Origin of the sequence: Ottowia beijingensis (assembly GCF_042680925.1) — a bacterium.
Lineage (GTDB): Bacteria > Pseudomonadota > Gammaproteobacteria > Burkholderiales > Burkholderiaceae_C > Ottowia > Ottowia beijingensis.
The window spans coordinates 223,810-280,480 of the sequence record NZ_JBHUEP010000009.1 but is presented as its reverse complement, the minus strand read 5'-3'; the positions used below and the strand labels follow the sequence as shown (position 1 = coordinate 280,480).

General features: G+C 70.5%; 49 protein-coding genes (1 of these 49 cut by a window edge). 27 read left to right on the top strand and 22 right to left on the bottom strand.

Going from position 1 to position 56,671, the window contains the following annotated elements; translation table 11 throughout:
- From ACFSCU_RS15310 to ACFSCU_RS15270, 9 genes are all read right to left on the bottom strand, one after another.
- Positions 1–345: the start of a formate--tetrahydrofolate ligase gene (locus ACFSCU_RS15310; RefSeq protein WP_333707739.1), read on the bottom strand. The gene continues 1,338 nt to the left of window position 1, outside the view; the window shows 345 of its 1,683 coding nt (coding positions 1–345); the start codon lies at positions 343–345; the stop codon falls past the left edge of the window.
- A 91-nt stretch (positions 346–436) separates the two neighbouring features.
- Complete coding sequence (locus ACFSCU_RS15305; RefSeq protein WP_377561086.1) at positions 437–2,857, bottom strand: YgiQ family radical SAM protein; 2,421 nt, start codon at positions 2,855–2,857, stop codon at positions 437–439.
- A 111-nt stretch (positions 2,858–2,968) separates the two neighbouring features.
- Complete coding sequence (locus ACFSCU_RS15300) at positions 2,969–3,505, bottom strand: CHRD domain-containing protein (protein ID WP_333706103.1); 537 nt, start codon at positions 3,503–3,505, stop codon at positions 2,969–2,971.
- A gap of 80 nt (positions 3,506–3,585) precedes the next feature.
- On the bottom strand, positions 3,586–4,224 hold the full coding sequence (locus ACFSCU_RS15295) for a CHRD domain-containing protein (RefSeq protein ID WP_377561085.1): 639 nt from the start codon (positions 4,222–4,224) through the stop codon (positions 3,586–3,588).
- A 234-nt stretch (positions 4,225–4,458) separates the two neighbouring features.
- Positions 4,459–4,920, bottom strand: a complete 462-nt coding sequence (locus ACFSCU_RS15290; protein ID WP_180549418.1) for a SixA phosphatase family protein — start codon at positions 4,918–4,920, stop codon at positions 4,459–4,461.
- A gap of 23 nt (positions 4,921–4,943) precedes the next feature.
- Positions 4,944–7,001 carry a polyphosphate kinase 1 gene (ppk1, locus tag ACFSCU_RS15285; RefSeq protein ID WP_180549419.1) on the bottom strand — a complete coding sequence of 686 codons (2,058 nt, stop codon included), beginning with the start codon at positions 6,999–7,001 and terminating at the stop codon, positions 4,944–4,946.
- Positions 7,002–7,040: 39 nt separating this feature from the next.
- Positions 7,041–8,096: a glycosyltransferase family 4 protein gene (locus ACFSCU_RS15280; RefSeq protein WP_377561084.1), complete on the bottom strand. Its 1,056-nt coding sequence runs from the start codon at positions 8,094–8,096 to the stop codon at positions 7,041–7,043.
- Positions 8,097–8,293: 197 nt separating this feature from the next.
- Positions 8,294–9,178 carry a UDP-2,3-diacylglucosamine diphosphatase gene (locus ACFSCU_RS15275; protein WP_180549420.1) on the bottom strand — a complete coding sequence of 295 codons (885 nt, stop codon included), beginning with the start codon at positions 9,176–9,178 and terminating at the stop codon, positions 8,294–8,296.
- Between the two features lie 133 nt (positions 9,179–9,311).
- Positions 9,312–10,160, bottom strand: a complete 849-nt coding sequence (locus ACFSCU_RS15270) for a GNAT family N-acetyltransferase (protein ID WP_333706106.1) — start codon at positions 10,158–10,160, stop codon at positions 9,312–9,314.
- Positions 10,161–10,503: 343 nt separating this feature from the next.
- On the opposite strand from ACFSCU_RS15270, the gene ACFSCU_RS15265 reads away from it, so the two are divergent.
- The 5 genes from ACFSCU_RS15265 to ACFSCU_RS15245 are packed head-to-tail and all read left to right on the top strand — an operon-like array spanning position 10,504 to position 14,811.
- Positions 10,504–11,127: a TetR/AcrR family transcriptional regulator gene (locus tag ACFSCU_RS15265; protein ID WP_180549421.1), complete on the top strand. Its 624-nt coding sequence runs from the start codon at positions 10,504–10,506 to the stop codon at positions 11,125–11,127.
- Positions 11,124–12,272 carry an efflux RND transporter periplasmic adaptor subunit gene (locus ACFSCU_RS15260; RefSeq protein ID WP_377561083.1) on the top strand — a complete coding sequence of 383 codons (1,149 nt, stop codon included), beginning with the start codon at positions 11,124–11,126 and terminating at the stop codon, positions 12,270–12,272. Before ACFSCU_RS15265 ends, ACFSCU_RS15260 begins: the two co-directional genes overlap by 4 nt.
- Positions 12,269–13,471 carry an ABC transporter permease gene (locus ACFSCU_RS15255; protein WP_180549422.1) on the top strand — a complete coding sequence of 401 codons (1,203 nt, stop codon included), beginning with the start codon at positions 12,269–12,271 and terminating at the stop codon, positions 13,469–13,471. The genes ACFSCU_RS15260 and ACFSCU_RS15255 overlap by 4 nt, the downstream gene beginning before the upstream one ends.
- Before the next feature lie 2 nt (positions 13,472–13,473).
- Positions 13,474–14,181, top strand: coding sequence for an ABC transporter ATP-binding protein (locus ACFSCU_RS15250; RefSeq protein WP_180549423.1), 708 nt, complete (start codon positions 13,474–13,476; stop codon positions 14,179–14,181).
- A 27-nt stretch (positions 14,182–14,208) separates the two neighbouring features.
- Positions 14,209–14,811, top strand: a complete 603-nt coding sequence (locus ACFSCU_RS15245) for a DOMON-like domain-containing protein (protein ID WP_377561082.1) — start codon at positions 14,209–14,211, stop codon at positions 14,809–14,811.
- Here ACFSCU_RS15245 and ACFSCU_RS15240 read toward each other — a convergent pair.
- Positions 14,799–15,509, bottom strand: a complete 711-nt coding sequence (locus ACFSCU_RS15240; protein ID WP_333706109.1) for a class I SAM-dependent methyltransferase — start codon at positions 15,507–15,509, stop codon at positions 14,799–14,801. The two genes, ACFSCU_RS15245 and ACFSCU_RS15240, sit on opposite strands and share 13 nt — an antisense overlap.
- Positions 15,510–15,629: 120 nt before the next feature.
- Between ACFSCU_RS15240 and ACFSCU_RS15235 the strand changes: the two genes are divergently transcribed.
- From ACFSCU_RS15235 to ACFSCU_RS15220, 4 genes are all read left to right on the top strand, one after another.
- The gene (locus ACFSCU_RS15235) at positions 15,630–16,841 is read left to right on the top strand and encodes an exo-beta-N-acetylmuramidase NamZ family protein (RefSeq protein ID WP_377561081.1); all 1,212 of its coding nucleotides are present in this window, start codon (positions 15,630–15,632) and stop codon (positions 16,839–16,841) included.
- A gap of 77 nt (positions 16,842–16,918) precedes the next feature.
- Positions 16,919–17,269, top strand: a complete 351-nt coding sequence (gene arsC, locus ACFSCU_RS15230; RefSeq protein WP_180549424.1) for an arsenate reductase (glutaredoxin) — start codon at positions 16,919–16,921, stop codon at positions 17,267–17,269.
- 85 nt (positions 17,270–17,354) lie between these two features.
- Complete coding sequence (locus tag ACFSCU_RS15225; RefSeq protein WP_377561080.1) at positions 17,355–18,017, top strand: chromate transporter; 663 nt, start codon at positions 17,355–17,357, stop codon at positions 18,015–18,017.
- The gene (locus ACFSCU_RS15220; protein WP_333706112.1) at positions 18,014–18,610 is read left to right on the top strand and encodes a chromate transporter; all 597 of its coding nucleotides are present in this window, start codon (positions 18,014–18,016) and stop codon (positions 18,608–18,610) included. The genes ACFSCU_RS15225 and ACFSCU_RS15220 overlap by 4 nt, the downstream gene beginning before the upstream one ends.
- 163 nt (positions 18,611–18,773) lie before the next feature.
- On the opposite strand, the gene ACFSCU_RS15215 is transcribed toward ACFSCU_RS15220, so the two are convergent.
- The 3 genes from ACFSCU_RS15215 to ACFSCU_RS15205 form a co-directional block, all read right to left on the bottom strand.
- The gene (locus tag ACFSCU_RS15215) at positions 18,774–19,538 is read right to left on the bottom strand and encodes an SIR2 family NAD-dependent protein deacylase (RefSeq protein WP_377561079.1); all 765 of its coding nucleotides are present in this window, start codon (positions 19,536–19,538) and stop codon (positions 18,774–18,776) included.
- A gap of 28 nt (positions 19,539–19,566) precedes the next feature.
- Complete coding sequence (locus ACFSCU_RS15210; RefSeq protein ID WP_180549425.1) at positions 19,567–20,703, bottom strand: DUF1615 family protein; 1,137 nt, start codon at positions 20,701–20,703, stop codon at positions 19,567–19,569.
- Positions 20,704–20,813: 110 nt separating this feature from the next.
- Positions 20,814–21,470, bottom strand: a complete 657-nt coding sequence (locus ACFSCU_RS15205) for a TetR/AcrR family transcriptional regulator (RefSeq protein WP_377561078.1) — start codon at positions 21,468–21,470, stop codon at positions 20,814–20,816.
- 141 nt (positions 21,471–21,611) lie between these two features.
- Between ACFSCU_RS15205 and ACFSCU_RS15200 the strand changes: the two genes are divergently transcribed.
- The 6 genes from ACFSCU_RS15200 (at position 21,612) to ACFSCU_RS15175 (ending at position 25,742) form a co-directional block, all read left to right on the top strand.
- On the top strand, positions 21,612–21,965 hold the full coding sequence (locus tag ACFSCU_RS15200) for a DUF1428 domain-containing protein (RefSeq protein WP_180549426.1): 354 nt from the start codon (positions 21,612–21,614) through the stop codon (positions 21,963–21,965).
- Positions 21,966–21,993: 28 nt separating this feature from the next.
- Positions 21,994–22,482: a VOC family protein gene (locus tag ACFSCU_RS15195; RefSeq protein ID WP_180549427.1), complete on the top strand. Its 489-nt coding sequence runs from the start codon at positions 21,994–21,996 to the stop codon at positions 22,480–22,482.
- 37 nt (positions 22,483–22,519) lie between these two features.
- Positions 22,520–22,957: a VOC family protein gene (locus ACFSCU_RS15190; RefSeq protein ID WP_180549428.1), complete on the top strand. Its 438-nt coding sequence runs from the start codon at positions 22,520–22,522 to the stop codon at positions 22,955–22,957.
- A 13-nt stretch (positions 22,958–22,970) separates the two neighbouring features.
- Complete coding sequence (locus tag ACFSCU_RS15185; protein ID WP_180549429.1) at positions 22,971–23,336, top strand: SRPBCC domain-containing protein; 366 nt, start codon at positions 22,971–22,973, stop codon at positions 23,334–23,336.
- A gap of 80 nt (positions 23,337–23,416) precedes the next feature.
- Positions 23,417–23,803, top strand: coding sequence for a VOC family protein (locus ACFSCU_RS15180; RefSeq protein ID WP_377561077.1), 387 nt, complete (start codon positions 23,417–23,419; stop codon positions 23,801–23,803).
- 199 nt (positions 23,804–24,002) lie between these two features.
- Positions 24,003–25,742 (top strand): GGDEF domain-containing protein, encoded by a 1,740-nt coding sequence (locus tag ACFSCU_RS15175; protein WP_377561076.1) that lies wholly within the window; start codon positions 24,003–24,005, stop codon positions 25,740–25,742.
- 456 nt (positions 25,743–26,198) lie between these two features.
- On the opposite strand, the gene rlmB is transcribed toward ACFSCU_RS15175, so the two are convergent.
- The gene (gene rlmB / locus ACFSCU_RS15170; protein ID WP_180549433.1) at positions 26,199–26,957 is read right to left on the bottom strand and encodes a 23S rRNA (guanosine(2251)-2'-O)-methyltransferase RlmB; all 759 of its coding nucleotides are present in this window, start codon (positions 26,955–26,957) and stop codon (positions 26,199–26,201) included.
- Between the two features lie 233 nt (positions 26,958–27,190).
- Between rlmB and ACFSCU_RS15165 the strand changes: the two genes are divergently transcribed.
- Complete coding sequence (locus ACFSCU_RS15165; protein ID WP_377561075.1) at positions 27,191–28,642, top strand: phospholipase D-like domain-containing protein; 1,452 nt, start codon at positions 27,191–27,193, stop codon at positions 28,640–28,642.
- Between the two features lie 414 nt (positions 28,643–29,056).
- Here ACFSCU_RS15165 and ACFSCU_RS15160 read toward each other — a convergent pair whose 3' ends face one another.
- Entirely contained in the window at positions 29,057–30,280 is a 1,224-nt protein-coding gene (locus tag ACFSCU_RS15160; RefSeq protein ID WP_180549434.1) for a glycine zipper domain-containing protein, read from the bottom strand.
- A 421-nt stretch (positions 30,281–30,701) separates the two neighbouring features.
- On the bottom strand, positions 30,702–31,430 hold the full coding sequence (locus ACFSCU_RS15155) for an ABC transporter ATP-binding protein (RefSeq protein WP_377561074.1): 729 nt from the start codon (positions 31,428–31,430) through the stop codon (positions 30,702–30,704).
- 15 nt (positions 31,431–31,445) lie between these two features.
- Between ACFSCU_RS15155 and ACFSCU_RS15150 the strand changes: the two genes are divergently transcribed.
- The 3 genes from ACFSCU_RS15150 (at position 31,446) to ACFSCU_RS15140 (ending at position 35,027) form a co-directional block, all read left to right on the top strand.
- Positions 31,446–32,087 (top strand): arylesterase, encoded by a 642-nt coding sequence (locus tag ACFSCU_RS15150; RefSeq protein ID WP_377561073.1) that lies wholly within the window; start codon positions 31,446–31,448, stop codon positions 32,085–32,087.
- Between the two features lie 127 nt (positions 32,088–32,214).
- Positions 32,215–33,303, top strand: a complete 1,089-nt coding sequence (mnmH, locus tag ACFSCU_RS15145; protein ID WP_180549435.1) for a tRNA 2-selenouridine(34) synthase MnmH — start codon at positions 32,215–32,217, stop codon at positions 33,301–33,303.
- 404 nt (positions 33,304–33,707) lie between these two features.
- Complete coding sequence (locus tag ACFSCU_RS15140) at positions 33,708–35,027, top strand: serine hydroxymethyltransferase (protein WP_377561072.1); 1,320 nt, start codon at positions 33,708–33,710, stop codon at positions 35,025–35,027.
- Positions 35,028–35,434: 407 nt separating this feature from the next.
- Here the strand turns inward: ACFSCU_RS15140 and ACFSCU_RS15135 are convergent, their stop codons facing one another.
- The 5 genes from ACFSCU_RS15135 to ACFSCU_RS15115 form a co-directional block, all read right to left on the bottom strand.
- On the bottom strand, positions 35,435–35,644 hold the full coding sequence (locus ACFSCU_RS15135) for a hypothetical protein (RefSeq protein ID WP_180549437.1): 210 nt from the start codon (positions 35,642–35,644) through the stop codon (positions 35,435–35,437).
- Positions 35,645–35,664: 20 nt separating this feature from the next.
- Positions 35,665–36,537, bottom strand: coding sequence for a DUF2189 domain-containing protein (locus ACFSCU_RS15130; protein WP_377561071.1), 873 nt, complete (start codon positions 36,535–36,537; stop codon positions 35,665–35,667).
- A gap of 85 nt (positions 36,538–36,622) precedes the next feature.
- Positions 36,623–37,651, bottom strand: a complete 1,029-nt coding sequence (locus tag ACFSCU_RS15125; RefSeq protein WP_180549438.1) for a metal-dependent hydrolase — start codon at positions 37,649–37,651, stop codon at positions 36,623–36,625.
- A 75-nt stretch (positions 37,652–37,726) separates the two neighbouring features.
- Positions 37,727–38,941, bottom strand: coding sequence for a PLP-dependent transferase (locus ACFSCU_RS15120; RefSeq protein WP_180549439.1), 1,215 nt, complete (start codon positions 38,939–38,941; stop codon positions 37,727–37,729).
- A gap of 201 nt (positions 38,942–39,142) precedes the next feature.
- Positions 39,143–40,465 (bottom strand): tetratricopeptide repeat protein, encoded by a 1,323-nt coding sequence (locus ACFSCU_RS15115; protein WP_377561070.1) that lies wholly within the window; start codon positions 40,463–40,465, stop codon positions 39,143–39,145.
- A gap of 181 nt (positions 40,466–40,646) precedes the next feature.
- Between ACFSCU_RS15115 and ACFSCU_RS15110 the strand changes: the two genes are divergently transcribed.
- A complete protein-coding gene (locus tag ACFSCU_RS15110) occupies positions 40,647–46,628 on the top strand; it encodes an alpha-2-macroglobulin family protein (protein WP_377561069.1) in 5,982 nt (1,993 codons plus the stop codon).
- A gap of 306 nt (positions 46,629–46,934) precedes the next feature.
- Here ACFSCU_RS15110 and ACFSCU_RS15105 read toward each other — a convergent pair whose 3' ends face one another.
- Entirely contained in the window at positions 46,935–47,540 is a 606-nt protein-coding gene (locus tag ACFSCU_RS15105; RefSeq protein WP_180549440.1) for a GAF domain-containing protein, read from the bottom strand.
- Between the two features lie 165 nt (positions 47,541–47,705).
- On the opposite strand from ACFSCU_RS15105, the gene pbpC reads away from it, so the two are divergent.
- From pbpC to gorA, 7 genes are all read left to right on the top strand, one after another.
- Positions 47,706–50,027, top strand: coding sequence for a penicillin-binding protein 1C (pbpC, locus tag ACFSCU_RS15100; protein WP_377561068.1), 2,322 nt, complete (start codon positions 47,706–47,708; stop codon positions 50,025–50,027).
- 254 nt (positions 50,028–50,281) lie between these two features.
- Positions 50,282–51,568, top strand: a complete 1,287-nt coding sequence (locus ACFSCU_RS15095) for a hypothetical protein (RefSeq protein WP_377561067.1) — start codon at positions 50,282–50,284, stop codon at positions 51,566–51,568.
- Positions 51,565–52,812, top strand: a complete 1,248-nt coding sequence (locus ACFSCU_RS15090; protein ID WP_377561066.1) for a TonB-dependent receptor — start codon at positions 51,565–51,567, stop codon at positions 52,810–52,812. The genes ACFSCU_RS15095 and ACFSCU_RS15090 overlap by 4 nt, the downstream gene beginning before the upstream one ends.
- Before the next feature lie 130 nt (positions 52,813–52,942).
- On the top strand, positions 52,943–53,845 hold the full coding sequence (locus ACFSCU_RS15085) for a metal ABC transporter substrate-binding protein (RefSeq protein ID WP_377561065.1): 903 nt from the start codon (positions 52,943–52,945) through the stop codon (positions 53,843–53,845).
- Positions 53,842–54,603 carry a metal ABC transporter permease gene (locus ACFSCU_RS15080; protein ID WP_377561064.1) on the top strand — a complete coding sequence of 254 codons (762 nt, stop codon included), beginning with the start codon at positions 53,842–53,844 and terminating at the stop codon, positions 54,601–54,603. The genes ACFSCU_RS15085 and ACFSCU_RS15080 overlap by 4 nt, the downstream gene beginning before the upstream one ends.
- 6 nt (positions 54,604–54,609) lie before the next feature.
- Positions 54,610–55,104: a Fur family transcriptional regulator gene (locus tag ACFSCU_RS15075; RefSeq protein ID WP_257645575.1), complete on the top strand. Its 495-nt coding sequence runs from the start codon at positions 54,610–54,612 to the stop codon at positions 55,102–55,104.
- Positions 55,105–55,132: 28 nt separating this feature from the next.
- Complete coding sequence (gene gorA, locus ACFSCU_RS15070) at positions 55,133–56,527, top strand: glutathione-disulfide reductase (RefSeq protein ID WP_377561063.1); 1,395 nt, start codon at positions 55,133–55,135, stop codon at positions 56,525–56,527.
- Positions 56,528–56,671 lie beyond the last annotated feature (144 nt).

The following is a 56,671-nucleotide window of genomic DNA, read 5'->3' as shown; positions in this document are numbered from 1 at the left end:
GTGGCCGCCGCCGGCCGCGCCGCCCTTCATGCCGAACACCGGGCCGATGGACGGCTCGCGCAACGCCAGCACGGCCTTGTGGCCCAGCCGGTTCATGCCGTCGGCCAGGCCGACCGAGGTGGTCGTCTTGCCCTCGCCCGCCGGCGTGGGGCTGGTGGCGGTGACCAGGATCAGCTTGCCATCGGGCCGCTCATCCAGCGACTGCAGCCAAGGCAACGCGATCTTGGCCTTGTAGTGGCCATAGGGCACCAGGTGTTCGTCGGCGATGCCGAGGCGCTCGCGCGCGATGTCGGTGATGCGGCGCAGCGTGGCGCGGCGGGCGATGTCGAGGTCGTGAAGGGCCATGGGCAGGGTTCGGCGTTGAGCGTGCGGCGTTGAGCGTATCAGCGCGGCCGGGCGTGGCCCGAGCGGATTTTCACCCTGAGGCGGGCGCCACTCAGCGCTTGCCGCGGCCGACCGGGCTGCCACGCTTGGCGGCCTTGCGCGCTGACGGCGAGCGCGCGGCGGTGGCGCGCGGCGGCAGGCCAGTGTGCTGCGTCAGAACCGCTCCGCGCGCAGGCTGGACGGGCGCGGAGCGCTTCTTTTTTTGCACTTCCGGCGTGGGCGCCGGCGCGCTGGCGGTGGAGTTGTTGCGCCGCGCGCTCTGGTAACTGCCATCGATCACCGGCTGCCAGGCGGGTATGAGGTGCTGCTTGCCGCTGCCGATCAGGTCGTGGCGGCCCATGCGCTTCAAGGCTTCGCGCAGCAACGGCCAGTTGTTGGGGTCGTGGTAGCGCAGGAAAGCCTTGTGCAGGCGGCGGCGGCGCTCGCCCTTGACGGTGTCCACTGCTTCGCCGCGCTCGTCGCGGTGCACGCCGACCAGCGGATTGAGGCCGGTGTGGTACATCGCCGTCGCCGTGGCCATGGGCGAGGGGTAGAAGGCCTGCACCTGGTCGGCGCGAAAGCCGTTTTGCTTGAGCCACAGCGCCAGGTTGAGCATGTCTTCATCGGTCGTGCCGGGGTGTGCGGCGATGAAGTATGGGATCAAAAACTGCTGCTTGCCCGCCTGGGCACTGAACTTCTCGAACAGCTGCTTGAACTTGTCGTAGCTGCCGATGCCGGGCTTCATCATCTTCGACAGCGGGCCTTCCTCGGTGTGCTCGGGCGCGATCTTCAGGTAGCCGCCGACGTGGTGTTGCACCAGTTCCTTCACGTAGGACGGCGAGCGAATCGCCAGGTCGTAGCGCAGGCCGGAGCCGACCAGCACCTTTTTCACGCCGGGCAGTGCGCGCGTGCGCTGGTAGATGCGCGTGAGCGGGGCGTGGTCGGTGGTCAGGTTCTGGCAGATGCCGGGATACACGCAACTCGGCTTGCGGCAGGCGGCTTCGATCTCGGGCGACTTGCAGCCCAGGCGGTACATGTTGGCGGTGGGGCCGCCCAGGTCGCTGACGACGCCGGTGAAGCCTTGCACCTTGTCGCGCATCTCTTCCACTTCGCGCAGGATGGATTTCTCGCTGCGGCTTTGGATGATGCGGCCTTCGTGCTCGGTGATGGAGCAGAAGGTGCAGCCACCGAAGCAGCCGCGCATGATGTTGACGCTGAAGCGGATCATCTCCCACGCGGGGATCTTGGTGTCGCCATCGTGGCGACCGCGCGCGTCGGCGTAGCGCGGGTGCGGGTTGCGCGCGTAGGGCAGGTCGAAGATGTGGTCCATCTCGGCCGTGGTCAGCGGGATGGGCGGCGGGTTGAGCCACACGTCGCGCGCGGTGGCGCCCTCGCCGTGCGCCTGCACCAGGGCGCGGGCGTTGCCGGGGTTGGTCTCCAGGTGCAGCACGCGGTTGGCGTGGGCGTAGAGCACGGGGTCGCGCTTGACCTGCTCGTAGCTGGGCAGGCGGATGACGGTGCGATCACGCGGCGGGCGCGTGCTGCGCAGCGCCGGGTTGGGCACGAACACCAGCGGTTGCGCCGCAGGCTGAGGTTCTAAATAAAATTCGCCCTGAGTCGCCGTGAAATCTGATGTTTCAGCTATATTTTTTGCAGTATTCGATGCTTCCATCGAACACGAAGCCCCCTGCGCCGCGGCCTGTTCGCCGGTGGTCTGGTAGGGGTTGATGTGCGCTTCGACGCGGCCAGGCTGATCGACCTCGGTCGAGTCGATCTCGAACCAGCCCGGCTCGCTCACACGGCGCACGAAGGCGGTGCCACGCACGTCGGTGATCTGCCCGATGGGCTCGCGCCGCGCCAGCCGGTGTGCCACCTCGACCAGCGCGCGCTCGGCGTTGCCGTACAGGAGCAGGTCGCACTTGCTGTCGACCACGATGGAGCGGCGCACCTTGTCGCTCCAGTAGTCGTAGTGGGCGATGCGGCGCAGGCTGCCCTCGATGCCGCCCAGCACGATGGGCACGTCCTTGTAGGCCTCGCGGCAGCGCTGGCTGTAGACGATGGCGGCGCGGTCGGGCCGCTTGCCGCCCACGTCGCCGGGGGTGTAGGCATCGTCGCTGCGGATTTTGCGATCGGCCGTGTAGCGGTTGATCATCGAATCCATGTTGCCCGCCGTCACGCCCCAGAACAGGTTGGGCCGGCCCAGCGCCTTGAAGGGCTCGGCGCTGTGCCAGTCGGGCTGCGCGATGATGCCGACGCGAAAGCCCTGCGCCTCCAGCACGCGGCCGATCACGGCCATGCCGAAGCTCGGGTGGTCGACATAGGCATCGCCCGTCACCAGCACCACGTCGCACGAATCCCAGCCGAGCGCCTCCATCTCGGCCCGGCTCATGGGCAGATAGGGCGCGGTGCCGAAGCGCTTGGCCCAGAAGGGCTTGTAGCTGGTGATCGGCTTGGCCGCGCGCGGGAAGAAGGAGACGTCGATGGGGGCGTTCATGGGGTCACGGCGGCGCAAGGGGCCTGGGCGGCCGGCCGTGTGCAGGGCAGATGGGGGCTGATTCTAGGTTTTCAGCCCATTCCGCGCTGCCGCAGGCTCTTCGGGCGCGGCTCAGTGCCGCTCGATCAGCTGGCCGCGCAGCTCGCCATCGGGATAGCGGGCGGTGCGGATGTTCACGTACCACTGGCCGGCCAGCAGGTCGGCGCGCTGCCGGGGCGTGAGCATGGCGCGGCCTTCGGCAGGGTTGGCGAGCGTGCGGCCGAGCATCATCACGCGCGGCGCGACTTCGCCGCTCATGCCGGGGCTGTGGAAGTGCGCGCCGGTCACCGGGCCGCTCAGGCCGCTGAAGTTGAGCTTCCACTGCAGCAGGCCGGTATTGCGGTTGAGCACGGCCACCAGCTCACCCTGCGCGGCGCTGTCGCTGGGCGGCACCACGTTGCTGCCGTTCAGCCGGGCGCTGAAGGCCGCCAGCTCGGGCTGGCGCGCGGGCTCGGCGCGCGGCATGGGGCGGATCGGCGGCGCCGGCTGCGTGACGGGCGGGCTGGCGCAGGCGGCCAGCAGGGCGGTGGTGATGGCGGCCACGGCCCAGCGCCCGCTGCGGGCGACACCAAGGGGAACGGCGAAGGAAAAAAAATGCGCGGACGACATGCCGCGCACCTTATCACCCGCCCCGCCTCAGCCGGGCGGGGCTTACAGGCGGATACCTTCGTGTCGTCTGGCTTGCGACTTCAGTTCACCACGCGCAACTGGCCGCGCAGCTCGCCCGACGGGTAGCTGGTGGTGTGCACGTTGACGTACCAGCGCCCGTCCATCAGGTCGACCGCCTGGTTGGGCGTGAGCGTGGCGCGGCCCTCGTAGGTGGGGCCGAAGGGACCGGGCCACACCATCACCGCGGGGGCGGTCTGCCCCTCGGCCGCCGGGCCGTGGAACTGCACGCCGGTGATCGCGCCGCTGAGGCCGGACCAGGTGGTCTTCCAGCGCAGCACGCGGGAGTTGCTGTCGTACACGGCGTCGAGTTGCGCCGTGCCATTGCTGCGCGTGGGCGGCATGGCGCTGCTGCCGTCGAGGCGCGTGATCAGCGCCACCAGGTGGGCGTTGGGGTCGATCGGTGCGGGCACGGCGACCGGCGGCGGCATGGTCTGCCCCACCGGCGGCAGCGGTTGCGGCACGGGCTGCGACGGCGGGATGGCCTGCGGCTGCGCGATGGGCGGCGGCGGCACCTGCGGCCCGGGCAAGGGCTGGGGCGCGCGCACGGGCGGCGGGTCGTAGCGCGGCCCCAGATCGACCGTGGCGCAGGCGCTGGCCAGCAGGGCGGCCGCCAGCACGGCAACCGAATGGCGCGGAGGAACCAGGTGGATCGAAGACATGCGGGCAACTCCTTTGCTTGTGACGTGGAACTGGGGCGATGTTAAGCGCGGCGGGGGCGTGCCTCTGTAGGTCGGTGCCCGCACGCGCCCACGCAAAGCGCCCCGGGGCACCCCTCGAACGCGGGGTGACGCGGCACTGCCACACCTGCAATAGCTACCATTAAAATAGCGCCTGGCGCTTGCTGCATGGGCGCTCAAGGCCAATTTGGCTTGAAATTCAGCGCGCGGCGCGGTTCACAGCAGCTCGGCCGTCTGCACCGTGACCACCACGGTCTGCAACTGGCCGTCGCGCTCGCGGCTGCGCAGCCACCAGATGGCGCCCTTCTTGACCGAGCATTCGTGCTCGGCCATGCCCAGCAGGCGCGAGATGGTCTCGCCCAGCGTAGGCTGGTGGCCGACGATCAGCACCGGCGCCTTGCCATTCGGCCAGCCGGCCAGTTGCAGCAGCTGCTCGGGGCTGGCACCGGGCTGCAGCTCGTCGTGCAGCTTGTACTTGCGGCCCAGCGCCAGCACCGTCTGCTCGGTGCGGATGGCCGGGCTGCACAGGATGCGCGTGCCCTCGGGCAGCTGGCGATCCAGCCAGGCGGCCATGCGCGTGGCCTGCTTGTCGCCGCGGCGCGTCAGCGGGCGGTCCAGGTCGGTCATCATGCCTTCGGGGTCTTGCGCCTCGGCGTGGCGCCACAGAATCAGGTCCATCGTTCACTCTCCTCCAGATTGCTTCAGGATCGGTAGCGCTCCATCAAGGCCGCCTGGGCGCTGGGGCCGGGTGGCGCACCGGGCGGGACGACGCTGCGGTAGTGCCCGCCGTCTTCCATCACCCAGGCGTCGCGCGCGTCGTGCAAGTAGGCCAGCAGGCATTCGTCGATGATGCGCTGGCGCAGCAGCGGGTCGGTCACCTGCCAGGCGGTTTCGACGCGGCGCAGCATGTTGCGGTTCATCCAGTCGGCCGACGACAGCCACAGCTGCTCATCGGCCCCGGCGCGGAAATAGAACACGCGCGAATGCTCCAGAAAGCGGCCGATGATGCTGCGCACGCGGATGTTTTTGGTCAGCGCCGCCGGCAGCATGCAGGCGCCGCGCACGATCAGGTCGATCTTCGCCCCCGCATCGCCGGCGCGCAGCAGCGCCACGATCAGCGCCTCGTCGGTCAGCGCGTTCATCTTGGCGACGATGCGCCCGCCCCGCCCCTTCATCGCTGCCTGCGCCACGGCGTCGATCTTGGCCAGCATCTGCCGGTGCAGCGTGAACGGCGCCAGCAGCATGCGCTGCATGCGCGGCAGGCGGCTGTGGCTGGCCAGGTGCACGAACAGCTGGTCCATGTCGGACGTGAGGCGCGCGTCGGCCGTCAGGTAGCTCAGGTCGGTGTACAGCGCCGCCGTGCGCGGGTTGTAGTTGCCGGTCGACAAATGGCCGTAGCGGCGCAGCTGGCGGCCTTCGCGCCGCGTCACCAGCAGCATCTTGGCGTGGGTTTTGAGGCCCACCACGCCGTACACCACCTGCGCGCCAGCGCGCTCCAGGTGTTCGGCCCAGTTGATGTTGGCCTCCTCGTCGAAGCGCGCCTTCAGCTCGACCACGGCCGTCACTTCCTTGCCGCGGCGCTGCGCGTCGATCAGCAGGTCCATCATGCGGCTGTCGTTGCCGGTGCGGTAGATGGTCTGCTTGATGGCCAGCACGGCCGGGTCGTGCACGGCCTCGCGCAGGAAGTCGATCACGCCGTCGAAGCTCTCGAACGGCAGGTGCGTCAGCACGTCGCCGCGCTTGAGGCGCTCGAACACCGATTCGCCGCGCTTGAGTTGCACCGGATAGCTGGCGCTGTAGGGCGCGAACAGCAACTCCGGGGCGTCGACCAGCGAGATCAGCTGCTGCAGGCGCACCAGGTTCACCGGCCCTTGCACCTTGAACAGCGCCTCGGCCGGCAGCCTGAACTGGCGCAGCAAAAAGTCGGACAGCTCGGGCGAGCAGGCCGACGACACCTCCAGCCGCATGGCCAGGCCGTAGTGGCGCTGGTGCAGTTCCTGCCGCAGCGCAGTGCGCAGGTTCTTCACTTCCTGCTCGTCCACCGACAGATCGGAATCGCGCGTGACACGGAAGTGCGAGAAGTCGCCCACCTCGCGCCCCGGGAACAGATCGGGCAAGTGCGCGCGCACCACGCTGGAGAGCATGACGAACAGCGTTTCGCCGCCGCTCACGCGCTCGGGCAGGCGCAGCACGCGCGGCAGCACGCGCGGCACCTTGACGATGGCGATCTCGTTGCGGCGGCCGAAGGCGTCCTTGCCCTTGAGCTGCACGATGAAGTTGAGCGACTTGTTGGCCACCTGCGGAAACGGGTGCGCCGGGTCCAGCGCCACCGGCACCAAGAGCGGCTTGACCTCGCGCAGGAAATGCTCGCGCACCCACTTGCGCTGCGCCTCGTTGCGGTCGAGGTGCGACACGATGCGCAGGCGCTTGGCGGCCATGGCCGGCAGCAGCACGTCGTTGTAGATGGCGTACTGCCGGTTCACCAGCCCGTGCGCGGCCGCCATCAGGCGGCGCATGCCGCCACCGGCGTCGGTGCCGGCGCGCCAGGCCGTCAGGTGCGGCTCGGCGCGCACCTCGAAGAACTCGTCCAGGTTTGACGACACGATGCACAGGTAGCGCAGGCGCTCGAGCAGCGGCACGTCGGGCCGCTCGGCCCAGTGCAGCACGCGGTGGTTGAAGTCGAGGATGCTGGCATCGCGGTCGAGCAGCGGGTAGCGCGCGAGGATGGCGGCGGTATCAGCGGCGGCGGCGGCAGGCATGGCGGCACTTCAAAAAATGGAGCATCGCCGCAGGATACATCAGCCCGCCGCCGGTTGTGCCAGCGTGGCCGGGCGTGCCGGCACGAGGTATTCGCGGAACAGCCGGGCCGCCGCGTCCCAGCCGAAGCGCTGCGCGTGCGCCCGCGCATCGGCACGCGGAATGCGCAGCGCCTGCTGCACCGCATGGCGCAGGTCGGTGTGCATCACGCCGCCCACCGGCTGGCCGGGCGCGGCGGCCAGCACCTCGGTGGGGCCATCCACCGGGTACGCCGCCACGGGCGTGCCCGCAGCCATGGCCTCGAGCATCACCAGGCCAAAGGTATCGGCCCGGCTGGGAAACACGAACACGTCGGCCGCCGCGTACACGCGCGCCAGTTCTTCGCGGGGCAGTACGCCCAGCCAGCGCACCTGCGGGTAGCGGGCGCGCAGCTTGTCCTCCACCGGGCCGACGCCGCACACCACCTGGGTGCCGGGCAGATCCAGCTCCAGAAAGGCCTGGATGTTCTTCTCGTACGACACACGGCCGACGAACAGGTGCAGGGGCCGTGCGATGCGCCCCAGCGGCGCGTAGTCGATGGCCTTGGGCTCAAAGGCGAACAGGCGCGTGTCCACGCCGTGCGTCCATTCGCGCAGGTGGGTGAAGCCGCGCTGCGCCAGTCCCGCCGCCACGCCGCGCGTGGGCACCATCACGCCCGACGAGGGCCGGTGGAAGTGGCGGAAGAAGGCATAGCCCCACGGCAGCGGCAGCCTGACGGCGGCGTGCAGGATCTCGGGGAACTTCGTGTGGAAGGCCGTGGTGAAGGCCCAGCCGCGGCGCAGGCAATGGCGCCGCGCGGCCCAGCCCAGCGGGCCTTCGGTGGCGATGTGCACGGCGTCGGGCTGCGCGCGGTCCAGCAGGCCGCGCACTTGCGAGCCGGGTCGCACGGCCAGGTCGATGCCGGGATAGCCCGGGCAGGGGCGGGTCTTGAACTGGCCGGGCTCGATGACGATGACCTCGTCGCCGCTGGCGCGCAGCGACTGCACCAGCTCGACCAGCGTGGTCACCACGCCGTTGACCTGCGGCTGCCAGGCGTCGGTCACCAGAGCGATTTTCATGGAATTACTTCTAAAATAATAGCTGCTTGCGCTTGATGGGCAAGGGCTAGAGGCTTATTTGATTTAAGAAAACAAACAGCCGGACGCAGAGGACGCCAAGGTTTCGCAGAGGGCGCAGAAGAAAACATTGGTTTGGCTGTTTCTTTTGCGCCCTCTGCGGAGCTTCTGCGTCCTCTGCGTCCGGCTGTCCGGCTGTTTCACACGGTTTCCACCGCCCGCGACGGCGGCACCTCGGCCGCGTGGCCGGGCTGCCAGAAGATCAGCTCCAGCCGCCCGTCGTGGTGCTCCACCAGCGCGCTGCGGCTTTCCACCCAGTCGCCGTCGTTGCAGTACAGCATGCCGTCGATGCTGCGGATCTCGGCATGGTGGATGTGGCCGCACACCACGCCGTCGTAGCCGCGGCGACGTGCCTCGTTGGCCACCGCCACCTCGAAGTCGCTGACGTAGTTCACCGCCTTCTTCACCTTGAGCTTCAGGTAGGCCGACAGCGACCAGTACGGCAGCCCCAGGCGCGCGCGCAGGCTGTTGAAGTGGCGGTTGAGCTTGAGCACCGCCTCGTAGGCGTGGTCGCCCACATAGGCCAGCCACTTGGCGTGCTGAATCACGCCGTCGAAATAGTCGCCGTGCGTGATCCACAGGCGGAAGCCCTCGGCGGTGACGTGCACCGTCTCCTCCACCACGTCGATGCCGCCGAAGTTGTGGTTGAGGAAATGGCGCGCGAACTCGTCGTGGTTGCCCGGCACATAGACCACGTGGCAGCCCTTGCGCGCGCGGCGCAGGAGCTTCTGCACCACGTCGTTGTGCGACTGCGGCCAGAACCAGCGCCGGCGCAGCTGCCAACCGTCGATGATGTCGCCGATCAGGTAGAGCGACTCGCTGTCGTGTTCCTTCAGGAAGTCGAGCAGCGGCCCGGCCTGGCAGCCCGGCGTGCCGAGGTGGATGTCGGATATGAAAATGGCGCGGTACCGGGGTCGGTCGCGCGCCATGTCGGGCTCGTCGGCATCGCCGCCGCCACGCTCGGGCGGCGGACCCTGCCACGGCAGATCGGGGCCGCCAAAACGCGCAGTGACATCGCGGAACATGGCCGGTCGAACCGCCGCGGAGCAGGCGAAGTCAGCGGCCGCCGCGGCCGGACCTGCGCCGGCCGCCAGCGGCGTCCCCCCTCGCGCAGCAGAGGGGGGAAGGCTCCGACGGAGACTCAGGGGGGTGCTCACCTCAAGCCCCCAGGAAATGCTTGCGATAGCGCGGATGCAGGTCGGCGAAGCGCATCATCAGCGGCAGGTCGGCGCTGTTGAAGTCCGGGTCCCACGCGGGCGGGCCCAGCACCTTGGTGCCCAGGCGCAGGTAGCCCTTGATCAGCGCCGGCGCCTCGACGTCGAGCCGGTCGTTCAGGTTCTCCAGCGGCAGGGCCAGGCGCGGGCGCACCTGGAACTCGATGGGCGCGAGGTGCTTGGCGCGCACCTGGCGCCAGATGCTGGCCGCCACGTCGCCATTGAACACGCCGCCCTGCATCAGCGGGATGCTGGCGCAGCCGATCATGGTGTCGAGCTGGTTGCGCACCATGAACTCGCCCAGCGCCGTCCACAGCGCCATGATCACGCCGCCATGGCGGTGGTCGGGGTGCACGCAGCTGCGGCCCAGCTCCACCATGCGGTTGCGCAGGCCGCGCAGGCGCGTCAGGTCGAACTCGGTGTCGCTGTAGGTGCTCCCCACGCGCCTGGCCTGCACGGGCGTGAGCACGCGGTAGGTGCCGATCACTTCCTGCGTGGCTTCGTCGCGCACCAGCAGGTGCTCGCAGTAATCGTCGAACAGATCGATGTCGTGGCCGGGCACGGGCGTGTTCAGGCGCGCACCCATCTCACCGGCAAAAATCTGATAGCGCAGGCGCTGCGCGGCCCTCACTTCGTCGTGGTGCCGCGCCCACGCCACGCTGATCCCGCCGCCGACGCTTTTTGCCAGCGACCCCAGAATCGCGCCGTCGCCGCCCGGATGAAGCGACCCCCGGGGAAGATGCGCGGGCGAAGCCGGCGAAAACGCGATCGTGGGGGTGGGCAGTTCTTTCACGATGGAGGCTCCTTTCCTCTTTCTCGTGGGCTTCATGTTCATGGCGGTGCGTGACTTGCACATGGCAATCAAATGAAAGATTGATGACGGTACACCGCATCGGCGCCCTGCCCCCCGAATCAGGCGTTTGAAGTTGCGTGCAGATGCAACCAAGCCCGCCGCCGGCAGGGGGCGGGCTCGGGCAGCCGTCTGATCCCCGAATCGCGCCACGCCCCGAGGGCGACCCCGGCCAAGAAACGCATCTCGCCCAACGCATCAGAGCCCTTACCCCCGATGCGGGCAAACACGCCGCCGCGGCATCCCGTTAAGATAGTAATCAGTTACTATCTTTATCGTCCCCCGCATGGAACCCGCGCTCCCCAAACACCTCCCCGCCGACGCGCGGCGTGCCCACACGGTGGAGGCCGTGATGGCATTGGCCGCCACGCAGAACCCGAGCGAGATCACCACCGCCGCCATCGCGCAGCACATGCAGCTGACGCAGGGCGCGTTGTTCCGGCATTTCCCCAACAAGGAGGCGATCTGGCAGGCCGTCATGCAATGGGTGGCCGAGCAGTTGCTGGGCCGGCTCATTCGCGCGGCCGAAGGCAAAGAGGCCAAGGCATCGTCCGTCGCCGCGCTGCGCGCCATGTTCCTGGCCCACATCGGCTTCGTGGCCGAGCACCCCGGTGTGCCGCGCATGATGTTCGGCGAACTGCAGCGCGCCGAGACCACGCCGGCCAAGCAGCTGGTGCAGGCCTTGGTGACGCACTACGGCCAGCGCCTGCACACCCTGCTGGAAGAGGGCAAGGCGCGCGGCGAGCTGGCGCCCACGCTGGACAGCCAGGCCGCCGCCACGCTGTTCATCGGCACCGTGCAGGGCCTGGTGATGCAGGCCATGCTGGCCGGCGACATGGGGCGCATGCGCAGCGATGCGCCCCGCGTGTTCGAGATCTACCTGCGCGGCATTCGGAGCGACGCGACATGAAACTTCCCATCCGGGGCCGCACCCTCGGCCTGCTGGCCATCCTCGTGCCGCTGCTGGCACTGTTCGTCTGGGTGGTGCTGCGCGCCGGCCCGCTGGCGCCGGTGCCGGTCACGGTGGCCCAGGTGCAAAGCCGTGCCATCCAGCCGGCGCTGTTCGGCATCGGCACCGTGCAGGCGCGCTACACCTACAAGATCGGCCCCACCCTGCCGGCGCGCGTGCGCACGCTGAACGTGCACGTGGGCGATGCCGTAAAGGCTGGCCAGTTGCTGGGCGAGATGGACCCGGTGGACCTGGACAGCCGGATGCAGGCCCAGCAGGCGGTGCTGGGCCGCGCCGAGGCCAGCGTGCGCGAGGCGCAGGCGCGCCAGGCCTTCGCCCGCTCGCAGGCCGAGCGCTACCGCGTGCTGGAGCAGGCCCAGGCCGTGAGCCGCGAAAGCCTGGACACGCGCCGGCAAGAGCTGCAGATCGCCGACGCCGCGCTGACCGTGTCGCAGCAGGAGCTGGCCCGCGCCCGCGCCGACCAGCAGGCGCTGCGCGCGCAGCGCGACAACCTGCGCCTGCTGGCGCCGGTGGACGGCGTGGTGGTGCTGCGCGATGCCGACCCCGGCACCACCATCGTGGCCGGGCAGACGGTGATCGAGCTGCTCGACCCGAAGACGCTGTGGATCAACACCCGCTTCGACCAGGTGCGCGCCGCCGGGCTGGCGGCCGAACTGCCGGCGCAGATCGTGCTGCGCTCAGGTGCCGGCGAGCCGCTGGCCGGCCTGGTCAGCCGCATCGAACCCAAGGCCGACGCCGTGACCGAGGAAACGCTGGCCAAGGTCGACTTCGCGCAGATGCCCACGCCGCTGCCGCCCATCGGCGAGCTGGCCGAGGTCACCGTCACCCTGCCCGCGCTGCCGGCGGCGCCCACCATCCCCAACGCCGCCGTGCACCGGCAGAACGGGCAGACCGGCGTCTGGCGCATCCAGGGTAACAACCCCGTCTTCACGCCCGTGCAGCTGGGTGCTGCCGATCTGGACGGCCACGTGCAGGTGCACGATGGCCTGAAGGAAGGCGATCAACTGGTGGTCTACAGCGAAAAACCGCTGAACCCGCGCCACCGGCTGCAGGTGGTCGAGCAGATCGCCAAGGGGGCGAAATGATCAGCCTGGCCGGCCGCGACATCCTGCACGGCTGGGGCAAGTTCGTCTTCACCGGCATCGGGCTGGGCCTGCTGATCGGCGTGACGCTGATCATGGCCGGCGTGTACCGCGGCATGATCGACGATGCCCAGGCCCTGCTGGACAACAGCGGCGCCGACCTGTGGGTGGTGCAGCAGGACACGCTGGGGCCCTACGCCGAGCCCTCCAGCCTGCCCGACGACGCCTACCGCAGCGTGCGGCTGACGCGCGGTGTTGAACAGGCCGTCAACATCACCTACCTGACGATGCAGGCGCGGCGCGGCAGCCAGGACGTGCGCACCATGGTAGTGGGCGTGGCGCCCGGCGCCAGCACCCAGCCCGGCTGGCCGCGCCATCTGGTGGCGGGCCGCCACCTCACGCACAGCCATTACGAGGCGGTGGCCGACATCGCCTCCGGCTTCGCGCTGGGCGACCGCATCCAGATCCGGCGCAAGCAGTACACCGTGGTGGGGCTGACGCGGCGCATGGTGTCCTCGGGCGGCGATCCGATGATCTTCATCCCGCTGAAGGATGCCCAGGAAGCGCAGTTCCTCAAGGACAACGACGCCATCTGGCAAAGCCGCCGCCGCACCCAGGCCAACCCCGCCTTCAACCGGCCCGGCGCCCCCGGCGTGCTGGATGCCGTGATCGCCTCGCAGAGCAGCAACACCTCGGTCAACGCCGTCTTGGTCACGCTGCAGCCGGGCCATTCGGCCGACGAGGTGGCGCAGTCCATCGAGCGCTGGAAGCGCCTGACCGCCTACACGCGCGCCGACATGCAGGAAATCCTGGTCGGCAAGCTGATCTCCACCTCGGCCCGGCAGATCGGCATGTTCCTGGCCATCCTGGCGGTGGTCAGCGCGGCCATCGTGGCCTTCATCATCTACACGCTGACCATGGACAAGATCCGCGAGATCGCCGTGCTCAAGCTCATCGGCACGCGCAACCGCACCATCGCCTGGATGATCGCGCAGCAGGCGCTGGCGCTGGGCCTGATCGGCTTCATGGTGGGCAAGATCGCCGCCACGCTGGCCGGGCCGGCGTTTCCACGCTACGTGCTGCTGCTGCCGCAGGACACCATCACCGGCTTCTTTGTCGTGATGGGCATCTGCCTGCTGGCCAGCCTGGTGTCGATCCGGCTGGCGCTGAAAGTGGATCCCGCCGAGGCGGTCGGAGGCTGAGCATGACCACGGGCATCCTCATCGAAGGCCTGCGCAAGCGCTACGGCCAGGGCGACACGGCGGTGGACGCACTCAAGCACGTCGACATGCAGGTCGCGCCGGGCGAGGTGGTGGGCCTGATCGGCCCCTCCGGCTCGGGCAAGAGCACGCTGCTCAAGTGCCTGGGCGCCATCATCGACCCCAGCGCGGGCCGCATGACGCTGGGCGACGAGGTGATCTACGACGACGGCTGGAAAGTACGCGATCTGCGCGCCCTGCGGCGCGACAAGATCGGCTTCGTGTTCCAGGCGCCGTACCTCATCCCCTTTCTCGACGTCACCGACAACGTGGCCCTGCTGCCCATGCTGGCCGGCGTGCCCAACGCAGAAGCGCGCCAGCGTGCGCTGGAGCTGCTCACGGCGCTCGACGTGCAGCACCGCGCCAAGGCCATGCCGTCGCAGCTGTCGGGCGGCGAGCAGCAGCGCGTGGCCATCGCACGCGGTCTGGTCAACCGCCCGCCCGTCATCCTGGCCGACGAGCCGACGGCACCGCTCGATTCGGAGCGCGCGCTGGCCGTGATCCGCATCCTCAACGACATGGCGCGCCAGTTCCAGACCGCCGTGATCGTGGTCACACACGACGAGAAGATCATCCCCACCTTCAAGCGCATCTACCACATCCGCGACGGCGTGACGACCGAGGAGGTGGGCGAAGGCCGGGCCATCGGTTGACGCTGCCGCACGGGCAGAATGCGGCGCGTGAGCCCCCCGACGACCTCGCCCAGCCGCGCCGAACATGCCCTGGCCTGTCACCCCGCCATGCCCTGTGCGGCGGTGCGCAGCCTGCGCGCTGCCTGGCACTGGCGCACCCAGGGCGGCACCCCGCGACTGCACCTGCGCTACACGCTGCACGCCGATGTGCAGGCGCTGCGGCTGCCTGACAGACGACCGCCACGTTTTGCCGACGGCCTGTGGCGCCACACCTGCTTCGAGGCCTTCGTCGGCGCGCCCGGCGGCAGTGCGTACCACGAGTTCAACTTCGCACCCTCGGGCGAATGGGCGGCCTACGGCTTCAGCGCCGAGCGACAGCGCGATGCGGCGGCCGACCAACCCCTGGCGTCGCTCGCGCTGGCGCCCTTGGTGCTGCAAGATGGCTCGGTGCTGACGCTGGACGTGGGCCTGCCGCTGGCCGCGCTGCCCGCCGGTGCGCCCGATGCACCGTTGCCGCTGGGCCTGACGGCCGTCATCGAAGCACAGGACGGCCACCTGAGTTACTGGGCGCTGCACCACCCCGCCGCGCAGCCCGACTTCCACCATCGTGGCGGCTGGACGGCGCGCGTGCCGGCACCTCACGCTGCCTGAGTCTGCGCGCCGTCGTCCGGCTTGCGCGCCACGATGAAGGCGCGCACATCGCGGCCGCTGCCCGTGCCGTGGCGTTCGCTGGCCTGCACCTGCAGGCCGGCGCGCTGCATGGCGGCGCGCAGGCGCGGTTCGTCCAGGAACTGCAGGTACGGCGCCCGGCCCATGGCACGCAGCACGGGCATCAGCAGCCGCAGCCCGCCCACGGCGAACGGGTTCAGCTCGGCGATGCACGGCGTCTTGGAGATCAGCAGCCCGCCGGGCCGCAGCGCGCGCACGATGCCGGCCAGCGCGGTGTCCAGGTCGGCGGTCAGGTGCAGCAGGTTGAAGGCCAGCACGCGGTCGTAGCGCGCCTGCCCCAGTTCGGGTGCGTCGGCGTCGGCCAGTTCGAACACCAGTTGCGGCACCGGCTGCGCCGCCAGGCGCTCGCGCGCGATGGCCAGCATCTCGGGCGAAAAGTCGGTGGCCAGCAGGCGCCCCGTGTGCGGCGCCAGGCGCAGCGCGGTGCTGCCGGTGCCGCAGCCCAGCTCCAGCACCTCGTGCGTGGGCGCCAGCAGGCCGATGACGCGCGCCAGGCTCTTTTCGTAGCCCGCCGGGTCGCTCATGGTGTGGCCGGCATAGCGGCGGGCGATCCAGTTCCAGAAGCGGGCCCGGCGCGCCTGCGCGGCGGCCTGGGTGCCCGGGGGCGAAGTCGTGTTCATGTTGTCTTTCAGACCGCTTGGGCGGCGATGCACGCATCGTAGCCCGGCGCGCACGGCCTGACGCACAATCACGCCCAAGCCCCGAGCGGACCCGCGCCGCCAGCTATCAAAACACAAGTCATGCCCATGCAATTCGGCCTCGAACGTTTTCTGCAAGACCCTGCGCTGCGCGCCCCCCTGAAAGGCCGCCGCGTCGCGCTGCTGGCGCACCCGGCCTCGGTCACGCGCGATCTGACGCATTCGCTCGATGCACTGGCCGCCCTGCCCGATGTGCGGCTCACCGCCGCCTTCGGCCCGCAGCACGGCCTGCGCGGCGACAAGCAGGACAACATGATGGAGTCGCCCGACTTCACCGACCCGCGCCTCGGCATCCCCGTGTTCAGCTTGTACGGCGAGGTGCGCCGCCCCACCGACGCGATGCTGGCATCGTGGGACGTGGTGCTGGTCGACCTGCAGGACCTGGGTTGCCGCATATACACCTTCATCACCACGCTGCGCTACGTGCTGGAGGCCGCGGCGGCGCACGGCAAGGCCGTATGGGTGCTCGACCGCCCCAACCCCGCCGGCCGCCCGGTGGAAGGGCTGACGCTGCGCGACGGCTGGGAGAGCTTCGTCGGCGCCGGCCCTATGCCCATGCGCCATGGCATGACGATGGGTGAGCTGGGGCACTGGTTCATCGATTTGCTCAAGCTCGATGTCGAATACCGCGTCATCACCATGCAAGGCTGGCAGCCCGACGCCGCGCCCGGCTTCGGCTGGCCGACTGAACGGACGTGGGTCAATCCCAGCCCCAACGCCCCCAACTTGAGCATGGCGCGCGCCTATGCCGGCACCGTGATGCTGGAAGGCACCACTTTGAGCGAAGGCCGCGGCACCACGCGCCCGCTGGAGCTGTTCGGTGCGCCCGACATCGACACGCGCCGCCTGCTGGCCGACATGCGTGCGCTGGCCCCCGACTGGCTGCGCGGCTGCGTGCTGCGCGAATGCTGGTTCGAGCCGACCTTTCACAAGCACGTGCACCAGCTGTGCGCCGGCGTGCAGATCCACGTGGAAGACCCGACGCATTACGACCACGCCGCCTTCCAGCCCTGGCGGCTGCAGGCGCTGGCCTTCAAGGCGATCCGCCGCCAGCAGCCCGGCTACCCGCTGTGGCGCGACTTCCCCTACGAATACGCCTTCGGCAAGCTGCCCATCGACGTGATCAACGGCAGCCCGCTGCTGCGCGAATGGGTGGACGATGCGCAGGCCACCCCGGCCGATCTGGACGCGCTGGCCCAGGCCGACGAAGCGGCTTGGCGGCAGGCACGCCAGCCGTTTCTGCTTTATGAGTGAAATCGGCCTCCAGCGCCCATCCAGAAAGTGCCAGCTATCGTTTGTGAAGTAAAACGCATCCAGAGAAGGAAACCGCCATGAGCGCCGTCACGATCTACCACAACCCCCGGTGCAGCACCTCGCGCAACGCGCTGGCGCTGCTGCGCGAGCGCGGCATCGAGCCGCAGGTTGTCGAATACCTCAAGACCCCGCCCAGCCGCGATGAGCTGCAGCGCATCGCCGCCGCCACCGGCGAGCCGCTGCGCGCCCTGCTGCGCACCAAGCAGCCCGAATACCTGGAGCAGGGTCTGGACGATCCGCAGCTGTCCGACGACCAGCTGCTCGACGCCATGCTGACCACGCCGGTGCTCATCAACCGCCCGATCGTCGTCAGTGCGAAAGGCGCGCGCCTGGGTCGGCCGCTGGAGCGCGTGCTGGAGGTGCTGTGAGCACCTGGCCGCACCCCATGACCGCGCCCTGAAAACGCCACGCCGGCCGCCACGTCAGGCCGCCCCGCCCACCGCACGCACCGCCATGCCCCCTGCCCCGCCGCCCGCCGAGCCGCTGAACGCCCCGCGCTCGCGCGCCGACCTGTTCTGGTCGTTCACCTGGCTGGCGCTGCAGGGCTTTGGCGGCGTGCTGGCGGTGGTGCAGCGCGAGCTGGTCGAGAAAAAGCGCTGGCTCTCGCGCGAGCAGTTCATCGAGGACTGGGCCGTGGCGCAGATCATGCCCGGCCCCAACGTGGTCAACCTGTCGATGATGATCGGCGACCGCCACTTCGGCCTGAGCGGCGCGCTGGCGGCGCTGGCCGGCATGCTGGTGCTGCCGCTGGGCGTGGTGCTGGTGCTGGCGGCGCTGTTCGCCACCGTGGCCGACCATGAGCTGGCGCAGCGCGCGCTGCGCGGCATGGGCGCGGTGGCCGCGGGCCTGATCATCGCCACCGGCATCAAGCTGATCGCCGCGCTGCGCAGCAACGTGATGGGGCCGGCCGCCTGCGCGCTGCTGGCGCTGGCCAGCTTCGTCGCCATCGCGCTGCTGCGCTGGCCGCTGGGCGCGGTGCTGCTGGTCATCGGCGGCGCCGGCTGCGCCTGGGCCTGGCACCGGCTGGGCGCCACGCCGACGCCACCGGGGCCGCTGGCGCACGGCGCGCCCCACCCCGCCGCGCTGACCGATGCCGACTCGGGGCAGAAGCCATGACCATCACCCTCACCCCCGCCGACTGGCTGGCGCTGTTCACGCACTTCCTGTCGCTGTCGCTGCTGGCCGTGGGCGGTGCCATTGCCACGGCGCCCGACATGCACCGCTACCTGGTCGGCGCGCGCGGCTGGCTGAGCGACGGGCAGTTCAGCGCCTCCATCGCGCTGGCGCAGGCGGCGCCGGGGCCCAACGTGCTGTTCGTCGGCCTGGTGGGCTGGAACGTGGGGCTGAACGCCGGCGGCGGCCCGGCCGGCGGGCCACGCGCCTATGCGCTGGCGCTGGGGGGCGTGGCCGTGGCCATGCTGGGCATGCTGATCCCTTCGGGCATCCTGACCTACACCGCCACGCGCTGGCTGTACCGGCACCGCGGGCTGCGCGCGGTGCGCGCCTTCAAGGCCGGCATGGCGCCCATCGTGGTGGCGCTGCTGATCGCCACCGGCTGGCTGCTGACCGCCGCGCACGACCAGCCCGCGCGCGACGCGCCGCTGTGGCTGCTCACGGCCGCGGCCACCTTGATCGTGTGGCGCACCCGGCTGCACCTGCTGTGGCTGATCGGCGCCGGCGCGGTGCTGGGGATGCTGGGGCTGGTCTAGCGCCGCGCTGGCGGCCCGCGCATCGGCGGGCGGGCACGGGTCAGCGCAAGCATTAAGGGGGAGTATGCCTCTCCAGCGCCTGCCCATCGGGCGCTGGCGGCCTGCATGGCAGGGAGTATGTGCCTTCACTGTGCGGCGGCCACGCCGGCCGCTCACCCTTCCCTCAGAAGTCGAGCAACTGCGGCAGCACCTGCGCCGAGGTTCCGGCCAGCACCCGGTGGGCAATGTCGTCCAGCTCGCTCGGGTGCGGGTTGACGATGACCACGCGCGCACCGGCCGCCCGCGCCTGGTGCGCGAGGCCGGCGGCCGGGTACACCGCGCCGGCGGTGCCCACCACCAGCATCACGTCGCAGCGCTCGGCCGCCTGCTCGGCCGCGGCCAGCGCGTCCATCGGCAGCATCTCGCCGAACCACACCACCGCCGGGCGCAGCAGGTTGCCGCACTGCGCGCAGCGCGGCGGGTGGCCGGGCTCGGCCTGCGCCACGCCACAGCCGTCCTGCGGGCGGCGCGCCAGCGCGCAGGGGTCGAGCCACTGGTCGTCGAAGATGTTGCCGTGCAGCGCCAGCACCTCGGGGCTGCCGGCCTTCTGGTGCAGGCCGTCCACGTTCTGCGTCGCCAGCGTCAGCCGGCCGGGGTGCCGCTGCTGAAACGCCGCCACGGCGTGGTGGCCGGCGTTGGGCTGCACGTGAACCATGTTGGCGCGCCGCTCGGCGTACCAGTCCCACACGCGCTGCGGGTCGCGCCGGAAGGCGGCTTCGGTGGCCAGGTCTTCGGCGCGGAAGTTGGCCCACAGGCCGGTCTGCGCGTCGCGAAACGTGGGCACGCCCGATTCGGCGCTGACGCCGGCGCCCGTCAGCATGGCGATGTGGGCTGCGTCCTGCAGCCATTGGCGCACCTCGTCCTGCGCCGGGAAGAAAGCAGCGGTCATGGCGCGCGAGCTTACCAAGCCGGCGGCGTCAGACCGGCGCACGCAGGCACTGCTGGTAGCGCGTGTCGACACGGCCGGCGAACCATTCGGTGGTCAGGCGGCGCTGGATCTTGTCGCTCTGCAGGCGGATCTGCGGCATGGCCTCGGTGATGGCGTAGCCGGTGCGCTGGCGGTGCAGCGCGGCGATCTGGCGGTAGGTGGCGGTGTCGAACAGCGCGGCGCGCTTTTCCTGCCGCAGGTCGCGCAGCACGGCCTGCGGATCGGCCGCCACGCCGTGGCGCGCCAGCGCCGCCAGCACCGCCCGGTAGGTGGCCGAAGGGGCGGCGGCGCCCTCGGCATACGACAGCAAATCGCCGTCGGGCGCCAGCCGCTGGCCCGACAGCGCCGACACCATGCGCTGGAAACCCGCGTTGCGGCTGGCGTGGTGGCCGGCGTTGTAGTCGGCGAACAGGTGCCGCCAGTCGGCGTAGTGGAACTCGTACTTCAGCAGGTGCGCGATGCCGTAGAACAGGCCGCCGGCGCGGCTGTAGAGCCGGGCGCGGATGTCGGGCTCGGGGATGTCGTGCTCGCGCGCAAAGTCGCGTGCAAACGCCACCGACACCTGCATCGAACCCAGCGTGGAGATCAGCGTGTCGACATCCTTGCCGGCCAGCCGCAGCAGCGGGCCGGTGAGGTGCGCAGCCGTGAAGGCCTGGTACCAGTGCTCCAGGTCGCGCTCGGTGCGGATGGCGCGCAGGTTGTCGTGGAAGCTGCGCCCGTTGGCCGCCTGCTGCCGCAGGCGCACGTTGATCGCCGCCCACGCGGCCGGGTTCTGCGAGATCTGCTGCAGCTTGCCGAGCGTGATGTCGGCCAGGCCGGGCACCTCGGGGTCGGCCACAAAGCCGCTTTCCTGCGCCACCACGGCGATGGCTGCGCACACGTTCTGGCGCGTGGCGCGCAGGTCCAGCCCCGCGAAGGCGACGCGCATGTCGCGCGCCCAGCCGGCGTCGATGGTGCGGTGCGGCGTGGCGTGGCGCATCAGGCGGTGCATCTGTGCCACGCTCAGCTCGGGCGGTGGCGCTGCGGGCTGCGGCCCGCAGGCCGCCAGCGCCAGGGCCAGCAGCCCCGCGCCCGCTGCACGATGCAGCGCGCGCCAGCAAACCGGGGCGGAGCGAAACGGGGTCATGCAGAGCAACAGGGCTGTTCAGAAAGGGAGGCCCGCCTTCAACGTGCCAACCCGCCCTTCAGGCGACCGGCCGCCGCTTCAGCTGTGACAGGCTGCAACCTGCGGCAGCCTCACAAGCCGTTCTCGACCATTTGCAGCAAGCGCTCGCCCAGCGCACGACGCGCGGTGGCAGGGGTGCCGCGCAGCGGCCCGTCGATGATGAGCAGCGCCATGCCATGCACCGCCGACCAGGCCAGGTATTCGGCCTGCGGGCGCCGCTCGGCCGGCAGCACGCCGGTGGCGACCATGGCATCCAGCGCGGCGCCCAGCAGCTCGAACGGGTTCAGGCCCAGGGCGGCGGTGCGCGCCGGGTCGGGCGGCACCTGCACCTCGTGCTGGCCGAACACGAAGGCGGTGCGGAACAGCCCGGTTTCGGCCTGCGCAAACCCCAGGTAGCCGGTGCCCACCGCGCGCAGCAGCGCACGCGCCTGCGCCGCCGGCTCGCGCACGCGCAGCGCCTTGCGCCATTCGCGCTCGATGGCCTGCGCCAGCGCGCCCAGCGCGTGCGCGCGCACGGCGTCGAACAGCGCCTGGTGGTTGGCGAAATGCCGGTATGCGGCATTGGGCGCCACGCCCGCCTGGCGCGTGGCCTCGCGCAGCACCACGGCGGCGGGCCCGCCCTCGCGCGCCAGCGCAATGCCGGCGTCGAGCAGCGCACGGCGCAGGTCGCCGTGGCGGTAGGTCTCGCGCGGCGGCGCGGCATGGGGCGGGCGTTTGCGAATGGTCACAGGCGTGTCGTCGGGCCGAGCTTAAGGTGGAATCCCTGATGGGCACAGGGTTAAATGTGAACGCTATCCATTTTAGTGCAGAATAAAAGTGAACGGCGTACACAATGGCCGCTGGGTTTTCGGCAAGACAAGGAGACAGACATGAACCCCGAGCACTACATCGACGGCTTTCTGGCCGCCGTGCCCACCGCGCAGCGCGCGGCCTACCACCAGCACGCCGCCGAGGCCGCACGTGTCTTCAGAAAGCACGGCGCGCTGGAAATCATCGAAGCCTGGGCCGACGACGTGCCCGAGGGCAAGCTGACCTCGATGCCCATGGCGGTGAAGCTGAAACAGGACGAATCCGTGGTGTTCTCGTGGATCGTGTGGCCGTCGAAGACCGTGCGCCAGCGCGCCATGCAGGCCGTGATGAACGACCCCGACATGCCGCAGAACATGCCCTTCGACGGGCAACGGCTGATCTACGGCGGCTTCACGCCGTTGCTGATCGCGTGATGCTTCATTCGCCTGAACGGAGCCCACCATGACCGCACCCGCCCGCAACACCATCTGCCTGTGGTTCGACCGCGATGCCGAAGCAGCCGCGCGCTTCTACGCCGCCACCTTCCCCGATTCCGCCGTCGGCGCCATCCACCGCGCGCCGGGCGACTACCCCGATGGCCAGCAGGGAGACGTGCTGGTGGTCGAGTTCACCGTGCTCGGCCTGCCCTGCATGGGGCTCAACGGCGGGCCCGCCTTCAGGCACAGCGAGGCCTTCTCGTTCCAGGTCGCCACCACCACGCAGGAAGAAACCGACCGCTACTGGAACGCCATCGTCGGCCACGGCGGCCAGGAAAGCGCCTGCGGCTGGTGCAAGGACCGCTGGGGCATCTCGTGGCAGATCACGCCGGTGCAGCTCACCCGCGCCACCACCCACCCCGACCGCGCCGCCGCCAAGCGCGCCTTCGACGCCATGATGACCATGAAGAAGATCGACATCGCGGCCATCGAGGCGGCGGTGGCCGGACGATGACCAATCCCCCCTATCCCACCCGCAACGGAGCAAGACCATGCAATTCAACCCCTACCTCAACTTCGACGGCGACTGCGCCGAGGCCTTTGCGTTCTACAAGGACGTTTTCAACGGCACCGTGGTGCACCAGAGCACCTTCGGCGAGATGCCGCCCGACCCCGACATGCCGCCCTTGCCAGCCGAGGCAAAGCACCGCGTCATGCACGTGCACCTGCAGGTCGGCCAGCAGGCGCTGATGGGCTCCGACACCCTGCCCGGCGCGTGCAGCGGCGAACCCGGCGGCTACAGCAAGCCGCAGGGCCTGTGGGTGTCGATCGGGGTGGACAGCATGGCCGAAGGCCAGCGCGTGTTCGACGCGCTGGCGGTTGGCGGCCAGGTGACGATGCCCTTCGCCGCGACGTTCTGGTCGCCCGGCTTCGGCATGGTCACCGACCGCTTCGGCACGCCGTGGATGGTGAGCACGCCGCACGAGTGAGGACCGCAGCACCATGCCCATCATCACCATCGAAACCACCGTCCGCGCCCCTCTTGACCGCGTCTGGGCCGCCTGGAACGACCCGCACGCCATCGAGCAATGGAACGCCGCCACGCCCGAATGGCACACGCCGCGCGCCAGCGTGGATCTGCGCGAGGGCGGCCGGTTCTGCGCGCGCATGGAGGCGAAGGACGGCAGCGCCGGCTTCGACTTCGAGGGCACCTACACGCGCATCGCGCCGCAGCGCCTGATCGAGTACGTGATGAGCGACGGGCGCGCCGTGCGCGTCGAGTTCATCGACGGCGCCGATGGCGTCACGGTGCGCGAGCGCTTCGACGCCGAGGACGCGCACAGCGCCGGGCAGCAGCGCCAGGGCTAGCAGGCCATCCTGGACAACTTCGCGCGGCACGTCGAAGCGCGCGGCTGAGCGCTTTCCCTCAACCACCAAGGAGCATCCCCATGAAACCCAACCCCGTCGTCTGGTTCGAGATCTACGTGCAGGACATGGCCCGCGCGCAGGCGTTCTACGAGGCCGTGTTCCAGTGCCGGCTGGCGCCGCTGGGCGCGCCCGAAGGCGAAGCCAGCGACTACCAGATGCTGGCTTTTCCGGGTGAAATGACGACCATGGGCGCCGCCGGCACGCTGTGCAAGATGGAAGGCGCGCCCTCCGGGGGTGGCGGCACCCTCGTCTACTTCGGCTGCGACGACTGTGCCGTGGAGCAGGGCCGCGTCGCGGCCGCCGGCGGCCAGGTGTTCAAGCCCAAGTTCGCCATCGGCGAATACGGCTTCGCCGCCCTGGTGACCGACACCGAGGGCAACATGATCGGCCTGCATTCGATGGCCTGAATGGCCCCGCACCCCCGCGATCGCGGGGTGTTGCCCGGGGTGCCAGGCGCCCGGCCCATGTCGGCGGCCCGGTTTTTCGTGAAGCAGTTGCGTTTCGCCGGCGCTCGCACGCAGGGCAGCGGCGCAGGCTGGTGACAATGCGGCGGCTGCCCTGCCAGGGGCAGTATGTCCGCCCCTTGCCACGCCAAGCCCCGTCACCGTGCTGCCCCTGCTGCGTTCCCTGTCACTGCGCCAGCTGCTCACCCTGCCCTACGTGCTGGTGGTGCTGGCGGTGACGCTGGTGATCGGCGGCCTGTCGTACAACGCCGGCCGCCACGCGGTGGACGAACTCTCGGGCCAGCTGCTGCGCGAGACCACGGCGCGCATCGCGGCCGCCACCAAGACGCACATCGCCGGCGCCAAGGGTGTGCTGGAGGCGGCCTTCCCCGCCGGCGTGCAGCCGCCAGCCGACTGGGACGCCGACGACATCGCCGCCCTGCGCGAGCGCTTCTGGATCGCCACCAGCATCCACCGCAACCCGCACAACTACGCCTACTACGGCGACCAGCAGGGCCGCTTCTTCGGCTTGATGCGCCATGCCGACGACTCGGCCGAACTGCGCCTGCGCCCCAGCGGCCAGGGCGTGCGCGAACTTCACGCCTTCAACGGCATCCACGGCGCGCTGGGCCCGGCGCAGCCCGAAACGCGCGTATTCGAGCCGCGCGAGCGCCCTTGGTACCAGCTCGGCCTGCAGGCCGCCAGCAACACCTGGTCGCCGATCTACATCGACTTCCGCTCGCAGGAGCTGGTGACCACCTTCGTGCGCCGCGTGTCCGTGGGCGACGCGCCGGCCACCGGCGTGGTGGCCACCGACCTGCCGCTGCAGCGCATCAGCGAATTCCTGCAGCAGCTCGAGCTGACCCCGAACGCGCTGGCCATGGTGGTCGAGCCCGACGGGCAGATCATCGGCATGTCGGCCGGCGAGCCGGTGCAGCGCGACGCCAGCGGCCAGTACACCCGCGTGCACGCCGAGCGCGCCGGCAACGCCCTGGCGGCCGACGCCTTTCGTTCCGTGCGCGCCTTCATCGGCAAGGACAGCGAGCCGCGCACCGCCGCCTTCCGCAACGAACAGGGCCAGACCATCCAGGTCGGCTACACCCACCTGCGCGACGAGGCCGGCCTGAACTGGTGGGTGGTGGTGGCCGTGCCGCGCGCCGACTTCATGGGCGACATCGAGCGCAGCGCCTGGCGCTCGCTGGTGCTGTCGCTGCTGGCGGCGCTGGCGGCCATCGGCGTGGGCTGGGTGGTGCTGCGCGTGGTGGGGCGCATGCTGGGCCAGTTCATCGAATCGGCGCAGCTGGTGGGCGAAGGCCGGCCCTCGCCGCCGCTGCCGGTGAGCCGCCAGGACGAGCTGGGCGTGCTGGCGCGCAGCCTGTCGGACATGCAGGTCAAGCTGCAGACCGACACGCTCACCGGCCTGCTCAACCGCGACACCTTCATGCGCGGGCTGAAGGACCGCTTCCAGCGCCACGCCAGCGGCAGCCATCCGCAGCCCTTTGCCGTGCTGTTCATCGACATCAACCGCTTCAAGGCCATCAACGACACGCTGGGCCACGCGGTGGGCGATGCCGTGATCCGCGAGATGGCCGAGCGCCTGCGCACCCACGTGCGCATGCAGGACCGCGTGGGCCGCTACGCCGGCGACGAGTTCGTGGTGCTGCTCGACCAGATCCGCGACCCGGCCGACGCCGAGACGGTGCGCCACAACCTGGAGCAGCTGCTGCGCCAGCCGCTGCAGAGCGTGCTCCTGCTCGACCCGGCACTGGCCGCCATGGGCGCCACCGTGGGCGCGGGCGTGTGCCCCACCGACGCCACCGAGATCGGCGACCTGCTCACCTTCGCCGATGGCGACATGTACCGGCGCAAGCCGGGCGCGGCGGCGGGCGACTCCAGCGGCTGACGGCCGCCACGCTGATGACGTCAACCTATTTGACGTTTTCCAAAAGCATGTCGGCGCATGCCGCGCCAAGGAAAGCCCCCTCTCCCTCTGGGAGAGGGTTGGGGTGAGGGCCGGCAGCGTGTCATGCAGGACGGAATCGTCGATAAAGAGGAATCTGCGTCACCACGGCGGTAGCACATGCTCTGCCGCATGAACGCTCTTCAGAAGCGCATGGCCCAGAAAGCCGTTGAGCGCAACGACCGCCACAAACCCCAACCAAGTGGTGAACAAGTCTGGCATCACCAGCCCGGCCAACGCCCCCATGAACAGGCCAAGGGCCGAACCTGCCACGGAACACCCCAACCGATAGCTCCTGGGCACATCACGCAAACCCGGTGACCGCCAGGCCAGCGCCCATGCGACCAGGCAGCCCAAGGCAAACGACGACACCCACCAAGGCCAGGCAGGCATGCAGCGTCACACCCCGCGCAGCACGCCGCGCTGGCGCCGCGCCTCGTACAGGCACACGCCGCTGGCCACGCTGACGTTCAGGCTTTCCACCGCGCCCATCATGGGGATGCGCACCAGCGCGTCGCAGGTCTTGCGCGTCAGTTGGCGCATGCCCGGTCCCTCGGCACCCAGCACCAGGGCGGTGGCCATGGCCAGGTCGACGTCGTACAGCGTCTGCTCGGCGTCGTCCGACGCACCGACGACCCAGATGCCGCGCTCCTTCAGCTCGCCCAGCGTACGCGCCAGGTTGGTGACCATGAAGTAGGGCACCGTCTCGGCCGCGCCGCTGGCCACCTTGGCCACGGTGGCGTTGATGCCGGCGGCGTGGTCCTTGGGCGCGATCACGGCGTGCGCGCCGGCGCCGTCGGCCACGCGCAGGCAGGCGCCCAGGTTGTGCGGGTCGGTCACGCCGTCCAGCACCAGCAGCAGCGGCACGGCGCCCTGCTCCTGCAGGTCGTCCAGCAGTTCGTCCAGCGTGCGCACGCCTTCCAGCGCCTGCACGCGCGCCACCACGCCCTGGTGGCCGGCGCTGCCGCACAGCTTCATCAGGCGCTGCGCGTCGGCCTCTATCACGCGCGCGCCGGCCTCGGCGGCGCGGTTCAGAAACTGCTTCATGCGCGCGTCGCGCCGCGTGGGATCGACGTAGATCTCGACGATGGACGCGGGCGCCGTCTTCAGGCGCACGCCGACGGCGTGGAAGCCGAACAGGACTTTGGGGGCAGACATGGCGCGATTATCCGCGCTTGCGTTTTGATAGTGGCTGGCGCTTGTCACACATGGTTTTCAAGAGGAATCGATCTGAAATCCTTGAATTGCGAGCGCAGGCAGCTATCAAACCCATAGTACTTCGCCTCGTGTGCTTAGACCTTGCGAGCCGTTTGCAACGCCGAGGGCGGGCCGGCCAAGCCTCACGCGGGGGGCATTGGTTTGAGGCCACGCCCTAAACTCTGCACCGCATGATGAGCCTGCCCGCCCTCACCCCGCTGGAGCACGCCGCCTTCGTGGCCGCGGGGCTGCTCACCTACATCGTCATCACGCGCGTGCGGCGCCAGCGGCGCCACCCCTATGCGGCGCTGGCCTGGGTGATGGGCATCGCGGCCTTTCCGTACCTGGGCCTGCCGCTGTTCCTGGTCTTCGGCACGCGCAAGGTGGTGCGCCCGGCCACGCAGCGCCAGCCCATGCCCGCTGGCCCATGGGCTGCAATGGCGCCCGACTGGGCCACGCGGCTGCTGGCGGCGCTGGGCGCGGCCGGCGCGCGGCCGCAGGCGGCGGTGCGCTTTCAGGCCGAGGGCGAGCACGCGCTGCAGGCGGTGCAGGCCGTCATCGGCTCGGCACGGCACACGCTGGACCTGTGCACCTACGTGCTGGGCGACGACGAGGTGGGCGCCCTGATCGCCGCCGCGCTGGCCGAGCGCGCCCGCGCCGGCGTGCGCGTGCGCCTGCTGGTCGACAGCATCGGCAGCCTGAAGAGCGCGCACAGCCACGACGAGCTGCTGAAGCGCGCCGGCGTGCACACGCGCCTGTTCATGCCCGCGCTGGGCAGCCCCGGGCGCGGCCGCGTGAACCTGCGCAACCACCGCAAGCTGCTGATCGCCGACGGCGCGCGCGTGTGGTCGGGCGGGCGCAACCTGGCCAACGAATACTTCATTGGCCGCGTGGGCGAGCCGCCCTGGCTGGACCTGAGCTTCACCGCCGAGGGCGCGCTGGCCGCGCAGGCGCAGGCACTGTTCGACGGCGACTGGCGCATCGCCCGCGGCGCGCGCCAGGCGCTGCGCCTGGGCTATGCCGAGCGGCTGGCGCGGCTGGACGCGGAGCTGGACGCCGACACCCCCTGCCACGCCGACACGCTGCCGGCCGAGCTGCTGCCCGCCGACGTGGCGCTGGCGCAATGGGTGCCCAGCGGGCCGGACTTTCACGAGGACATCCTGCACGCGCTGCTGGTGTCGGCCGCCTTCCACGCCGAGCAGCGCCTGCTGCTGGCCACGCCCTACTTCGTGCCCGACGAAGGCCTGCAGGAGGCGCTGGTGCTGGCCGCCAAGCGCGGGCTGCAGATCACACTGCTGCTGCCCAGGCAATCCAACCACCGGCTGGCCGACTGGGCACGCGGGCGCGCCGTGCGCGAGCTGGTCGAGGCCGGCGTGAACGTGCGCCTGCTGCCCGCCATGCTGCACGCCAAGGCCGTGGTGGTCGACGACGTGCTGGCCCTGTGCGGCTCGGCCAACCTGGACAGCCGCAGCCTGTTCATCAACTACGAGGCCATGGCCGCCTTCTACGGCCGGGCCCAGATCGACTGGCTGGCCGACTGGATCACGCGCACCGCGGCCGATGGCGAGCCGGCATCCAGCAAGCCGCCAAGCTGGCTGCGCGACATCGGCGAAGGCATCGTGGCGACGGTGGCGTTCCAGCTGTGAGCGGCGCTGCGCTCGAACGCGGGCGGCCAGGGGCAGAATTAGGGGGGGGGGAGACTTGGTATATTTTCACGGGCATGAAAAACGGATCCAGCGCCTGTATATCAGGCGCTGGCAGCTATGAATTCATGACCGACATACCGTGCCAAATCGTTATCGCTTGATTTACCTTTTTTATTCCAATTCCAGATCTAAGCTGCAATAGCTCGTCATTCCGGCCCAAGCCGGAATCCAGACGGCGTGTGCGGAGAAACATGGATCCCGGCCTTCGCCGGGATGACGGTGATGGACGCATTGAATTGGAAATGGAATGACACGCCCTGAGTGCGCGCACCGCCCGCCCCAACAACGAAAACGGCGCCCTAGGGCGCCGTTTTTCGCTGCGTTGGCCGCGCTACCCGCGCGGCAACTGGGTTTTTAGCGGCCGTCGCCGTCGAAGTCGCCCGGCAGCGCGTGCTCCACGCGGTGCCATGCGGCACGGGTCGAGGCCTTGGCTTCTTCCCAGGTCAGGCGCGATTGGCCTTTGACGCGCTCCCAGTCGGCCTGCAGCGCCGACTCGATGTCGTCGTAGCGGCGGCCGGCGTGGCGGCCGTAGCCGTCGTAGCCCAGGCGGTAGGCGGGGCCGTAGTCGTCGTACGTGTAGCCCGCGCGGTAGCCCGGCGCCAGCGTGTAGCTGTCGCGCCAGTAGGCTTCCTCGGCGGCCGGGTTCACCACCCGGGCCACGCCGTGCCCCGCGGCGCCGCCGGCCAGGCCACCCACGGCCGCGCCCACGGCCATGCCCACCGGGCCACCCACGGCGCCCACCAGGGCACCCGTGGCCGCACCGGCGCCGGCACCCGTGCCGGTGGCCAGGTTGTGCTTGCCCACTTCGTCACCCGCCTTGGGGTTCACGGCTTCGCCCAGGCCCTTGCCGGCCTTGCTGCCCAGGCCAGCGCCCACGGCGGCACCCACCGCGGCGCCCACCGGGCCGCCCACGGCGCCCACGGCCGCGCCGGTCAGCGCACCGGCGCCGGCACCGGTGCCGCTGGCCAGTTGATGCTCTTCCAGCTGGTCGGTGGCCTTGGGGTTGACCACTTCGCCCACGCCCTCGCCCACCTTGGCGCCGGCCACGCTGCCGATGGCCGCGCCCACGACGGCACCCACCGGGCCGCCGGCCAGGCCGACGGTGGCCCCGGCCAGCGCGCCGGTGCCGGCACCGGCACCCGAGGCCAGGTTGTGCTCATGCAGTTCATCGTCGGCCTTGGGGTTGATCACCTCGCCCACGCCCTTGCCGGCCATGCCGCCGGCCGCGGCGCCGATGGCGGCACCGGCCACGGTGCCGAGGGGCCCGGCCACCGAGCCCATGGCCGCGCCGGTCAGCGCACCGCCGGTGGCGCCCACGCCGGTGGCCACCTTGTGCTCCGACGGCTCGCCGCCCAGCGTGGGGTCGAGGTTCTCGGCCACGTCCTTGCCGGCCAGGCCGCCGGTGACGGCGCCGATGATGCCGCCGACGACGGTGCCCACCGGGCCGCCCACGGCGGTGCCGATGGCGGCACCTGCGGCAGCGCCGCCCGCGGCGCCCACGCCGGTGCCCACCGGGTGCGCACCGGGTTCACCGGTGATGGGGTCCTGGTTCAGATCCTTGGCGATTTCCTTGGCCATGATGTCGAGCTCCTTGAAAGTGTTGTGACTTGAAAGTTGGTTGTTGAACCGATCCGATGTGTTTCAGCGACTGCTGCATCGGTGAGCGCAAGTCTCCGGCGCGGCACGGGCGCGGCCTGTCAGCCGACACCGACGCAGCGTGTGAGCGCGGCGACGCGCCGCGGGTACTCAAGCGCCTTTCAGGACATCAGCGCGCGCACGAAAAACGCGCTCGGCACCGCGATGGATACTGGCGTTGTTGCTATCGAATCAGGAATGACCATGCGGCGTGATGAAGATGCCCGCATGGCGCCATGCAGGCCGACGCGCGCGTGACGTCGCCCGGCCGCGGGTTTGCGCCGAGCCCCACGGCAGCCCGGCACGCCCTGGAATAAACCGCCGCCTGCGCCGATTCGGAAGGCGCCGCAGCCTTGACCGACGCTCAGGCCGCGGCCGTGCGCTCGTCGGCGGCGATGCGCCCCGCCTCCACCGTCAGCCGGCGCTGGCACAGCGCGGCGATGGCGCGGTCGTGGGTCACCAGCACCAGCGTGGTGCCCTGCTCGCGGTTCAGGTCGAACATCAGTTCCATGATCTTCTCGCCGGTGGCGAAGTCCAGGCTGCCGGTGGGCTCGTCAGCCAGCAGCACGGCCGGGTGCACCACGAAGGCGCGCGCCAGCGCCACGCGCTGCTGCTCGCCGCCCGACAGCACCTTGGGGTAATGGCCCAGGCGCTCGGCCAGGCCCACGCGGTGCAGCATCTCGGTGGCGGCGGCGCGCGCGTCGCGCCGGCCGGCCAGCTCCAGCGGCAGCATCACGTTTTCCAGCGCCGTCAGGTTGCCCATGAGCTGGAAGCTCTGGAACACGAAGCCCACCTTGCGCGCGCGCAGCGCGGCGCGCTCGTCCTCGCTGACGGCGAACAGGTCCTGCCCATCCAGCCGCACCGTGCCGCGCGTGGGCGTGTCGAGGCCCGCGATGATCGACAGCAGCGTGCTCTTGCCCGAGCCCGAGGCGCCAACGATGGCCACCGTCTCGCGCGGGGCCAGGCTGAAGTGGATATCGCGCAGAATATCGAGCGTGCCGGTGGAGTCGGTGACCGACTTGAAAACATGCTCCACCGCAATGATCTGGGAGCGAGGGGCGTCGGGCGGTGTGCCGGGCGTTGAATCCGTCATTGAAAAGGCCGTTTTTTGTACCGACGACACTTTATCCGCTCCGTCCTGAGCGCCGCCGCACTGGCTGCAACCGCACAAGCCGCGCAGGCGGCCGAGCCCACCATCCTGGTGGTCGGCGACTCCCTCAGCGCCGAATACGGCATCGCCCGCGGCACCGGCTGGGTGGCGCTGCTGGAAAAAAAACTCGCCGCCGAGAAGATCGCCGCCAAGGTGGTCAACGCCAGCATCTCGGGCGACACCACGGCCGGTGGCCGCTCGCGCCTGCCGGCGCTGCTGAAGACGCACCAGCCCGCCATCGTGGTGATCGAACTGGGCAGCAACGACGCGCTGCGCGGCCTGTCGCTCGACATGACCGCCGCCAACCTGACGGCCATGACGCAGGCGGCGCAAAAGGCCGGCGCCCGGGTGCTGCTGGCCGGCATGCAGATGCCGCCCAACTACGGCGCCGACTACGGCAAGCGCTTCTTCGCGCTGTACCCGCAGGTGGCCAAGGCGCAGGGCGCGGCGCTGGTGCCCTTCTTCCTGAAAGGTGTGGCCGACCGCGACAACGCGCTGGAGCTGTTCCAGAAGGACCGCATCCACCCCACGGCCGCCGCGCACCCCCTCATCCTGGGCAACATGTGGCCCGAATTGCAGAAACTGCTGCAGAAAAAGTGATCGCGCGACTTGCCCTGCCCCCCGTCATTCCGGCGCAAGCCGGAATCGACTGCGGCGTCTCCAGTGCCGCATGGATTCCGGCTTGCGCCGGAATGACGGTGGCGGCGTGGCCATCCTTGCACAACCCATGAGCGTTCACCCCATCGCCGCCGCCGACGCGCTGGCGCGGCTGCACGAATTCAGCGCCGTCATCGACGCGCGCAGCGAGAGCGAATACGCGCTCGACCGCCTGCCCGGCGCCATCAACTGGCCGAGCCTGAACGACGAAGAGCGCGCCCGCGTCGGCACGCTGTACAAGCAGGTCAACCCGTTCGAGGCGCGCAAGCTGGGCGCCGCGCTGGTGGCGCGCAACATCGCCAGCCACATCGAGCGCGAGGCCATGGACAAGCCCAAGAGCTGGCAGCCGCTGGTGTACTGCTGGCGCGGCGGCCAGCGCAGCGGCGCGCTGTCGCTGGTGCTGGGGCAGATCGGCTTTCGGGTGACGATCATCGAAGGCGGCTACAAGGCCTTTCGCAACGCCATGCTGGCCGACCTGCCGGCGCAGGCGCAGCGCCTGCACTACCGCGTGGTGTGCGGGCCCACCGGCTCGGGCAAGACGCGCCTGCTGCACGCGCTGCAGGGCGCCGGCGCCCAGGTGCTGGACCTGGAAGGGCTGGCGCACCACCGCGCCTCGGTGCTGGGCCTGATCCCCGGCCAGCCGCAGCCGTCGCAGAAGCAGTTCGAGATGCGCGTGTGGGATGCCCTGCGCCACTTCGACGCCGCGCGCCCCGTCTACGTGGAGGCCGAGAGCAAGAAGGTCGGCAACTGCACCGTGCCCGATGCGCTGATGCAGGCCATGCGCGCCAGCCCCTGCCTGCGCGTGGACTTGCCGGACGACGAGCGCGTGGCGCTGCTGCTGGAGGACTACCCCTTCTTCATCACCGACCCCGACTTCTTCTGCCGCCGGCTCGACACGCTGGTGGCGCTGCGCGGCCGCGCTGTGGTCGATGAATGGAAGCAGCTGGTGCACAGCGGCCAGACGCCCGCCGTGGTGCGCGAGCTGCTGGAAAAGCACTACGACCCCGGCTACGCCAGCTCCACGCGCCGCAACTTCGCGCAGTTCGACGGCGCCCTGCGCGTGGCGCTGCCCGATCGCTCGCACGCCAGCCTGGAGGCCGCCTGCACCGCGATCCTGCAGCAACAGGGCCTGGGATCGATGGCAGCGCTGTCGACTTGAAGATGCGCCGGATTTTTTGAACGCAGAGAACGCCAGGACTTCGCGAAAGGCGCAGGACAAAGATGGTGAAAACCCTGCGTGACTTCAGCTTTCACAAGCGATGGTGGCCATCTTCTTGGCTTGATGATCAAGAAGTCTCGGATGACGCGCGGGCCGCATCCGCCGTGTGGGAGCGGGCTGGCCCGCGATGGGGCGGTCGCGCCGGGCGATGCGCTGAATCGCGGGCAAGCCCGCGCCTACAACGCTGCCCGATACTGGTTGCTGATCAAGCTTCGTTGATGACCGGCAGATGATGCTTCTGCGTCTTCAGCGCTGCTTCGGCGATTTCTGCGTTCAAGGGTTTTTCAAGCTGCTGTCTTTCGAGTCCATAACAGGCCCAGCCCTGTAAGCAAGGAGCCACCGCCATGCCGCAACTCGCCCGCCGACCCTGGGTGCCCGAGCCGTCCGAAACGCTGGTGCAGCAGCTGGCCGCGCGCACGCACGCGCAGGCGCCGGCCGAGCTGATCGCGCAGATCGACGCGCTCATCGCCGAGAACCACCGCCTACACGACCAGCGCGGCATCAACCTGAACCCCGCCAGCAACGTGATGAACCCGCGCGCCGAGGCGCTGCTGTCGCAGCACCTGGGCACGCGCGCTTCGCTGGGCTACCCCGGCGACAAGTACGAGGTGGGGCTGGACGCCATCGAGCAGATCGAGGTGATGGCCGCCGAGCTGGCGGCCGAGGTGTTCGGCGCCCGCCATGCCGAGGTGCGCGTCGCCTCGGGCGCCTTGAGCAACCTGTACGTCTTCATGGCCACCTGCCAGGCGGGCGACACCATCATCGCGCCGCCGGCCGACATCGGCGGCCATGTCACGCACCACCAACCCGGCGCGGCGGGCTGGTTCGGCCTGCGCACCGTGGCCGCGCCCATCGACGCCGCCGCCTACAGCATCGACATCGACGCGTTGCGCCGGCTGGCACACCAGGTGAAACCCAAACTCATCACCGCCGGCGGCAGCCTGAACCTGTTCGAGCACCCGGTGGCCGACGTGCGCGCCATTGCCGACGAGGTGGGCGCGCTGCTGATGTTCGACGCCGCCCACCTGTCGGGCATGTTCGCCGGCCACGCGTGGAAGAACCCGCTGGCCGAGGGCGCGCACGTGATGACGATGAGCACTTACAAGAGCCTGGGCGGCCCGGCCGGCGGCCTGATCGTGACCAACGACGACGCGCTGGCGCAGAAGCTGGACGCCATCGCCTACCCCGGCCTCACCGCCAACTTCGACGCCGGCCGCGTAGCGGCGCTGGCGCGCGGGCTGATCGACTGGAAGGTGCACGGCCGCGACTACGCGCAGGCCATGCAGGCCACCGCCCGCGCGCTGGCCGAGGCGCTGCACGCGCTGGGCCTGCCGGTGCATGCGATGGAACGCGGCGCCACGCAGTCGCACCAGCTGGCGCTGCAGGCGGCGCGCTGGGGCGGTGGGCAGACCGCGGCGCGGCACATGGCGCGCGCGGGGCTGCTGGCCTGCGGCATCGGCCTGCCCATCGCGCCGGTGCCGGGCGACATCAACGGCCTGCGCCTGGGCGTGCCCGAGATCGTGCGCCTGGGCATGGGGCCGTCGCACATGCCGGCGCTGGCGTCACTGATCGGGCGCGCGCTGGGCGCCGACGATGCGCTGGTGCTGGCCGATGAGGTGGCGGCGTTCCGCGCGCAGTTCAGCGGCGTGCATTACGTGACCTGAGGGACGGTTATCCAAGGGGTGTATTCATATACTCCCACACCATATGGCTGCTAGCGCCCGATTGATGGGCGCTGAATACACATACTCCCTAGTCATGATGTAGGAGCGGCGGCAGCCGCGAAGGGACGCATCCGCCTGCACGAGACGCCCCTTCGCGGCTGCCGCCGCTCCTACCCAGAGAAATCGTGGTGTGCGCCAGGCCCGGTTCAAGCAAGGGGAGCGATTCATATACTCCCCCATAATATACCCGTCAGCGCCCTATTGACAAACGCTGAAGACACATACTCCCCAGTCTTGATGTGGGAGCGGCGGCAGCCGCGAAGGGACGCATCCGCCTGCACGAGACACCCTTCGCGGCTGCCGCCGCTCCTACCAAAAGAGAAATCGTGGTGTGCGCCAGGCCCGGCTCAATCGCCGCCGCCCCCGCCGCCATCGCCACCACCGTCGCCCGTGCCCTCGGCCTCGGGCGCGTCGTTGTCCATCCAGGCGCCACCGCCGTCGCCCTCGCCGGCGGGGTTCGACTTGCGCTCGGCCTTCTGGCGCGCCTTCTCTTCCTTCTTGCGTTTCTTTTCCAGCTCGCGCTGGCGTTTTTCAAAGCCGTAGTTGGGGGTTGCCAATGCGGTGTTCTCCTTCAGGTTCAGGCCACTGTAGCAGGGGCGGGTGCGGCCGGCGGCTCCTGCCAGCGCACGGCGCCGCGGTAGGCGTGCCAGCTGGCATGGCCCAGCAGCGGGCCGATGACCACCAGCCCCAGCCCCCAGGTGGCCAGGCCGATGCCGATGAGCAGCGTGATCAGCAAGCCCCACCACAGCATGGTGACGGGGTTGGCGAACATCACGCGGATGCTGGTGAGGGCGGCGCTGATGGCGTCGGTGTCGCGGTCCAGGATCATCGGGATCGACACCACGGCGGTGGAATACACCAGCAGCGCGAAGATGCCGCCCACCATCAGGTAGACCAGCACGAACTCGATGTTCTCGGGGTTGAAGATGGCCTGCAGCACGCCCGTGGTGGACGGCATGCCGGTGTTGAAGAACACCGCGAACACCACCAGCGAGGCGCGGCCCCACAGCAGCTCCAGCACGATCAGCACCAGCACCAGCATGCCCATGCTGCGGATGTGCCTGTCCCACGCGGTGAGCGAGGTGCCCAGCGCCGGCTGCTCGCCCGCCTCGCGCCGGCGGCTCACGTCGTACAGGCCCATGGCCAGAAACGGGCCGACCAGCAGGCAGCCGGAGGCGATGGACATCACGTACTCGGGCTTGTTGCGGAACACCAGCGTCAGCACCACCGCCATCAGCCAGAAGCACACGCCGTAGAACAGTGCGATGCCCGGCGCCGCGCGCAAATCGGCCCAGCCCCTGGCCAGCCAGCGCAGCGGATCGCGCAGGCCCAGCGGCACCATCACGGCCTGCGGCACGGTGGTGGGGGGCGGTACGTAGGGTTGGTAGCCGGCGGCTTCCTGCACGGGTGGCGATGCGGCGGGCGGGGAATCGGTGGCGCGGTCGGTCATGCAGCGGGCGGGGCGATGAAGTTGTCGCGGCCAGCATAAGCCAGCGCCCGGCGGCGTGGCAAGCCGCTCGAACCCTACACCGGGCCTACCCCTGCGCCTGCCAGATGCGCTGCCACACCTGCCGCAGGGCCGCGCCGATGCCCTGGCGCGAGAACACCGCGCCCTCGCCCGCCGCGGCGCGCGCCGGCGGCATGGGCTGCCACGCGCCGCCCTGGCGCCGCGCCACGGCAAAGTTGAAGCTGTAGGCCGGCTCCAGTCCCATGCGCAGGTCGCTCAGCACCAGCGCATCGCCCTGCAGGCGCGCGCGCATGAAGCCGCCGTTGAACCACAGCAGCCGCTGCACCGCCGGCAGCTGCCCCGCCGTCTGCAGGGCCGCCGCATCGCTGGCGTGCGCGGTGAAGCGCATCGGCCCACGGTCGGCCACCACCGAGCGGTCGCCGATCAGGTAGCCATCGGGCGTCATCACCACCACGCGGTACAGCAGCGTGTTGAACGGCGTGGCGACCGAAAAGCGCGGCGCCTCGGCCAGGCCCATGGTGGCCAGCGTGGCCGATGCGGCGCGGTCCGCCATGCCCTTGGCCAGCACCGACCAGCCCAGGTAGGCCGACGACACCACCAGCCCCGCCACCAGCGCGCGCTGCGCCAGCACCCGGTGGCGCGCCAGCCAGGCCACGATGCAGGCCAGCAGCAGCCAGATGGTGTAGAGCGGGTCGATGATGAACACCGTGGACCACCAGGTGGGCTGCACCGGGATGGGCCAGAACAGCTGCGTGCCGTAGGAGGTGAAGGCATCCAGCAGCGGGTGCGTGATGAGCACCGCCAGGATAGCCCACAGCCAGCGCCGCGGCGCCTGCGCCACGCGCCCGCCGCGCTGGCGGAACGCCCACCAGATGAACCACGCCACGAAGGGCAGCACGAACAGCGAGTGCGAGGCGCCGCGGTGCAGCGTCATGAGCTGGATCGGGTCGCTGGTGAAGCGCGCGATCAGCAGCCCGTCCAGATCGGGCAGCGTGCCCAGCGCCGCGCCCGCCAGCAGCGCCGCGCGGCGGTGCGCCGGCGGCGCGATGGCGGCGGCCACGGCGCCGCCCAAGACGATTTGCGAAAGGGAATCCACGGCGATGAAATGCGAATGAAATCAGGCGCCAGCGCAATACCAGAGAGCGCCAGCAGCTACATCAACCATAGCAACTCAGATCGGCAACGCCACCGCCAGCGCCTGCGCCAGGTCGGCCTGCAGGTCGGCCACGGCCTCCAGCCCGAGCGAGAAGCGCACCAGCGTGCCACGCGCCAGGTGCGCCGGCCACTGCGTGCGCATGCTGGCCAGGTCGTAGGGCACGACCAGGCTCACCGGGCCGCCCCAGCTGTAGCCGAGCTTGAACAGGCGCAGCGCATCGCAGAAGGCATCGACCTGCGCCGCCGGGTAACGCGCGTCGACGATGACGCTGAACAGCCCCGCCGCCGCGCCCTGGCCGCGCGCGTCGGCCGCGCCGCACACCTGCTGCCAGGCGGCGTGGCCGGGCGCGTCGTCCAGCGCCGGGTGCAGCACCTGCGCGAAGGCGGCCTGCCCGCTGCACCAGCGCGCCAGCTCGCGCGCGGCGTGGTCCTGCGCGCGGTAGCGCAGGCCGATGCTGGGCAGCGCGCGCAGCACGGCCTCGGCGTCGTTGGCGCCCACGCCCAGGCCGAGGCGCATGTGGGTCAGCTTGAGCTTCAGGTGCAGCGCCTCGTCGCGCGTGGTCACGGCGCCCATCAGCACGTCGCCACCGCCGCTGGGGTATTTGGTGAGCGCGTGGGCCGATACGTCGACGCCCAGGCCCTGCCCGTCCAGGTCGAAGGGGTTGAAGGCGATGCCCGCGCCCCAGGTGTTGTCGAGCGCGCTGACCACGCCGCGCTGGCGGCACAGGCGCGCCTGCGCGATCAGGTCGGGGAACTCCATGGTCACCGAGCCGACGGCCTCCAGCCACACCAGCTTCGTCCGGTCGGTGATGCGTGCGGCCAGGTCGGCCACGCTCAGCGGGTCGTAATAGGCGTGGCTGATGCCGAACGCGGCCAGTTCGCCCTCGGCCAGCGCCTTGTTGGGGCCGTAGGCGTTGTCGGGGATCAGCACTTCGTCGCCCGTCTGCAGCAGCGCCAGCGCCACGTTGGCAATGGCCGCCAGGCCGCTGGGCACCAGCACAGTCTGCAGGCCGCCTTCGAGCGCGGCGATGCGCTCTTCCAGCACGAAGGTGGTGGGCGTGCCGTGCAGGCCGTAGGTGTAGCCGCTCTTGGTCTTCCAGTCGCGCGTGCGCATGGCGGCGACGCTGGGGAAGATGACGGTGGAGGCCTTGAACACGCCGGGCTGCGGCGCGGCAAAGCCTGCGGGCGGCTGGTAGGGGTGGTGGATGAGCTGGGTCAGCGGGTCGGTCATGCGGCAATGGTATTGCAGCGGCCCCGGCCGGCGCGCGGCGCGGGGCTTGGCGCGGCGGGCGGCCCGTGGCGCGGTGGCGGGTCTCGCTCGGCCACTACGTTATCAATAGCTTCTTGCGCCCGTCATTGAATGATTTCAGAGGCAAATCAATCTGAAATGCCCGGATAACGGGCGCAAGCAGCTATCGAAAAAAAAGCACCCTCAACCCGGCGCGCGCAGCAGCCACTCGGCCTCGCGCGTCTGCGGGCTATCGGGGTAGCGCTGCTGCAGCGCCGTCAGCACGGCGCGCGCCGGCTCGGGCTTGCCCAGGCCCTGCACCAGCACGCGCACGATCAGCTCGTAGGCATCGGGCACGCTGGCGTGGCCGCGGTAGCGCTTGTCGAAGCCCTTGAGCAGCTCCAGCGCGGTGCGCGCGTCGCCGCCCTTCCACGCCGCCTGCGCCAGCGCCAGCGTGTGGCCGGCCTCCTCCAGCGCGAAGTCGGGCGCCCTGGCGCGGCAGGCGCTCCAGGCGCGCAGAGCCTCGGCGCGGTCGCCGCGCGCCAGCAGCAGCGCGATCATGCGGCGGCCGTGGTCGGCCAGCGTGGCCGTCTGGTCGGACAGCAGCAGCGCCTTGTGGTAGCGGCGGTGCACGGCCACGGCCTCGGGCTGGGTGCGCACGGCCTCGCGCGCGGTGGCCAGCGCGCCTTGCAGGTCGCCGTCGGCAATCATCTGGCCCACCTCGGCGTCCAGCTGGCGCTCGGCCAGCTTCTCGGGCGACAGCGCGGCGGGGCCGGTGGCGGGGGCGTCCTCGCCGCCGCCGGGCAGCAGGTCGATGCCCAGCGCGGCGTGGTTCTGGTACATCACGTAGCCCATCAGCGCCGCCATCACCCAGCTGAAGTAGGCCAGCACCAGCAGCAGCACCGGCAGCGCCAGCCACACGCCCAGCGCCGGCAGCAGCATGCCCAGCACCATGGGCGCGCCCATGCTGAGCAGGAACAGGAACAGGCACAGCAGCAGGTACGGCGCGCCGATGGCGGTGATGGTGGTCAGCTGCATCAGCGGGTTGATGGCCTGGCGGAAGCTGTGCGACTGCACCAGCACCATGATGGCCGCCGGCAGCGCCAGCGACACCAGCACGTTCAGCAGCAGGTACAGCCCGGGGCTGCGCCGCCCCACGAAGCCCAGCACCATGCCCTGCACCAGCAGCAGGGCGAACAGCTTCCAGGGCAGCGGCTTCCAGTCCGGGTCGTCGTGGCGCGGGTAATCGGCGGTGCGCAGCAGCCCCTGCGAGGCCAGCGCCATCACCTTGAAGGCGTAGCGGCTGACGGCCAGCATGAAGCCGATGACGACCACCAGAATCGCCAGCCACAGCTCCAGCTTCATGAACAGGCCGATAAGCAGGCCGCTGAGCGACAGCAGCAGCCCGTAGGTGAGCGGCTCGCGCTGGAACGGAAAGGCGAAGAAGCTGTTGAGCCGCAGCCAGAACGGCGTCGGCCCGCTGGGCGCGCCGCGGCGCGCCTGGCCTGGGGGCGCGGTGGTGCTCATGGGGTTCCCTCCTGTGCTGCGGCGCTGGCTGCGGCCGGGGCCGCGGCGCGCCAATTTCGCGAAATTGTAACGATAAGTCTTACAGCCAGCTGCCACGACGCGCGTCAAGCGGCCTGACGCAGCGGGCTGCTACGCTATCCACCCACTTTGGCGCCACACGGCGCCGCCGACCGGATCGCCCATGCCTTTCACCGTTTCCGCACCGCGCCGCCTGCGGCGGGTTCTCCGCTCCCTCGTCTGGCTGGCCGGCGCCGCCGCCGCCAGCGCCCAGGCCCTCACCATCACCGCGCTCAGCCCGCAGGGCGAGGTGGCGCAGGTGCGGCAGATCACGGCCCGCTTCAGCGCCAACGCCATCCACTTCGGCGACCCGCGGGCGCCGGCGCCGCTCACTGTGTCGTGCGACGATGCCGCCGCCTCGCGCGGTGAGGGCCGCTGGACCAGCGCGCGCGAGTGGGTGTACGACTTCGCCGCCGACCTGCCGCCCGGCGTACGCTGCCGCATCGACCCGGTTTCGGGATTCAAATCGGCCACTGGCGAGCTGCTGACGGGCGCCAGCAGCTATCAATTTCATACCGGCGGCCCGTTCGTGCAGCACATCCGGCCCGACACGTCGCAGCCCATCGAGGAGGAACAGGCCTTCGTGCTGCAGCTCAACGGCGCGGCCACGCCCCAGAGCCTGCAGGCCAGCGTGTGGTGCGCCGTCGACGGCCTGGGCGAGCGCGTGCCGATCCAGCCGCTCGACGGCGAGGCGCGGGCGGCGCTGCTCAAGGCCCTGCATCTGGACCGGGAGGCCGCGCAGGCGCCGCAGCGCTTTGCCACCTTCAGCTGCAACCGGCGCCTGACGCCCGCCAGCCGCGTGCAGGTGGTGTTCGGCAAGGGTGTGGCCACGCCCAGCGGCGTGCTGAACAACGTGGAGCGGCGCTTTGCCTTCACCGTGCGCGAGCCCTTCACCGCCAGCATGGGCTGCGAGCGCGAGAACGCCCAGGCCGCCTGCATGCCGATCCGCCCGATCACGCTCCAGTTCAGCGCCCCGGTGCCGCGCCGACTGGCGGAGCAGATGCGCCTGCGCTCGGACCGCGCCGAGCATGCGCCGGTGATCGAGGACGGCCTGGAGGCCGACGCGCTGCTGGAGCACGTGGCGTTCCCGGCGCCCCTGCCCGAGCGCAGCGGCTTCACGCTCAGCCTGCCGCCCGATTTGAAGGACGCCAGCGGCCGCCCGCTGGCCAACGCCGCCAGCTTTCCGCTGAAGGTGGCCACCGGGCCGATGCCGCCGCTGGCCAAGTTCGCCGCCGCGCCCTTCGGCATCGTCGAGCGCTTTGCCGAGGGCCCGGACGGGCCGGCGCTGCTGCCCGTCACGCTGCGCTATGTCGAGCCGAACCTGAAGGCGCAGATCAGCCAGCTGCAGCCGCAGAGCGACGCCGAGATCATTGCCTGGTTCCACCGCGTGCAGCGCTATGACGAGTGGATGGTGCCGCGCACGCAGGCCGCCAAGGACGTGCGCCAGAAGCTGCTGCCGCCGGTGAACGAGCAGACGAAGGACATGGTCGAGTCGCGCACCATCTCGCTGCTGGGCGGCCAGCAAGGCGTGAAGACCATCGACCTGCCGCCCCCGCCCAACCAGGGCGGCGGCGCGGCCGAGCGGCCGTTCGAGGTGGTCGGCATTCCGCTCACGCCCGGCTTTCATGTGCTGGAACTGGCGTCACCACGGCTCGGCCAGTCGCTGCTCGACGCCCAGTACGGCGCCAGCCGCAGCATGGTGGTGCGCACCTCGGCGCTGGTCACCAACCTGGGTGTGCACTTCAAGCTGGGGCGCGAGAACGCCCTGGCCTGGGTCACCACGCTCGACAAGGGCCAGCCGGTGGCCGGCGCCACGGTGCGCGTGTCGGACTGCCGCGGCAAGGAAGTGGCCCACGCCACCACCGACGCGCAGGGCATCGCCCGCTTCAAGGGCGTTTCGCCGCAGGCGCCGCGCTGCGAGGACGACAGCTTCTACAGCGACACGCAGCAGGCCTACTTCGTCAGCGCGCGGGCGCAGAACAACGGCGTGGCCGACCTGGCCTTCACCTGGACGTCGTGGCAGAAGGGCATCGAGCCCTGGCGCTTCAACGTGCCCACCAACCTGGAGTCGCAGCCCGACACGCGCGCCCACACCGTGTTCGACCGCACGCTGCTGCGCGCCGGCGAAACGGTGTCGATGAAGCACCTGCTGCGCACCGAGACCGGCAGCGGCTTCGGCCTGCCCCAGGCCAACCCGGACACGCTGGTCATCACCCACGTGGGCAGCGGGCAGGAATACACCCAGCCCTTGCACTGGCGCAACACCGCCACCGGCGGACGCAGCGCCGAATCCAGCTTTGCCATTCCACCCTCGGCGCGGCTGGGCGTGTACCAGGTGGCGCTGCACGGGGCCGAGCCGTCGGGCGATGAAGGCCAACGCTTCTACGAATCGGGCCAGTTCCGCGTGGAGGAATTCCGCCTGCCGGTGCTGCAGGGCCAGGTCGGCCCTGAAGGCAAGGAGGCCCTGATAGGCGCCACCAGCGTGCCAGTGCAGGTGCAGGTGAACTACGTGTCGGGCGGGCCGGCCAGTGGCCTGCCGGTGCGCGTGTCGGCGCTCACGCGCGAGAAGTGGCTGCGCTTTGCCGACTACGAGGACTTCAGCTTTGCCGCGCCGCGCGGTGCGCGCCAGGGCGGCGACAGCGGCGAGGAAGAAGCCACGTCCACCCAGGACCAGCGCGTGGTGGCCGACAAGCTGGCCGCCACGCTGGACAAGAACGGCACCGCCAAGCTGACGATTGCCGACCTGAAGCCGTCGCCGCGCCCGCAGGACCTGCTGATCGAGACCAGCTTTGCCGACCCGAACGGCGAAATCCAGACCCTGCGCGGCACCACCACGCTGTGGCCGGCGGGCGTCATCCCCGGCATCAAGACCGAGGGCTGGGTCTCGGCCAGCCAGTCCGTGAAGCTGCAGGCCCTGGCGCTGAACCTGACCGGCCAGCCGCAGGCCGGCGTGCCGCTGGACGTGAAGGCCGTCGCCCGCATCACCACCACCAGCCGCAAGCGCATGGTGGGCGGCTTCTACACCTACGACAACCGCACCGAAACGCGCGACCTGGGCACCGTGTGCACCGGCACCAGCGACGCGCGCGGCATGGTCAGCTGCGACGTGAAGCTGACGCAGCCCGGCGAGATCGAACTGATCGTGACCGCGCGCGATGCGCAGGCCCGCCAGGTGCAGGCCGCCGGCTCGGTGTGGGTGACCAGGCAGGGCGAGCTGTGGTTTGGCGGCGAGAACCATGACCGCATGGACGTGCTGGCCGAAAAGAAGCTCTACCAGCCCGGCGAGACGGCGAAGTTCCAGGTGCGCATGCCCTTCCGCTACGCCACGGCGCTGGTGGCGGTGGAGCGCGAGGGCATCGTGCACACGCAGGTGGTGGAACTGCGCGGCGACGATCCGACGATTGCGCTCAAAGTGGACGAAGCCTGGGGCCCCAACGCCTACGTCAGCGTGCTGGCCCTGCGCGGGCGCCTGCGCGAGGTGCCGTGGTACAGCTTCTTCACCTGGGGCTACAAGGCGCCGCGCGAATGGTGGCGCGCTTTCCGGGAAGACAGCAAGGACTACGTGGCCGCCACGCCGCTGGTGGACTTGAGCAAGCCTGCCTTCCGCCTCGGCATGGCCGAGATCCGCATCGCCAGCCAGGCGCACGCGCTGGCGGTGGATGTGAAGGCCGACAAGGAGAGCTACCCGGTGCGTGGCAAGGCGCAGGTCACCATCGCCGTCAAGCGCCCCGACGGCCAGCCCGCCGCCAATGCCGAGGTGGCGCTGGCCGCCGTCGACCAGGCGCTGCTGGAGCTGATGCCCAACGGCAGCTGGAAGCTGCTGGACGCCATGCTGCAGCGCCGCGCCTGGGGCGTGGAAACGTCGACCGCGCAGATGGAGATCGTCGGCCGCCGCCACTACGGCCGCAAGGCCGTGCCCACCGGCGGCGACGGCGGCCGTGGCAGCCCCACGCGCGAGCTGCTCGACACGCTGCTGCTGTGGAATCCGCGCGTGCAGCTGGATGCGCAGGGCCAGGCCAGGATCGAGGTGCCGCTGAACGACGCGCTCACCACCTTCCAGATCGTGGGCGTGGCCGACATGGGCACGGGCCTGTTCGGCACCGGGCAGACGGCCATCCGCGCCACGCAGGATTTGCAGATCATCAGCGGCCTGCCGCCGCTGGTGCGCGAGGGCGACCAGTTCCGCGCCATGCTCACGCTGCGCAACACCACCCAGAAGCCGATGAAGGTGGCACTGACGCCGCGCGCCACCCTGCTGGAACTGAAGCCCCAGACGCTCGACATTCCCGCCGGCGAGGCGCGCGAGGCGCACTGGGACGTCACTGCCCCGCCGCAGCTGGCGCACACCCGCGCCGAGGCGCTGATGTGGGAGATCGAGGCGCATGACACCGCCAGCGGCGCGCGCGATGCGCTGAAGGTGAGCCAGCGCATCATCCCGGCCGTGCCGCTGAAGGTGCAGCAGGCCACGCTGGTGCAGCTGGACCAGCCCTACACGCTGGCCGTGGCGCCCCCGGCCGATGCCCTGCCCGCCTCGGGCGACAAGCGCGGCGGCCTGCAGATTGCGCTGCAGCCCCGGCTGGCCGAGGGCCTGCCCGGCGTGCGCGACTGGTTCGCGCGCTACCCCTACAGCTGCCTGGAGCAGACGGTGAGCAAGTCCATCGGCCTGCGCGACGAGCAGCTGTGGCAACAGACCGTGGCGCGCCTGCCGGCCTATCTGGACAGCGACGGCCTGGCCTACTACTTCCCGCCGCAGGGCGCCGACGCCGCGCGCGGCAGCGACAGCCTGACGGCCTGGCTGCTGGCCGCCACGCACGAGGCCGGCCAGCTGCGCAAGGCCTTCACCCTGCCCGATGCCATGCGCGCGCAGATGATTGCCGGCCTGACGGCCTTTGTCGAAGGCCGCATCGAGCGCCGCCACTGGTCGCCGCGCGAAGACCTGGACGTGCGCAAGCTCGCCGCCATCGAGGCGCTGTCGCGCCACGGCGCAGCCCGGCCAGCCATGCTGAGCAGCCTGACCATCGCCCCCAACCAGTGGCCGACCAGCGCGGTGATCGACTGGATCAACGTGCTGAAACGGCTGCAGGGCATACCCAATCAGCGCGAGCAGCTATCACAAGCAGAGCAAATCCTGCGCGCACGGCTGTCCGCGCAGGGCACGCGCCTGGCCTTCAGCACCGAGGCCGACGACCACTGGTGGTGGCTGATGGCCGGCGGCGACGTGAACGCCGCACGCCTGCTGCTGACGGTGATGAACGACCCGGCCTGGAAGGACGACCTGGGCCGCCTGGTGGCCGGCTTCATCGGCCGCCAGCAGCACGGCGCCTGGGCCACCACCACCGCCAACCTGTGGGGCGGGCTGGCGCTGGAGCAGTTCTCGAAGGCGCACGAAAGCACGCCCGTGGCCGGCTTCACCCTGGCCCGGCTGGGCGCGGCCAGCAACGCGGTGGACTGGGCCAAGGTCACGCGCCTGAAGGCCAGCGACCCGCAGGGCGCCACGCACGCCGCCAGCGCCTTCGGTGCGCCGGCCGCACCGGGCATGCTGACCAACAACACGCTGCTGCTGCCCTGGGGTGCCGGCCCGGCGACGCTGAGCGTGACCCACGAAGGCAGCGGCAAGCCCTGGCTGACGGTGCAGTCGCTGGCCGCCGTCGAGCTGAAGGCGCCCTTCGCCGCCGGCTACCAGATCAAAAAGACCATCACCCCCGTCGAGCAGGCCGACAGGAAGCTGCCCGCCGGCCAGTACAGCCGCGGCGACATCCTGCGCGTGACGCTCGACATCACCGCCGCCAGCGACATGACCTGGGTGGCCGTGACCGATCCCGTGCCCACCGGCGCCACCATCCTCGGCAGCGGCCTGGGGCGCGATTCGGCCATCGCCACGTTGGGCGAGAAGCTGGGCCGCACCACCCTGCCGATCTTCGAGGAGCGCAGCTTCGAGGCCTTCCGCGCCTATTACGAACACCTGCCCAAGGGCACGGTCAAGGTCGAATACACGCTGCGGCTGAACAACGCCGGCAGCTTCCAACTGCCGCCGAGCCGGGTGGAGGCGCTGTACGCGCCGGAGATGTTTGGCGAGGCACCGAATGCGCGGGTGACCGTGCGCTGATGCCGGCCGCCTGCGCCACGGGCTTCATACTCCCCACCATGCAAGCCTGTAGCGCCCGACAGACAAGCGCTGGAGACCTATACTCCCATGATTTACTGAAAGCGTGCACTGACGGCAGCGCCCCGCTGCGATGACGAAACGACCTCGCTGCGCTTCGATGACGGCGGCTGCACCGCCATGACGCCAGCCAGGTGCGAGGCATTCCGCACATCACTGACGTCATTTCGTCATTTCGTCATCACGCCGCGCAGCGGCGAAGTCATGGCGTCATCCGTCAGAAGCCAACGCTTGGCACGCGAAACGGTATCAACGGTGGCGCGCCCGCGCCTCCAGCAGCAGCGCGGTCTGCCGCGCCAGCAGCTCCAGCGTGCGCAGCTGCACCGGCGACAGCTCGCGCGGTTCGTAATCGGCCACGCTCACCGTGCCCACCGCCACCCCTTGCGATGTGATCAGCGGCGCGCCGGCGTAGAACCGCAGGCCCGGCAGCGCCGCGAACACCGGGTAGCCCGCAAAGCGCGCGTCGCTGCCCACCTCGTCCAGCACCGTGACCTCCGGGCCCTGGTCGATCACCAGCCGGCACGGCGAGCGCGCCGCGGGCGTGGTCTCGACATTGAAGCCGGCGCAGGCCTTGAACCACAGGGTGTCGCCGTCCAGCAGCGCAATGGCCGCCAGCGGCACCTGGCAGATGCGCGTGGCGGTGTCGACCACGTACTGGTAGGCGGCATCGCCGCGCGCCTGCAGCGCGGCCAGGCGGCGCAGCTCGGAGGCGCGCAGGCTGGCCACCTCGTCGCGCAGCGGCGGCGCGGGCATGGGCGCGGTGGGCGCCCACACCAGCGGCTCGGCCAGGGTGTCGAAGCCGGTTTCGGCCTCGGCGGCGGTCTCGCCAACCCGTGGCGCGCCCGGTGCCACCACCTGTTTTCTGCTGAACCAGCGCCACATCGTGTTCGCCCGCCCTGTCTGTAACCGTTTGTTTTGTGGATTATTGCCCAGAAGTCCGCGCGGCGTCAGCCCCCGGGTTGCGGCGGTGCGGTGCGCGCTGCCACCGGCGGGCCCACGGCCGCTGTCACAATGCGGGGCATGGTGTGGAAGGGCTTGCGCTGGCTGTGCGGCACGCTGCTGCTGGCGGCGGCCGCGCAGGCGCAAGCCATCCCCGGCTTCGACGCGGTGCGGGCCGACTTCCACCCGTCCGAGACCGTGCTGCTCGACCGCGCCGGCCAGCCCATCCACCGCCTGCGCACCGATGCCCGCGTGCGCCGCGGCCAGTGGGTGGCGCTGCAGGGCATCTCGCCCGCGCTGCGCCAGGCGCTGGTGCTGTCAGAGGACAAGCGCTTTTACGAACACAGCGGCGTCGACTGGCGCGCCGTCAGCAGCGCCGCCTGGGCCAACCTGTGGAACCAGCGCACGCGCGGCGCCAGCACGCTGACCATGCAGCTGGCCGGCCTGCTGGACGACGACCTGGCGCTGGGCACCGGCGGGCGCACCCTGCGCCAGAAGATCGGCCAGGCGGTGATGGCCACGCGGCTCGAGGCCGGTTGGCAGAAAAGCCAGATCCTCGAGGCCTACCTGAACCTGGTGCCCTTCCGCGGCGAGCTGGTGGGCATCGACGCGCTGTCGCGCACCCTGTTCGCCAAGGCGCCGCACGGCCTGCAGGACACCGAGGCCGCCATTGCCGCCGCCCTGGTGCGCGCGCCCAACGCCCGCCCCGCGCTGGTGGCGCAGCGCGCCTGCGGCGTGCTGAAGGCCATGCGCGGCCCCGGGGCTGCCACCGACTGCGTGGCGCTCGACATGCAGACCGCCGTGGCGCTGGCGCGCCGCGCCTTCGCCGCCAGCGAGGGCATCGCGCCCCACGTGGCGCGCCGGATGGCCGCGGCGCAGGGGGGCGACGCGCCCGCCACCCTGCCCAGCACGCTGGACGCCGGCCTGCAGCGCCTGGCGCAGCAGACGCTGCAGCAGCACATCCGCGAGCTGCACGGCCGCAACGTCGAGGACGGTGCCGTCGTCGTGCTCGACAACGCCAGCGGCGAGGTGCTGGCCTGGGTCGGCTCCACGGGCGAGTTGAGCCGCGCCGCCGAGGTCGACGGCGTGACCGCGCCGCGCCAGCCCGGCAGCACGCTCAAGCCCTTCCTGTACGCGCAGGCCATCGCCGAGCGGCGCCTGACGGCCGCCTCGCTGCTGCACGATTCGCCCGCGCACCTGCAGACGGCCAGCGGCCTGTACATCCCGCAGAACTACGACCGCCAGTTCAAGGGCTGGGTGTCGGCGCGCACCGCGCTGGCCGCCTCGCTCAACGTGCCGGCGGTGCGCACGCTGGTCATGGTCTCGCCCGAGCCGTTCGCGCGCCAGCTGGGCGCGCTGGGCATCGTGCTGAAGGAAGGCGGCGGCTACTACGGCTACAGCCTGGCGCTGGGCAGCGCCGAGGTGAACCTGCTGCAGTTGACCAACGCCTACCGCGCGCTGGCGAACCGGGGACAGTGGTGCGAGGCGCGTCTTCAACCCCCGGCCCTGCTCCCTCGCCCCTCTGGGGAGAGGGCTGGGGTGAGGGGCGGGGCGGTGGCCAGGGAAGCCGCGCCACCCTCTCCCGCCAGCGGGAGAGGGCGTGAAAGCGGCTGCCGCCCTGCCCTCGACCCCGCCGCCGCCTTCATCGTCACCGACATACTGGCCGACCCCAACGCCCGCGCCCGCACCTTCGGCACCGATTCCATCCTGTCCACCCGCTTCTGGACGGCGGTGAAGACCGGCACCAGCAAGGACATGCGCGACAACTGGGCCGTGGGTTTTTCCGAGCGCTACACCATTGGCGTGTGGCTCGGCAACGCCAGCGGCGCCGCGATGTGGGACGTCAGCGGCACCAGCGGCGCCGCGCCGGTGTGGGCCGCGCTGATGCGCCACCTGCACGCGCGCACCCCATCGCGCCCGCCCGCGCCGCCGCCCGGCGTGCTGCGCCAGCGCGTGCGATTTGGCGACCAGCTTGAAGCAGCGCGCGACGAGTGGTTCCTGCCCGGCACCCAGCACGCCCTGTTCGCTATCGATTCAGAAGCTGCCAGCGCCCGCCCAGCAAGCGCTGGCGGCCAAAAAGGCTTGAAATCCGAAGATGATCCCGCCGTGCCCCCCCGCATCACCGCCCCGCAGGACGGCATCATCCTCGCCCTCGACCCCGACATCCCGCCCGCCCGCCAGCGCCTGACCCTGCTGGCCGACGCCGGCGACGCCGCGCCGGCCAGCCTGCGCTGGTGGATCGGCGCGCGCGAAGTCGGCCGCGGCCCGCAGTCCCAGTGGCTGCCCTGGCCCGGCCGCCACGTGGTGCAGCTGCGCGACGCCGCCGGCCGCGTGCAGGACGAGCGCCGCATCGAGGTGCGCGGCGCGGCGGTGCGCCAAGGCACCGCCCGGTCGGTGCGCTGAAGCCCAGGTTGTCGTCGCGGGCCGGCCCGGCCACCGAACACGGCGCGCGCGCCATGCGATCACCCCTTGGCGTGATCGCGGCGCGCGGCAGCACGCCGAAGGCACGGGGCTCGCACCACAGTTCCATTCCGCTGCCCTCCAGCCCTTGAGCGTTTGCCCGAATCGCCCAGATTTCATCTGGATTTGATGAAGTTATGTTATTTCATTACATTCTTGGGTTCCGAGTTTTGAACACCATTCCCAGGAGCCTCCCCATGGACCGATTCGCCTTTCATCGCCGCGCCCTGCACCCCATTGCGCTGACCGCCCTGCTGGCCCTGGCGGCCTGCGGCGGCGGCGATGACGGCGGCGGTGGCCACACCCCCGAGCGCATCGATTCCGCCGGTCTTCTGGCACTGACCGAAGCGGGCCAGCCCACGGTGCGCCTGCTCGACCTGGACAAGGCGGCGGTGACGCACAGCCTGAAAGTGGCCAACGCGCCCTCTGACATCGTCGCCAGCCCGGGCGGGCGCTATGCGCTGGCCGTGCAGCGTCTGCAGGACCAGGCCCAGGTCATCGATGGCGGCCTGTGGCAGGAAGACCACGGCGACCACCTGCACGATTACCGCGCAGAGCCCCGGCTGCTGACGGGCGCCTTGAGCGGCCCGCGCCCCACGCATTACGAGGTCAAGGACGGCACGGCCGCCCTGTTCATGGATGGCGTGGCCGACGCTCAGCGCCCGGCCGCCGTGCAGGTGCTGACCGAGGCCAGCCTGGCCAGGGTCGTGCCCGACAGCAGCTTCACCCTGCCCGCCGCCGTGCACGGCACGGCCGAACCGCGCGGCAGCGGCTTCATGCTGGTCAGCGCGCGCACCGACGACGCACCGGGCACGCTGCCCAACGCGGTCGATCTGTACCAGCGCGGCGCCGGTGGCTGGACGATGACCCAGCGCTTCGACGTACCGTGCCCCGATCTGCACGGCAGCTACTCCAACGCCAGCTACAGCGCGTTCGGCTGCTCGGACGGCGTGCTCGTCATCCAGCAGAACGGCAGCGCCTTCACGGCCAGCAAGATCGCCAACCCGCCGGCGCTGCCGGCTGGCGTGCGCATCGGCACCATAGCCGGCCACCCGAAAGAGGTGCGCTTCATCGGGCTGGCCGCGCCGGGCCATGTGTTCGAGATCGACCCCGCGCGCAGCGCCATCACGCCCATCACCTGGGCGGAAGGCCGCACGCGGCGCGCGCACGCGTTCGACCGCACCGGCCGCCACTTCGTGCTGCTCGACGACACCGGCGTCACCCACTGGCTCGACGCGCAGGCGCAGTGGCGCGTTGCCAAGACCTTGCCGGTGGTCGCCCAGATGCCGACCGCGGCACCCTTCCCGACGCTTCTCAGCAGCCGCGCGCGCGATACGCTGTTCGTCACCGACGTCACCGACGTCACCGACGTCGCCGCCAAGCAGATCGCCGTGATCGACAGCCAGAACATCGCCGTCACGCAGCGCATCGGTCTCGACTTCAGCCCCAACGGCCAGGCCTGGCTGGGCATTGCCGCACCATGAACCACGCTCCCCGCTTCGCCCTGCGCGCCGCCGCCACGCTGGCGGCCTTGACCGCCCTCGGCCCGCTGCCTGTCCATGCCCAGACGGCGGAGGCACCCGCCCAAGCCGCGTCCGCGCCGCCGCCCGCGAAGACCGCGGACGCTGCGGCCATACCCGCGGCCACAACCTCCTCCAGTTGGTTCGCACCTTCGCTCGGCGTCGTGCTCGACGTCGGCTACGGCAGCCAGGAACTGGCCCTGGGCGACCGCGACAAGGGCCTGCACCTGGGTGGCGCCGAGCTGACGCTGTCCTCGCCGCTCGGCCCGTGGCTCGAAGGCCGCATCACCGCCGCCGCGCACAGCCGCGACAAGAAGGTCGAGAAGCACTTCGAGGAAGTCTGGGTCGGCACCACCGCGCTGCCGGCCGGCCTGCAGCTGCGCGGCGGGCGCTTCATGTCGCAAGTGGGCTACCTGAACGAGCAGCACCCGCACGCCGACGACTTCGCCACGCGGCCGCTGCTGTACCGCGGTTTTCTGGGCGGGCACTACTTCGACGACGGCCTGCGCCTGAACTGGACGGCGCCGACCGATTTCTACTGGCGCACCGGCATCGAGGTCTTCAGCGGCAAGCAGCTCACGCGCGAAGTCGAGCGCAAGCCGCGACCCGGCGTGTGGACGCTGTCGACCAAGGTCGGCGGCGACGTCGGGCGCGAGCGCAGCTGGCAGCTGGGCCTGTCGTACCTGGGCAACCGGCGCGCGGCCTACGCGCACCATGACGACGATCACGGGGACGGCATGGCGCCCGGCCACGACCACAGCCACGAGGGCCATGCGCACGGCGCGCAGTTCGCCGGCAAGCACCTGTGGATGATTGATGGCGTGTGGAAATGGGCGCCCGATGGCAACAACCGCGCGCGGCAGCTGCGCCTGGCGTTCGAATTCGCGCGCCAGACCGGGCTGGGCGAGCACGCCGCGCGTGGCGCCCGCAACACGGCGGGTTATCTGGCCGCGGTGTACCGCTTCCACCCCGAGTGGGAAGCCGGCGTGCGCACCGACTGGCTGAGCGCCAACCTGCCGCATGGCGACCACTTTCACGCCGGCCGCCTGCGCGAGCACAGCCTGATGGTGGCCTGGAAGCCCTCGCATCAGCAGGCGCTGCGCCTGCAATACAGCCACCAGAACGGCGCGCGCGGCTTCGAGGCCAAGAAGGCCGTGTACCTGCAATACGTGATCAGTTTTGGAGCCCATGGTGCACATTCGTTCTGAACTTCGCCGCCGCGCGGTGACTTCAAAAAAAATAGCTGCCTGCGACCGGCACACGTTATTTTCAGATACTTTCTGCTTGAAAATGGCGTGCACACTGCGCAAGCAGCTATTCAATTGGAAGCGCCTGGCTTTGACCGCATGCGCGGCGCTGCTGCCTTTCGCCGCGTCCGCCCAAGGCCAGGGCCTGCACGTGTTCGCCTGCGAACCCGAATGGGCGGCGCTGGTCAAGGCGCTGGCGCCGCAGGCGCAGGTGACCAGCGCCACCCACGCGCGGCAAGACCCGCACCACATCGAAGCGCGGCCGGCGCTGATCGCCGCGCTGCGGCGCGCGCAGCTGGCGGTGTGCACCGGCGCTTCGCTCGAAGTGGGCTGGCTGCCGATGCTGCAGCAGCGCGCCGGCAATGGCGCGGTGCGCGATGGCGCGCCCGGCATGTTCTACGCTGCCGACCAGGTCGAGCTGATCGACAAGCGCGCCAGCGTGGGCTTCAACGAGGGCGACGTGCACCCCGAGGGCAACCCGCACTTCCAGCTCGACCCCGCGCGCATGGCCGGCGTGGCCCAGGCGCTGGCCCTGCGGCTGGCCCAGATCGACCCACCGCAGGCCGCCGCCTACGCCAGCCGCCATGCCGCCTGGCAAGCCGACTGGCAGCAGAAGACCGCCCAATGGCAGCAGCGCGCCGCGCCCCTGAAGGGCCAGCGCGTGGTCTGCCAGCACGCCACCTTTGCCTACCTGTGGCAGTGGCTGGGCATTCAGCAGGTGGCCGACATGGAACCCAAGCCCGGCGTGCCGCCCACGCCTTCGCACCTGCAGGCGGTGTTGACCCGCGTGCAGGCCGCACCGCCGGTGGCCGTAGTCCACACGCTGTACCAGGACCAGCAGCCGGCGCAATGGCTGGTGCGTCAGCTGGGCGAAGGCAAGACCACGCTGCTGGCGCTGCCCAGCACCGTGACCGACGACGGCGCCAGCGCCACGCTGGACGGCTGGATGGACTCGCTGATCGCCGCGCTGCTCAAGACCACGAACCCGCGATGAACGAGCTGGCCCTGCTGCTGCCGCCGCTGGCCGCCGGCCTGCTGGCGCTGGCCAGCCACGTGCCATTGGGCCGTCAGGTGCTGCGGCGCGGCATCGTGTTCATCGACCTGGCCATCGCGCAGGTGGCGGGCCTGGGCGTGCTGGCCGGCCAGCATCTGCTGCACGACGCGCCGGGTGCGCTGCTGCCCGTGGCTGCCGCCGTGGCCGCGCTGCTGGGCGCGGCGCTGGTGGCGTGGCTCGGCCGTGCCTGGCCCGAGCGGCAAGAGGCGCTGATCGGCCTGCTCTACGTCGGCGCGGCGTCGCTGGCGGTGCTGCTGGTCAGCGCCGACCCGCACGGCGCGCAGAAGCTGCACGGCCTGCTGTCGGGCGATGTGCTGTGGGCCAGCTGGCCGCGGCTGCTGCCGCTGGCGCTGGCCACCGCGGTCTTCTTGCTGGCGCTGGCGTGGCGGCCGGCGCTGCTGGCCAGCGGCTGGGCCTTTTACGGCAGCTTTGCGCTGCTGGTCAGCCTGAGCCTGCCGCTGCTGGGGCTGTATCTGGTGTTCACCACGCTGATCGTGCCCGCGCTGGTGGCGCAGCGCTGGCCGCGCACGCCCGCACGGGCCGCCTTCGCCGTCGGGCTGGCGGGCTATGTGCTGGGGCTGCTGCTGTCGTGGCACGGCGACTGGCCGAGCGGCCCGGCGGTGGTGCTGGCGCTGATCGGCTGCGGCGCGGCAGCCATCGTCGCGGGCGGACGGGCAACACCGACGAGCGGCCGATAATGAGGCATGTGTCCCGCCGATTCAGCGCCTGCCTCTCCCGCCCGTCGAGCCAAGGCCGCCGTGGAGCAGCGGCTGGCCTCCGCCACCGAGCATTGCGCGGCACGCGGCGCGCAGCTCACGCCCCAGCGCGCCGAAGTGCTGGAGTTGCTGCTGCGCCGCGGCGGCCAGGCCAAGGCCTACGATCTGCAAGGCGACATGCAGGCGCGCCACGGCCGCATCGCGCCCACCACCGTCTACCGCGCGCTTGACTTTCTGCAAGAGCACCATCTGGTGCACAAGGTCGATGCCACCAACACCTTCGTGGTGTGCGACCACGCAGAACACGACCACCCCACCCTGCTGCTGATCTGCACCCGCTGCGGACGCGTCGAGGAGGTGCACGACGCCGACGCCCTGAAGCCGCTGCTGGCCATGGTCACGCAGCGTGACTTCGCGACCCAGGCCGTGGAAGTCAAGTGCATTTGCGCTGCGTGCGCGCCCACCGCAGCCTCGATGGATTGATGCTGCATCGCCCAACCGGATTTGAAAGATGAACCCTTCCTCCCACGACTTCGACCTCTTCGTCATCGGCGGCGGCTCGGGCGGCGTGCGCGCGGCGCGCATGGCGGCCACGCGCGGCGTGCGCGTGGGCATGGCCGAAAGCGGGCGCATGGGCGGCACCTGCGTCAACGTCGGCTGCATCCCCAAGAAGCTCTACAGCTACGGCGCGCACTATGCCGAGGCGTTCGAGGAGGCGCGCGGCTACGGCTGGCAGATGGCGCACGCGCCGGCCCTCGACTGGCAGGTGCTGAAGACCAACCGCGCCAAGGAGATCACGCGCCTGAACGGCATCTACGAAGGCCTGATGGTGAACGCCGGCGTGCAACGCCTGCAGGGGCACGGCCGCATCGTCGATGCGCACACCGTCGAGGTGACGGGCGACGACGGCCAGGCCACGCGCCACACGGCGCGCCACATCCTCATCGCCACCGGCGGCACGCCCTTCGTGCCCGCCATCGAAGGGCGCGAGCTGGCCGTCACCTCCGACGACATGTTCGACCTGCCCGTGTTCCCGCAGCGTCTGGTGGTGGTGGGCGGCGGCTACATCGGCTGCGAGATGGCCAGCATCTTCCACGGCCTGGGCGCGCAGACCACGCTGCTGTACCGCGGCGAGCAGATCCTGCGCGGCTTCGACGACGAGGTGCGTGCCTTTGCGGCCGACGAGCTGCGCAAGGCCGGCGTGGACGTGCGCGTGGGCTGTGACGTGGCGCGCATCGAGGCCGGCACTGGCGACACCCGCCGCGTGGTGCTGGCCAACGGCAGCGTGCTCGACGCCGACGTGGTGCTGTACGCCACTGGCCGCCGCCCCAACGCGGATGGCCTGGGCCTGTCCGACGTGGGCGTGCAGCAGGCCGACAACGGCAGCATCGTGGTGGACGAGCACTTCGCCACCAGCGTGCCCGGCATCTTCGCGCTGGGCGACGTGACCGGTGGCATGGAGCTGACGCCGGTGGCGCTGGCCGAGGCCATGGCGCTGGTCGACCACCTGTTCGGCACCGCGCCCGGCAAAGTCGCGCGCACCATGGATTACGACAACATCCCCACCGCCGTGTTCACGCACCCGCCCATCGGCACCGTGGGCCTTACCGAGGCGCAGGCGCGCGAGCGGTTCAGCGACATCCAGGTGTTCCGCAGCGACTTCAAGCCGCTCAAGCACACGCTGTCGGGCCGCGGCGAGCGCACCCTGGTCAAGCTGATCGTCGATACGGCCAGCGACCGCGTGGTGGGCCTGCACATGGTGGGCGCCGACGCGGGCGAGATCGTGCAGGGCTTTGCCGTGGCGCTGAAGTGCGGCGCCACCAAGGCGCAGTTCGACGCCACCATCGGCATCCACCCCACCAGCGCGGAAGAGTTCGTGACGCTGCGCGAGGTCAGCCGCAAGTGAGTGGTTGCACGGGCCGCAGTATTGAATTGATAGCTGCCGGCGCTTGCCCTGCATTGTTTTCAAGCATAAATAGCTTGAAACCCTTTATGGACAAGCGCTGACAGCTATTGTTTTTGCTTGATCAGCAACAAGTCTCAGCCAGTG

What these genes read in the sequence shown, in the direction of transcription:
- ACFSCU_RS15305 (WP_377561086.1), bottom strand. Translation starts at nt 2,857, where the DNA reads ATGAACGCCCCCATCGACGTCTCCTTCTTCCCGCGCGCGGCCAAGCCG.
- ACFSCU_RS15300 (WP_333706103.1), bottom strand. Translation starts at nt 3,505, where the DNA reads ATGTCGTCCGCGCATTTTTTTTCCTTCGCCGTTCCCCTTGGTGTCGCC.
- ACFSCU_RS15295 (WP_377561085.1), bottom strand. Translation starts at nt 4,224, where the DNA reads ATGTCTTCGATCCACCTGGTTCCTCCGCGCCATTCGGTTGCCGTGCTG.
- ACFSCU_RS15290 (WP_180549418.1), bottom strand. Translation starts at nt 4,920, where the DNA reads ATGGACCTGATTCTGTGGCGCCACGCCGAGGCGCAAGACCCCGAAGGC.
- ppk1 (WP_180549419.1), bottom strand. Translation starts at nt 7,001, where the DNA reads ATGCCTGCCGCCGCCGCCGCTGATACCGCCGCCATCCTCGCGCGCTAC.
- ACFSCU_RS15280 (WP_377561084.1), bottom strand. Translation starts at nt 8,096, where the DNA reads ATGAAAATCGCTCTGGTGACCGACGCCTGGCAGCCGCAGGTCAACGGC.
- ACFSCU_RS15275 (WP_180549420.1), bottom strand. Translation starts at nt 9,178, where the DNA reads ATGTTCCGCGATGTCACTGCGCGTTTTGGCGGCCCCGATCTGCCGTGG.
- ACFSCU_RS15265 (WP_180549421.1), top strand. Translation starts at nt 10,504, where the DNA reads ATGGAACCCGCGCTCCCCAAACACCTCCCCGCCGACGCGCGGCGTGCC.
- ACFSCU_RS15260 (WP_377561083.1), top strand. Translation starts at nt 11,124, where the DNA reads ATGAAACTTCCCATCCGGGGCCGCACCCTCGGCCTGCTGGCCATCCTC.
- ACFSCU_RS15255 (WP_180549422.1), top strand. Translation starts at nt 12,269, where the DNA reads ATGATCAGCCTGGCCGGCCGCGACATCCTGCACGGCTGGGGCAAGTTC.
- ACFSCU_RS15250 (WP_180549423.1), top strand. Translation starts at nt 13,474, where the DNA reads ATGACCACGGGCATCCTCATCGAAGGCCTGCGCAAGCGCTACGGCCAG.
- ACFSCU_RS15240 (WP_333706109.1), bottom strand. Translation starts at nt 15,509, where the DNA reads ATGAACACGACTTCGCCCCCGGGCACCCAGGCCGCCGCGCAGGCGCGC.
- ACFSCU_RS15235 (WP_377561081.1), top strand. Translation starts at nt 15,630, where the DNA reads ATGCCCATGCAATTCGGCCTCGAACGTTTTCTGCAAGACCCTGCGCTG.
- arsC (WP_180549424.1), top strand. Translation starts at nt 16,919, where the DNA reads ATGAGCGCCGTCACGATCTACCACAACCCCCGGTGCAGCACCTCGCGC.
- ACFSCU_RS15225 (WP_377561080.1), top strand. Translation starts at nt 17,355, where the DNA reads ATGCCCCCTGCCCCGCCGCCCGCCGAGCCGCTGAACGCCCCGCGCTCG.
- ACFSCU_RS15220 (WP_333706112.1), top strand. Translation starts at nt 18,014, where the DNA reads ATGACCATCACCCTCACCCCCGCCGACTGGCTGGCGCTGTTCACGCAC.
- ACFSCU_RS15215 (WP_377561079.1), bottom strand. Translation starts at nt 19,538, where the DNA reads ATGACCGCTGCTTTCTTCCCGGCGCAGGACGAGGTGCGCCAATGGCTG.
- ACFSCU_RS15210 (WP_180549425.1), bottom strand. Translation starts at nt 20,703, where the DNA reads ATGACCCCGTTTCGCTCCGCCCCGGTTTGCTGGCGCGCGCTGCATCGT.
- ACFSCU_RS15200 (WP_180549426.1), top strand. Translation starts at nt 21,612, where the DNA reads ATGAACCCCGAGCACTACATCGACGGCTTTCTGGCCGCCGTGCCCACC.
- ACFSCU_RS15195 (WP_180549427.1), top strand. Translation starts at nt 21,994, where the DNA reads ATGACCGCACCCGCCCGCAACACCATCTGCCTGTGGTTCGACCGCGAT.
- ACFSCU_RS15190 (WP_180549428.1), top strand. Translation starts at nt 22,520, where the DNA reads ATGCAATTCAACCCCTACCTCAACTTCGACGGCGACTGCGCCGAGGCC.
- ACFSCU_RS15185 (WP_180549429.1), top strand. Translation starts at nt 22,971, where the DNA reads ATGCCCATCATCACCATCGAAACCACCGTCCGCGCCCCTCTTGACCGC.
- ACFSCU_RS15180 (WP_377561077.1), top strand. Translation starts at nt 23,417, where the DNA reads ATGAAACCCAACCCCGTCGTCTGGTTCGAGATCTACGTGCAGGACATG.
- rlmB (WP_180549433.1), bottom strand. Translation starts at nt 26,957, where the DNA reads ATGTCTGCCCCCAAAGTCCTGTTCGGCTTCCACGCCGTCGGCGTGCGC.
- ACFSCU_RS15165 (WP_377561075.1), top strand. Translation starts at nt 27,191, where the DNA reads ATGAGCCTGCCCGCCCTCACCCCGCTGGAGCACGCCGCCTTCGTGGCC.
- ACFSCU_RS15160 (WP_180549434.1), bottom strand. Translation starts at nt 30,280, where the DNA reads ATGGCCAAGGAAATCGCCAAGGATCTGAACCAGGACCCCATCACCGGT.
- ACFSCU_RS15155 (WP_377561074.1), bottom strand. Translation starts at nt 31,430, where the DNA reads ATGACGGATTCAACGCCCGGCACACCGCCCGACGCCCCTCGCTCCCAG.
- mnmH (WP_180549435.1), top strand. Translation starts at nt 32,215, where the DNA reads ATGAGCGTTCACCCCATCGCCGCCGCCGACGCGCTGGCGCGGCTGCAC.
- ACFSCU_RS15140 (WP_377561072.1), top strand. Translation starts at nt 33,708, where the DNA reads ATGCCGCAACTCGCCCGCCGACCCTGGGTGCCCGAGCCGTCCGAAACG.
- ACFSCU_RS15130 (WP_377561071.1), bottom strand. Translation starts at nt 36,537, where the DNA reads ATGACCGACCGCGCCACCGATTCCCCGCCCGCCGCATCGCCACCCGTG.
- ACFSCU_RS15120 (WP_180549439.1), bottom strand. Translation starts at nt 38,941, where the DNA reads ATGACCGACCCGCTGACCCAGCTCATCCACCACCCCTACCAGCCGCCC.
- ACFSCU_RS15115 (WP_377561070.1), bottom strand. Translation starts at nt 40,465, where the DNA reads ATGAGCACCACCGCGCCCCCAGGCCAGGCGCGCCGCGGCGCGCCCAGC.
- ACFSCU_RS15110 (WP_377561069.1), top strand. Translation starts at nt 40,647, where the DNA reads ATGCCTTTCACCGTTTCCGCACCGCGCCGCCTGCGGCGGGTTCTCCGC.
- pbpC (WP_377561068.1), top strand. Translation starts at nt 47,706, where the DNA reads ATGGTGTGGAAGGGCTTGCGCTGGCTGTGCGGCACGCTGCTGCTGGCG.
- ACFSCU_RS15095 (WP_377561067.1), top strand. Translation starts at nt 50,282, where the DNA reads ATGGACCGATTCGCCTTTCATCGCCGCGCCCTGCACCCCATTGCGCTG.
- ACFSCU_RS15090 (WP_377561066.1), top strand. Translation starts at nt 51,565, where the DNA reads ATGAACCACGCTCCCCGCTTCGCCCTGCGCGCCGCCGCCACGCTGGCG.
- ACFSCU_RS15080 (WP_377561064.1), top strand. Translation starts at nt 53,842, where the DNA reads ATGAACGAGCTGGCCCTGCTGCTGCCGCCGCTGGCCGCCGGCCTGCTG.
- ACFSCU_RS15075 (WP_257645575.1), top strand. Translation starts at nt 54,610, where the DNA reads ATGTGTCCCGCCGATTCAGCGCCTGCCTCTCCCGCCCGTCGAGCCAAG.
- gorA (WP_377561063.1), top strand. Translation starts at nt 55,133, where the DNA reads ATGAACCCTTCCTCCCACGACTTCGACCTCTTCGTCATCGGCGGCGGC.